Origin of the sequence: Cobetia sp. Ld8, from assembly GCF_045066615.1 — a bacterium.
Classification (GTDB): Bacteria; Pseudomonadota; Gammaproteobacteria; order Pseudomonadales; family Halomonadaceae; genus Cobetia; species Cobetia amphilecti.
In genome coordinates this window covers 1-56,902 of the sequence record NZ_JBISHF010000009.1, presented here as the reverse complement: position 1 = coordinate 56,902, position 56,902 = coordinate 1, and the positions used below count along the sequence as shown (strand labels likewise).

The window sequence follows — 56,902 nt, the reverse complement described above, 5'->3', positions numbered from 1 at the left end:
TCGAGCGCCGTCAGCGCGAGATCGTCGAGGAGCACGGCTATGAGCTGGTCGAGCATGCGCTAGTGCTCTACGTGCGCCCCAAGGGCGACAAGAGCGACAGCTGACGCGGGTTGCGTCAGGGATGACGTGGCCGGAGAGCCTTCTCCGGCCAGATACACGAACGGCCGCCCTCAGGGGCGGCCGTTCGTGTATCTGGCGTTCATGTTTCCTCAATCCATGACTCTGGCGTTCGTCTTGTTGAGGAGCGTCATTGGACGAATGGACGTCGCTGGCAGTGCATGAACGGCGCCGACAGCGCTCAGTGGCGGCTGTCGGCAGCGCCGAGCATCTCGCGGGCATGGGCGAGGGTCTGCTCGGAAAGGTGAATGCCGCCCAGCATGCGTGCCAGCTCGCGCACGCGGCCACTTTCATCCAGCAGCGCCATGTGCGTGCGGGTCGTGTCCTTCTCGGCCTGCTTCTCTATATGCAGGTGCTGATGTGCCTGTGCGGCGACCTGCGGCAGGTGCGTGACGGTCAGCACCTGGCCCTTGTCGCCCAGGCGACGCAGCAGCTGACCGACGATCTCGGCGGTGGCGCCGGAGATACCGACATCGACTTCATCGAAGACCAGGCTGGGGATGGTCGAGCGACTGGCGGCCACGACCTGGATCGCCAGTGACACACGCGAGAGCTCGCCGCCGGAGGCGACCTTGGCCAGCGCACGTGGCGGCTGGCCCGGGTTGGCGCTGATGCGGAAGTGGATACGCTCCATGCCTTCGGGCTGCGGGCGCTCCCGCGCCTCGATGGCGACCTCGAAGGTGGCCTTGCCCATGCCGAGGAAGGCCAGCTGGTCCTGGATGTCGCTGGCCAGTTGCGGGGCGGCGGTGGCGCGTTTGGCGCTCACCTCGCTCGCCAGCCCCTTCCAGGCCTCGCGACGCTGAGCCACTTCTTCGCGCAAGGCTTCGATGGCCTCCTCATCGCCACCCAGGCCGTCGAGTTCTTCGCTCAGGCGTTGATGAAGGCCATGCAGCTCGTCCGGCATCACATGATGCTTGCGCGCGATCTGGTGAATGCGGCTCAGGCGCTCATCGACGAAGGCGAGGCGCTCGGGATCGAGTTCGGTGACTTCCACGAAGCGATGCAGTTCACGCGCCGCTTCTTCTATCTGGATGCGCGCTTCCTCGAGCATGCCCAGCGCACTGGCCAGTGAGCCATGTTCGTTGCCCGGCAGATGCGCCAGGCGCGCCAGGGCCTGGTTGAGGCGCGGCAACGCACCTTCTTCGTCGTGATCACAGCACTCGGCGGCGGACTGCGCCTCGGCCAGAATCTGCTCGGCATTGGCCAGCGTTTCCTGCTCCTGCTCCAGGGCTTCCAGCTCCCCTTCGCACAGCGCCAGTTCATCGAGCTCCTCGACCTGATAGCGCAGCAGCTGGCGACGTGCACGCACCTCATCACCATCATTGCTCATGCGCTTGAGGCGACGATGCGCCTCCTGCCAGTGACGGAAGTCCTCGCGCAACTGGGCAGCCTGAGTCTCCAGGCCCGCATATTCGTCGAGCTGACGCAGATGCGTCTCTTCCTTGAGCAGGGAGTGATGGGCGTGCTGGGAGTGGATGTCGATCAGGTGCTCGCCCAGCTCGCGCAGGTCGGCGATGGTGCAGGGCGTGCCGTTGATCCAGGCCTTGGAGCGGCCGCTGGCGGTGATGACGCGACGCAGCAGGCAGTCGTCGCTGCCCAGTTCGCGCTCATCCAGCCACTGACGGGCGTCGCCAAGCTCACTGATATCGAAGCGCGCGATGAGGTCGGCGCGGTCGGCGCCATGCCGCACGCTGCCGGCATCGGCGCGCTCGCCCAGACACAGGCCGAGGGCGCCGAGCAGGATGGACTTGCCGGCACCGGTCTCGCCGGTGATGGCGGTCATGCCGCGGCGGAAGTCGAGTTCCAGCGTTTCGACGATGGCAAAATCTTGGATGGCGAGTTGCAGCAGCATGACTACCTCCGAGGGGGCTTTGACGTACGCCGTGCTGGGGGAACATCAGCGGACCCGGACTCGATGGGCGGGCTACGGTGTCGCCATACAGTATGTTTATACAGTTAACATGGCTTTTTATACAGCACGTTCGGGTGGCCTTCAATCCATGCCGGACTCAGTGGGGAGAAAAGCCTGCGGCAAGGCTTGAGAAGCGATGTGCTGTCCCCATATAGAGGCACTGACACTTTCAGTCGGCAGCAATGGCCTGGCCTTGCTGCCTCTCAAGGCAACTCATGGCCTGTCTGTCAGCCAGTACGCGTGATGCTTCGCAACAAGCTCAGCAGGCCACGAATCAGGGCAATGGCGCATAGACGCCGGCCCGCAGGAGATCAGCATGGCTCAGGACCCGCAGACCCCGATGGATGAAGAGCTTCAGCGTGCCGCTCGCGATGCCGAGCCGCAGCCGGAAACGCCGGAAGGTGAAGTGATCGACAACGTACTGGATGCCGACGATACCGGCGCCGAAGGCTCTCTGGTGGACAACCCGGAAGCCGAGATGCTGGCCGCCCAGGTCGAAGAGCTTGAGCAGGCCGTCAAGGAAGCCAAGGACCAGGCGCTGCGTGCGGCTGCCGATGCGCAGAACGCGCGCCGTCGTGCCGAGCAGGACGCCGAGAAGGCGCGCAAGTTCGCGCTGGAGAAGTTCGTCAAGGAAATGCTGCCGGTGGTGGATTCCCTCGAGAAGGCACTGGAATCCATGTCGGGTGACGAAGCGGCCAAGACCCACGTCGAAGGCATCGAGATGACCTTGAAAATGCAGCTGGATGCCCTGAACAAGTCAGGCGTCGAGCAGCTGGATCCGCATGGCGAGCCCTTCGATCCGGAATACCATCAGGCTGTCGCCATGGTGCCGTCCCCGGACGCGGAGCCGAACAGCGTCATCGACGTGATGCAGAAGGGTTACACCCTCAATGGCCGCCTGGTGCGTCCGGCGATGGTGGCAGTCAGCAAGGCCTCCTGAGGCCTGCGCGCTCCCGACGCCCGATAGGCGTTGGATCGCGCCCTGTGGGGGCTCAGGGCGATCCGGCCCGGGAAAATTTGCCCGGCCGGGTCTTGAAACCCTGACACGCGACCCCATCTAGAGAAACAAGTTCAGGCACCGACACAAGGTGCCGACATCCAGACTTATCTTTCAGGCTAGCAACAGATTCGAGGTATACGATTATGGGACGCATCATCGGTATTGACTTGGGTACTACCAACTCCTGTGTGGCAGTGCTCGACGGCGAGAAAACCAAGGTCATCGAAAACGCTGAAGGCGGTCGCACCACACCGTCCATCATCGCTTACACCGACGACAACGAGATTCTGGTCGGCCAGTCGGCCAAGCGTCAGGCAGTGACCAACCCGGAGAACACTCTCTTCGCGGTCAAGCGCCTGATCGGTCGCAAGTTCAAGGATGATGTGGTTCAGAAAGACATCAAGATGGTGCCGTACAAGATTGTCGAAGCCGACAACGGCGACGCTTGGGTGCAGGTGAAAGACAAGAAGATGGCTCCGCCGCAGATCAGTGCGGAAATCCTCAAGAAGATGAAGAAGACCGCGGAAGACTACCTCGGTGAAGAAGTCACCGAAGCCGTCATCACCGTGCCGGCCTACTTCAACGATTCCCAGCGTCAGGCGACCAAGGACGCCGGCCGCATCGCGGGTCTTGACGTCAAGCGCATCATCAACGAGCCGACTGCCGCAGCCCTCGCCTACGGCATGGACAAGTCTCGTGGTGACAAGACCATCGCGGTCTACGACCTGGGCGGCGGTACCTTCGATATCTCCATCATCGAAGTCGCCGACGTCGACGGTGAGACCCAGTTCGAAGTGCTCGCCACCAACGGCGACACCTTCCTGGGTGGTGAAGATTTCGACATGCACCTGATCAACTACCTGGTTGACCAGTTCAAGGCAGACAGCGGTATCGATCTGTCCGGCGACAACCTCGCCATGCAGCGTCTGAAGGAAGCCGCCGAGAAGGCCAAGATCGAGCTGTCCAGCGCTCAGCAGACCGACGTGAACCTGCCGTACATCACGGCTGACAACACCGGTCCGAAGCACCTGAACGTCAAGGTGACCCGCTCCAAGCTCGAGTCTCTGGTCGACGACCTGGTCGCACGCTCCCTGAAGCCGTGCCAGACCGCGCTGTCCGACGCCGGCCTGTCCGCCTCCGAGATCGACGACGTCATCCTGGTCGGTGGTCAGACCCGCATGCCGCTGGTGCAGTCCAAGGTGGCCGAGTTCTTCGGCAAGGAAGCTCGCAAGGACGTCAACCCGGATGAAGCGGTCGCCGTCGGCGCCGGCATCCAGGGCGGCGTGCTGGGCGGCGACGTCAAGGACGTGCTGCTGCTGGACGTGACCCCGCTGACCCTCGGTATCGAGACCATGGGTGGCGTGCTGACGCCGCTGATCGAGAAGAACACCACCATCCCGACCAAGAAGTCCCAGGTGTTCTCCACCGCTGACGACAACCAGGGCGCGGTGACCATCCACGTCCTGCAGGGTGAGCGCAAGCAGGCCGCGCAGAACAAGTCTCTGGGTCGTTTCGACCTGGCCGACATTCCGCCGGCACCGCGCGGTGTGCCGCAGATCGAAGTCGCCTTCGACCTGGATGCCAACGGTATCCTGAACGTGTCCGCCAAGGACAAGGCGACCGGCAAGGAACAGTCCATCGTCATCAAGTCTTCCGGCGGCCTGTCCGACGACGAGATCGAACAGATGGTGCGTGACGCGGAAGCCAACGCCGACGAAGACAAGAAGTTCGAGGAAATGGTCCAGCTGCGCAATCAGGCCGACGGCATGATTCACGCGACCAAGAAGACCCTGACCGAAGCCGGTGACAAGGCCGAAGCCAGCGAGAAGGAAGCCATCGAGACGGCGATCTCCGAGCTGGAAGAAGCCCTGAAAGGCGACGACAAGGATGCGATCCAGGCCAAGCTGGATGCACTGACCGAAGCGTCCGGCAACCTGGCGCAGAAGCTCTACGCCGAGCAGGGCGCCCAGGGTGAGCAGGCTGCCGAAGGTCAGGCTGGCAAGAAGCAGGACGACGACGTGGTTGACGCCGAGTACGAGGAAGTCAACGACGACAAGAAGTCCTGAGGGATTTCTTGAACGACGTCTGATGACAGCGCGGGAGCCTTGTGAAGGTGTCCCGCGTTGTCGTTTGCATCGGTGGCGCCTTGCGCTAGCCGCGAGCCACCGGTGACAACCGGCATTCCAGAACAGACCGGCAGCCTCAGGCTGCCAGCAATCCAGGCGGACCTGATCCATGTCCAAGCGTGATTATTACGAAGTGCTTGGTGTCGAGCGTGGCGCCGACACCAAGGACATCAAGAAGGCGTACCGACGCCTGGCCCAGAAGCATCACCCGGACCGCAACCCGGATGATGAAACTTCGGCCGAGAAGTTCCGTGAAGTCTCTGAGGCCTACGAAGTGCTGTCCGATGCTGACAAGCGCGCCGCCTATGACCAGTTCGGTCATGCCGGTGTCGATGGTCAGGGCGGCGGTGGCTTCGGTGGCGGCGGCTTTGGCGGTGGTGGTGCCGGCGGCTTCGGCGATGTGTTCGGCGATGTCTTCGGTGACATCTTCGGTGGCGGCGGTGGTCGTCGCAACCCGAACGCTCCGCAGCGCGGCAGCGACCTGCGTTACAACCTGGATCTCGATCTGGAATCGGCGGTTGCCGGTACCACGGTCGATATCCGCGTGCCGCGTCTGGCGGCCTGTGGCCACTGCGATGGCGATGGTGCCGAGCCGGGTTCCAGCAAGGAAACCTGCCCGACCTGCAATGGCATGGGCAAGGTGCGCATGCAGCAGGGCTTCTTCGCGGTCGAGCAGGCGTGTCCGACCTGCCACGGTCGTGGCGAGAAGATCAGCGTGCCGTGTCGCAAGTGTCACGGCGAAGGCCGCGTCCAGGAATCCAAGACCCTCTCGGTCAAGATTCCGCCGGGCGTCGACACCGGCGATCGCATCCGCCTGAACGGCGAAGGCGAGGGTGGTGTCAATGGCGGGCCGTCAGGTGATCTGTATGTGCAGGTCAACCTGCGCGAGCACGAGATCTTCAAGCGCGATGGTCGTCACCTGCAGTGTGAAGTGCCGATCAGCTTCGTCGATGCGGCGCTGGGCGGTGAGCTCAACGTGCCGACCCTCGACGGACGCGTCGTGCTGAAGATTCCGGCCGAGACCCAGACCGGCAAGCTGTTCCGTCTGCGCGGCAAGGGCGTCAAGCCGGTGCGCGGCGGCCCCGCCGGAGACCTGCTGTGCAAGGTGGTTATCGAGACCCCGGTCAGCCTGAATGAAGAGCAGAAGGAGCTGTTGCGTCAGTTCCAGCAGAGCCTTGGTGATACCGGCAAGAGCCATTCACCGAAGGAGAACAGCTTCTTCGATGGCGTGAAGAAGTTCTTCGAAGACATGAAGCCCTAGGCATTCGCCTTGCCGTCCGCGGGTCAGCCCCGTGGATGGCCTTCATGCCAGAGAGCCCCGCACTCGACTTGTCGAGTGCGGGGCTCTCGCGTTTCAGGCTCGGTGGCTCAGCCAGGCAATTCAGTCCAGTAACTCTGCCCAGCAATTCAGCCCAGTAACACACCCCGGGGGCATGGCTATTACGGCATCGATTCAGCCGTGAAGGCTTCTGGTTCGATGACGGCAAAGCAGCTCAGCAGCGTGGTCTGGAAGCTGCTGAAGTTGTCATCCGAGATCATCAGGAAGCGATTGCCTTCCAGGTGCGTCAGCCCTTCGAAGTTGTCCAGCGACCAGCCATCGCCGCTCGACAGGCGTGCTAGGGTGCGCACCTCGGCCTGGGTGCCGGGCTCGCCGAGATGCGCGCGGCGCAGACTGATCACCAGCGGGAAGGGCGGCGAGAAGGCGCGCTCCAGCATCAGCATGTCACCGTCGGGGAGCATCTCCATCGCGGTCAGGCTCGAGCCGGTGTCGCTGGCCAGCGGGTAGCTCCACTCATGCTTGTCGTCGAGGCTGAAGATGCGCGTCATGCCCTCGCTCATGCCCTCCGGCGTGGCTTCCAGTCCGGCGAGCATGCCGTATTCCGGGTGCAGGGTCAGGGCTTCCATGCCGTTGTTGGGCGCCGCGCCACGCGCACCCATCGGGGTGAAGGGCTCGCTGACGGCCAGGCCGCTGGGCAGGAAGTGCTCGACGCGTGGCTGCTGCTCGAAGCTGATCACCAGGCGGGAATCGCCGCGGCGGTCATTGTTCGCGCGCAGCAGCTGCAGGCCCTCGGCATCACTGAGGGCGCCGCGCAGCGAGACATCGGTCTCGTCGCGCAGGGTGTAGGTATTGAGCGCCTTGGCCCCGACCAGCTCACCGTGACGGAAGGCGAGCCGCAGACGATGCAGCCAGCCGCGGTCCGACACGGCATACAGCAGTGACTCGTCCTGGTCCCAGCCGATGTCCGACAGGCCCCCGACGGGGGTGTCATCCAGCCATTTGCCCGGCAGCCTGAGCGTGCCGCACCACTGGATTTCCGGGAACTCGCTCTTCTGTTCCGGCGATGCCAGCGTGTAGGGGCGCGGGTGAACGCCGCAGGCGCTCAACAGGCCGGCGAGCACCGTGGTGACAGCGAGGGTCTGGAGCATGCGCCAGCGGCGCGAGGCGGGGGATTGGCGTGCAGGCATGCTGACTCCGGAGACTGAGCGGTGATGAGAAAAATGACGATCAACAGGAGACAACCTAGTACGAGGCTACTCTAGCGCGTAACCGGCACAAATACATGACGTCAGCCAACGCTGCAGGCGGCTGATATACTCGTGGCACAGCATAGGTGGCACGCTCGGGGCATGCTCGCGGGCTGTCACCCTCAAGACCCACAACAGGCAGGAGTCAGCATGACCCGTATCGCAATCATGGGCGTCGCCGGACGCATGGGACGCACGTTGGTCGAGGCCGTCGGTGCAGTGGAAGGTCTGACGCTGGCGGCGGGCATCGTCGAATCCGGCAGCTCCCTGGCGGGCGTCGACATCGGTGAGCTGGCCGGTCAGGGCCGTCTGGGCGTGGTCGCCAGCGACAGTCTGGCTGCCGTGGTGGATGACTTCGATGTGGTGATCGACTTCACCGCACCGCAGGTGACGCTGGCCAACCTGGCGCTGTGCGCCGAGCACGGCAAGCGCATGGTGATCGGCACGACCGGTTTCACGCAGGAGCAGCTCGAGCAGCTGGATGGCTACCGTGACAGTGTGCCCTTCGTGTTCGCGGCCAACATGAGCTCCGGCGTCAACCTGACTCTCAAGCTGCTGGAGACCGCCGCGCGTGCCCTGGGCGATGCCGGCTACGACATCGAGATCATCGAGGCGCACCACCGTCACAAGGTCGATGCCCCCTCCGGCACGGCGCTGGCGATGGGTGAAGCCGTGGCGCATTCCATCGGGCGTGATCTCGCCACCCACGGTGTCTTCGCCCGTGAAGGTCAGTGCGGCCCGCGTACCGACAAGGAAATCGGCTTCGCCACCGTGCGTGCCGGTGACATTGTCGGTGAGCACACCGTGATGTTCGCCACCGAAGGCGAGCGCATCGAGATCACCCACAAGGCGTCGAGCCGCATGACCTTCGCCAAGGGCGCGGCACGCGCGGCTGAATGGCTGTCAGGGCGCGAAGTTGGCCGCTATGACATGCAGGATGTGCTGGGGCTCAAGTGAGCGAAGTAGAGAGCAAAGTGGGGAGCGAAATGGAGAGCCAGGCGCTGAGATGACAGTCTGGCGACATTCAGGAGAATTTCTTGAAAGCTGTCTCGGTGGGCAGGATGCGGCGCGCGCGTGAGCCATTCTGGCCGTCTTGCGCCGCTGGACTGCCTCGCTTTACAAGCGGCGTGCAGTGTCCCGGCTCGGCCAAGGGTTTCGTCAAGCTGACCGCGGCGACGAAACGACCGTATCGTGGGCCTTGTCGCCTGCTGGCGGGGCATGCGCGGGGTGGTCAGCACCCAAGGATTCCGGTAATCTCTACCCAATTTGGCCACGTTCTTGGCCGCCCTATTTGGTTGCCGTTTTGGCAGCGCTCGGGCCAGCAGCATTCCGAAGAATGATAACAAGCGGGATGAAACCTGATTTTTCGGTTTCGTCCCGCTTTTTTGCAACCTGAATTTGCCGCTTCTGGCGCGCGTCTGTCCAGTGACAGGCACCTGGCAGAAGTCGGCAGCGGGACACAGGCTCGGCGAATGCCGAGCACGATAATCAAGCAGCATGTCCGGTGTTCGACCGCGGATTCCGGGCAGGAAAGTGGACACTATGGGGAGGACGTTGCGTTGATCAAACCCGCGATACTGGCCTTGGAAGACGGCAGTGTATTTCACGGCAGCGCCATCGGTGCTGATGGGCAGACCAGCGGCGAGGTAGTGTTCAACACTGCCATGACCGGCTACCAGGAAATCCTGACCGATCCCTCCTACACCCGACAGATCGTCACTCTGACGTATCCGCACATCGGCAATACCGGCATCAACGACGAGGACACCGAGTCCGACAGCGTCGCAGCCGCCGGCCTGGTCATCCGCGACCTCCCGCTGCTGGCCAGCAACTTCCGTTCCACTCGCTCCCTCGATCAGTACCTGCGCGACGAGAATGTCGTCGGCATCGCTGATATCGACACGCGTCGCCTGACGCGCATCCTGCGCGAGAAGGGCTCCCTGAACGGTGCCATCCTCGCCGGTGAAGATGCCCAGGGTGATGATGCCGTCGAACGCGCGCTGGAAGCGGCACGCGCCTTCCCGGGTCTGAAGGGCATGGACCTGGCCAAGGAAGCCTCCTGCAGCGAGCAGTTCGAGTGGCACGAAGGCGAATGGACACTGGGTGAAGGCTACGCCGATACCCGTGAGTCCGAGCGTCCCTTCCACGTGGTCGCCTACGACTACGGCGTCAAGCACAACATCCTGCGCATGCTGGCATCCCGCGGCTGCCGCCTGACCGTCGTGCCGGCGCAGACGCCTGCCGCCGAGGTGCTGGCGCTCAATCCGGATGGCGTCTTCCTGTCCAACGGCCCGGGCGACCCCGAGCCCTGCGACTACGCCATCACCGCGATTCGTGAAGTGCTCGAGACCGACACGCCGGTCTTCGGCATCTGCCTGGGTCACCAGCTGCTGGCACTGGCCTCCGGCGCGACCACGGTCAAGATGGGCCACGGTCACCATGGTGCCAACCATCCGGTGCAGGACCTCGACAGCGGTGTGGTGATGATCACCAGCCAGAACCATGGCTTCGCAGTGGATGAGGCGGGCATGCCGAGCAGCCTGCGCGCGACCCACAAGTCGCTGTTTGACGGTAGCCTGCAGGGCATCGAGCGCACCGACCGCCCGGCCTTCAGCTTCCAGGGTCACCCGGAAGCCAGTCCCGGCCCGCAGGACGTCGCCCCGCTGTTCGATCGTTTCATCGAGATGATGCGCGCGCGACGCTGAGCCGAGCGCAGGCCCGAGGGCCTGATCCATCGTTGAGTTCAGTCACCAGATCATTGCGGGAAGAGACATGCCGAAACGTACAGACCTAAACAGCATCCTGATCATCGGCGCCGGCCCCATCGTCATCGGCCAGGCGTGCGAGTTCGACTATTCCGGCGCACAGGCCTGCAAGGCCCTGCGTGAAGAGGGTTACCGGGTCATCCTGGTCAACTCCAACCCGGCAACCATCATGACCGACCCGGTGATGGCCGATGCGACCTACATCGAGCCGATCACCTGGGAAACCGTGGCGCGCATCATCGAGAAGGAGCGCCCGGACGCCATCCTGCCGACCATGGGCGGCCAGACCGCACTGAACTGTGCGCTGGCGCTGGAGCGCGAAGGCGTGCTCGAGCAGTACGGTGTCGAGATGATCGGCGCCAACGCCGACACCATCTACAAGGCCGAAGACCGTGATCGCTTCGACAAGGCGATGAAGAAGATCGGTCTGGCGTGCCCGAAGGCCAAGGTCGCGCACTCCATGGAAGAAGCCTGGGAAATCCAGGCCGAGCTGGGCTTCCCGTCCATCATCCGTCCCAGCTTCACCATGGGCGGTTCCGGCGGCGGCGTGGCGTACAACCGTGAAGAATTCGAAGAGATCTGCCATCGCGGCTTCGAGCTGTCGCCGACCCGTGAGCTGTTGATCGACGAATCGCTGCTGGGCTGGAAGGAATACGAGATGGAGGTCGTTCGTGACAAGAACGACAACTGCATCATCGTCTGCGCCATCGAGAACTTCGACCCGATGGGCGTGCACACCGGTGACTCCATCACCGTCGCCCCGGCCCAGACCCTGACCGACAAGGAATACCAGCTGATGCGTGATGCATCGCTGGCCGTTCTGCGCGAGATCGGCGTCGAGACCGGCGGTTCCAACGTCCAGTTCGGCATCTGCCCGGACACTGGCCGCATGGTCGTGATCGAGATGAACCCGCGCGTGTCGCGTTCCTCGGCGCTGGCTTCCAAGGCGACCGGCTTCCCTATCGCCAAGATCGCCGCCAAGCTGGCCGTCGGCTACACCCTGGACGAGCTGCAGAACGACATCACCGGTGGCAAGACGCCGGCGTCCTTCGAGCCGTCCATCGATTACGTCGTCACCAAGATTCCGCGCTTCACCTTCGAGAAGTTCCCGCAGGCCAATGACCGTCTGACCACGCAGATGAAGTCGGTCGGCGAAGTCATGGCCATCGGCCGTACCTTCCAGGAATCCCTGCAGAAGGCGCTGCGTGGCATGGAGACCGGCGTTGACGGTCTCGATCCGATCGTCGAGAACTTCAGCGACGAGAACATGGCGCGCATCAAGGGTGAGCTGCAGGCCGCCGGTGCCGAGCGTATCTTCTACATCGCCGATGCCATGCGTGCCGGTCTCGATATCGAAGAGATCTTCCGCCTCACCAACATCGACCGCTGGTACCTGGTGCAGCTGGCCGACCTGATCGCTCAGGAAGGCGCAGTGGCCGCAAGCTCGCTGGGCGAGATGGACGCTGATCGTCTGTTCCGTCTCAAGCGCAAGGGCTTCAGCGATGCGCGCCTGGCGCGTCTGATGGGCGTGTCCGAGAAGGCCTTCCGCAAGCACCGTCAGAAGCAGGGCATCCGCCCGGTCTACAAGCGCGTCGACACCTGTGCCGCCGAATTCGCGTCCGACACCGCCTACATGTACTCCACCTATGAGGAAGAGTGCGAGGCGGAAGTCAGCGACAAGAAGAAGATCATGGTGCTGGGTGGCGGTCCGAACCGTATCGGTCAGGGCATCGAGTTCGACTACTGCTGTGTCCACGCCTCCCTCGCCATGCGCGCGGACGGCTACGAGACCATCATGGTCAACTGCAACCCGGAAACGGTCTCGACCGACTACGACACTTCCGATCGCCTCTACTTCGAGCCGGTCACCCTGGAAGACGTGCTGGAGATCGCTGACAAGGAACAGCCGGTCGGTGTCATCGTCCAGTTCGGCGGCCAGACGCCGCTGAAGCTGGCGCGTGAGCTCGAAGCCGCTGGTGTGCCGATCATCGGTACCACGCCGGACGCCATCGACCGCGCCGAAGACCGCGAGCGTTTCCAGCAGATGATCGAGAAGCTCGGTCTGATCCAGCCGGAAAACGCCACCGCGCGCAGCTTCGAGGAAGCCTTCGTCAAGGCCGAGGTCATCGGTTATCCGCTGGTGGTGCGCCCGAGCTACGTGCTGGGCGGCCGCGCGATGGAAATCGTCTACTCGGCCAGCGAGCTCGAGAACTACATGACCCACGCGGTCAAGGTCTCCAATGACTCGCCGGTGCTGCTGGACCACTTCCTGAACGCGGCCATCGAGGTCGACATCGACGCGGTGTCCGACGGCAAGCAGGTCGTGATCGGCGCCATCATGCAGCACATCGAGCAGGCCGGTATCCACTCCGGTGACTCCGCGTGCGCACTGCCGCCGTACTCGCTGCCGGCAGACGTCCAGGAAGAGATGCGCGAGCAGGTCAAGCGCATGGCGCTGGAACTCAACGTCGTCGGCCTGATGAACGTGCAGCTGGCCTGGCAGGATGGCGTGATATACGTCATCGAGGTCAACCCGCGCGCTTCACGTACCGTGCCGTTCGTCTCCAAGTGCATCGGCCAGTCGCTGGCGCAGATCGCCGCACGCTGCATGGCCGGCCAGACCCTGGAAGAGATCGGTTTCACCCAGGAAATCGTGCCGACCTTCTACAGTGTGAAGGAAGCGGTACTGCCGTTCGCCAAGTTCCCGGGGGTCGACCCGATCCTGTCGCCGGAAATGAAGTCCACCGGCGAAGTGATGGGCTCCGGCGATACCTTCGCGGAAGCCTTCTACAAGGCGCAGCTGGGTGCCGGTGAAGCCATCCCGACCCTGACTGGCGATCGCAAGGCCTTCCTGTCCGTGCGTGAGTTCGACAAGGCGGGCGTTATCGAGGTGGCCCGCTCTCTGGTAACATTAGGCTTTACGCTTTGTGCTACCCGTGGCACGGCAGAGGTGATCGCCGCTGCCGGCCTCGAGGTTGAACCCGTCAACAAGGTGTTCGAAGGGCGGCCGCATATCGTCGACATGATCAAGAACGGCGAGATCGCCTATATCGTCAACACCACAGAGGGACGTCAGGCCATCAATGATTCGTCCGTGATCCGTCGCACGGCGCTGGCGCACAAGGTGCCCTACGCCACGACGCTGGCGGGTGCCAATGCCGTGTGCATGGCGCTTGCCTACGGCAACGACGTCAAGGTCCGTCGTCTCCAGGATATGCATGCAGGAGTCATGATATGAGTAGAAGTCCGATGACCGTCGAAGGCGAAAACCGCCTTCGCAAGGAGCTCGAGCACCTAAAGGGCACTGAGCGTCCCCGGGTCATCGCTGACATCGCGGAAGCCCGTGAGCACGGCGATCTCAAGGAGAATGCCGAGTACCACGCCGCGCGTGAACAGCAGGGTTTCATCGAGGGTCGTATCCAGGAGATCGAGTCCAAGCTCTCCATGTCCCAGGTGATCGACGTCACCAAGTTGCCGAAGACCGGCAAGGTGATCTTCGGCACCACGGTCGACCTGATGAACCTCGATGACGATAGCGAAGTGCGCTATCGCATCGTTGGCGAAGATGAAGCCAGCATCAAGGACGGCAAGATCTCCGTCACCTCTCCGATCGCGCGTGCGCTGATCGGCAAGGAAGAAGGGGATGTCGTGGTCGTGCGTACCCCGGGTGGCGATGTGGAGTATGAAATCTCCGAAGTGCATCACATCTGAGGCACGTCACATCTGAAGTGCATCGCCTCTGATTCGTCAGATCCTGATGTCGTGACAGCCCTGCCGGTTATCCCGGCAGGGCTGTTTTTTTGGCCTGCGGGCACGAAACCCTTCAGGGAGGGAGTAATGGAAGTACAGGGAAGTCAGCCGGAAAAGCGCATCATGGCAACCTCCATGGTGGCCATCTTCATGGTGCTTGGGTTCATGCTGTTCGGGGTGGCATATGTGGTCTCCCAGTCGTTTGCCTATCGGTACACCGGGGACTCGGCGCTGTTGACGCCAGCATTGGTCCTCGGGAGTGCCCTGTTGGCGAGGGGAGTTTTCCATCTGGTGATGCCGCTGGTGCACTTCGGTGATCAGGCGCTTTATCTGCGGCCGTCACCACTCATGGGGTGTCGCAAGATCGATTATGAGCTGATCGAGGATTTCACCTTCGACAAGAAGACGCTGGTCATCAAGTATCGCGATGCCGGCAACGGTGATGGGGAGTCCAGGAAGACGACACTCAAGCGTCATCAGGTCACCCAGCGGGCGCTGGACGACATCACCTTCGAGCTGAATCAGCGCGTCAGGTCGTGATTGTCAGCAACAGAAAACAGAAACGCCGCCCTCGATGAGGGCGGCGTTTCTGTCTGCGGCAGGCGTGGCGTGCGAGGTGAGCCTCGTCAGGCCTGGGCCCGGCGGCTTACTTCTCGCTGAAGCGCTGTACGTTCGACAGCTTCGGCTTGGCCTGCGGGTTGCGGCGATACAGCAGAGCGATCTTGCCGATGCTCTGGATCAGAGTCGCGCCGGTTTCGCTGCACAGGTGGCGAGCCACCTCGCCGCGCGCTTCGCGATCGTTGATCGCCAGCTTCAGCTTGATCAGTTCGTGATCGTGCAGTGCGCGCTCCAGTTCGGTCACGACGCCTTCGGAAAGGCCGTTTTCCGAGACGGTGACGATCGGGTCAAGATGGTGCCCGATGCTGCGAAATGCTTTCTTTTGTGACTGTGACAAGCTCATGGTATCGTAAAGTTTCCCTGTTGGCGTCCGATGGGAGCGGGGAGCGTAGCGAAAGACAGGGTCGACTCCAGGGCTTGAAATCCAGGGGTGTGAACCCGTCTGTTGCGCAGGCAATGTCTGTGCCCGCGGGCGGAACCGCGCGCAGGACCCGCCATTCTACTCCATGACGACGCTCATGACACGACCCGTGCGCAAGCTTGCCACGCCTTTCGTGTCGTCGTTATCCCCCGCGCTATCTCCCGCCAGTATTCGATTTTCCCCGACATTCCAGGTGACAACGTGGCTCACCCCAGCAAGAGCAGTGCTGGCTGGATGAAGGAACACTTTGATGACGCCTATGTCCAGCGCAGCTGGGCCGACGGTTATCGTTCCCGTGCCAGCTACAAACTGATTGAAATCGATGACAAGGACCGCCTGCTCAAGCCGGGCGCCACCGTCATCGACCTCGGCGCAGCCCCCGGTGGCTGGAGCCAGATCGCCGCGGATCGCGTCGGCATGGAAGGCGTGGTCATCGCCTCCGACATTCTCGAGATGGACGCCCTGGCCGGTGTCGACTTCATTCAGGGCGACTTCACCGAAGAGGCCGTGCTGAACCAGATTCTGGCTACCCTGGGTGACCGCCCGGTGGACCTCGTGATCTCCGATATGGCGCCCAACATGAGCGGCATGAGCGCGATCGATCAGCCTGCCGGCATGTATCTGGTCGAGCTGGCGCTGGATCTGGCGCGCCAGACCCTCAAGCCTGGCGGCAACTTCCTGGTCAAGGTCTTCCAGGGTGAGGGCTTCGATGCCTATCTGAAGGACATGCGCGGCAGCTTCAAGAAGGTCGTGACCCGCAAGCCGGAAGCATCGCGTGCACGCTCACGCGAAGTCTATCTGCTGGGGCAAGGCTTCAAGGGCTGATGATCAGTGTCCTTGCATGCCGCTGCACGCGGCAGGCATCGGCTCGCGGTGGCGAGTTTTCCACGTTGCTGGTCGCATGCTTCATCGCGGGTTAAGGCGAGCCATGCGATGCTCGTCCAGACTGGCGCCAATGTGTCCGGGCGAGTCGCAGCGCTGGCTGATGCAGGCTGTCTATCGGTGCAATAGTCCATCGTCGGGCTTTAAGCAATGGTTGCCAGCCCCCATCTGGTGTAGTGTCGATATCATTGGGTCTTGAGTACGATGGGCCAGTGACAGTTCGGTGGGTTTCAATACCTTACCGATGCTGGCAGGCAAGTAGCACAATGCACGGCAAGCTTTGAGTGACTCGGTAGGCGAAGTGGCGCGTTGCGCTGACTTGATACCCCGCAGGCACGATCAGATAGCATGGCAGGCCACCACAAGACGGCAGTCGGAGTATTCACGGCATGCCAAGACAGATTCATGCAATGAGGGTGTCCCCTTGAACGACATGGCGAAGAACCTGATTCTCTGGTTGATCATCGCAGCAGTGCTGCTGACGGTGTTCAACAACTTCAGCGTCGATACCTCGCCGCAGGCGATGAACTATTCACAGTTCGTCCAGCAGGTGCAGAACGACCGGATCAAGAGTGTGACCATCGATGGTTACACCATTGAGGGTGAGCGGGCCGATGGCTCCAGCTTCACCACCATCCGGCCGGCGGCGTCCGATCCCAAGCTGATGGATGACCTGCTTGCCAACAAGGTGGAGGTCATCGGCAAGAAGCCTGAGCAGCAGTCGCTGTGGACACGCCTGTTGATTGCCAGCTTCCCGATTCTGATCATTCTGGCCATCTTCATGTTCTTCATGCGCCAGATGCAGGGTGGCGGCGCCGGCAAGGGTGGCCCGATGAGCTTCGGAAAGTCCAAGGCCAAGCTGCTGAGCCAGGACCAGATCAAGACCACCTTCAGCGACGTCGCAGGCTGTGACGAAGCGAAGGAAGAGGTCGAGGAACTGGTCGACTTTCTCAAGGACCCCAGCAAGTTCCAGCGTCTTGGCGGTCAGATTCCGCGTGGCGTCCTGATGGTAGGCCCGCCGGGTACCGGCAAGACCCTGCTCGCCAAGGCGATCGCCGGTGAAGCCAAGGTGCCGTTCTTCAGCATCTCCGGTTCTGACTTCGTCGAGATGTTCGTCGGTGTCGGTGCCTCCCGTGTGCGTGACATGTTCGAGCAGGCCAAGAAGCAGGCGCCGTGCATCATCTTCATCGATGAGATCGACGCCGTCGGCCGTCACCGTGGTTCCGGCATGGGCGGTGGTCACGATGAGCGTGAGCAGACGCTGAACCAGCTGCTGGTCGAGATGGATGGCTTCGAGGCGAATGACGGCATCATCGTCATCGCCGCGACCAACCGTCCTGACGTGCTTGACCCCGCGCTGCTGCGTCCGGGCCGCTTCGACCGTCAGGTGACCGTTGCACTGCCGGACATCCGTGGTCGCGAGCACATCCTTGGCGTTCACCTGCGCAAGGTACCGATGGGCGATGACGTCGTGCCGGTCAACATTGCACGTGGTACGCCGGGCTTCTCCGGTGCGGACCTGGCCAACCTGGTCAATGAAGCCGCCCTGTTCGCCGCGCGTCGCAACAAGCGTCTGGTCGGCATGGAAGAGCTGGAGCTGGCCAAGGACAAGATCATGATGGGCGCCGAGCGCAAATCGATGGTCATGTCCGAGAAGGAGAAGCGCAACACGGCCTATCACGAGTCTGGCCACGCCATCATCGGCCTGGTGATGCCCGAGCATGACCCGGTCTACAAGGTGTCGATCATTCCGCGCGGTCGTGCGCTGGGTGTGACGATGTTCCTGCCGGAAGAGGATCGCTACAGCTACTCGCGTCAGCAGATCATCAGTCAGATCTGCTCGCTGTTCGGTGGTCGTATCGCCGAAGAGATGACGCTGGGCCCGAACGGTGTCACCACCGGCGCGTCCAACGACATCAAGCGTGCTACCGAGCTTGCCCACAACATGGTCGCCAAGTGGGGTCTCTCCAGCGAGATGGGCCCGATCATGTACGACGAGGACGAGTCCCATCAGTTCCTCGGTGGCCCGGGTCAGGGTGGCGGCAAGCTGAAGTCTGGCGACACCACCTCGCGTCTCGACAAGGAAGTGCGTCGTATCATCGACGAGTGCTACGCCAAGGCGCAGCAGATTCTGGAAGAGAATCGCGACAAGCTGGATGCGATGACCGAAGCGCTGATGACCTACGAGACCATCGATGCCGAGCAGCTGGCGGACATCATGGCAGGTCGTGCTCCGCGTCCGCCGAAGGACTGGGGTGGCCCGGCGAGCGGCGGTGACGGTGGCCTGGTGGCCCCGGTTGCCGACACTCCGAAGGCGGAAGCGCCGGAAGCTCCCAAGGCGGATGATGACGCTGATGGCAGTGAAGATGACGACAGCAACCGCCGTCGCCCGTCTGATCCGCTGGGTGGTCCGAGCGGTCATTGATGTACGCCTGATGTAGGCCTGAACTAGGCCTGAGGGGGGCGATATCGCATACGATGTCCGAGCCTCTGAAAGGAAAAACGCCCGACTGGCTTGCCAGTCGGGCGTTTTCTTGTCTGCAGCAATGGTGGCCTGTGCCGCTGCAGCAATGACGCTGGTGAAGTTAAGGTGCTGCTGATGAGTGGCCTACGCCGTGGCGTGACGGCGTCGACTCATGTCTCTGCACGGGCATTGTCAGCGCCATGATGAGCGTGGGGTGAAAGGTCTGAGCCAATGGCGTTGCCATCTGATGACGCCCCGTGTGGCGGCCATTCCACGCCTTGCGCGCCATGGGCTGGCTCTTTAAAGTGGTGCGCAATCATTTCTGACCGGGCTGCGAAGCCACCTTCGTGCCCCTCTCGCCTGCATGGAATGCCATGACGAATTCTGCCTTGAGTACGCCTCTCGAGCCTCGAGTGGGCCATCTGATGTCATTGGAGTGCGCTGGACACCATCTCGATCTCTCGCGTCCGCGGGTGATGGGGATTCTCAACGTGACGCCGGACTCCTTCTCGGATGGCGGCCGCAGTGCGACCCTGGACGCCGCGCTGCGCAATGCCGAGCAGATGTTGGCCGATGGTGCCGCGATGATCGATGTCGGCGGTGAGTCGACACGACCCGGGGCGACGCCGGTCAGCACCGAAGAAGAGCTTGATCGGGTCTGCCCGGTGGTGGAGCGGCTGGTGAGCGAACTGGGCGCCTTGGTGAGCATCGATACCAGCAACCCGCAAGTCATGCGCGAAACCGCACGGCTGGGGGCTGGCATGATCAATGACGTGCGTGCGCTGAATCGAGACGGCGCGCTCGAGGCCGCCGCTGACAGCGGGCTGCCCGTCTGTCTGATGCACATGCGCGGCGAGCCGGACACCATGCAGCAGGATACGCATTATGCTCAGTCCATCGAGCAGGAAGTCCGGACGTTCCTGGCGGAGCGTATCGCGGCCTGTGAGGCGGCGGGCATTGCGCGTGAGCGACTGCTGCTGGACCCCGGCTTCGGCTTCGGCAAGTCACTGCAAGACAATCTGCGCCTGTATCACCGCATGGCGCAGTTGCATGAATTCAACCTCCCGCTGCTGATCGGCACGTCACGCAAGAGCATGATCGGCAATGCCCTCGGGCGCGCGGTAGAGGATCGCTTGGCTGGTAACCTGGCACTGACGGCATTGGCCGTTCGTGACGGGGCCAGACTGTTTCGCGTTCACGACGTGGCCCCGACTGTCGACGCTGTCGACATGGCATGGGCCGTGCTAAAGGAAGGCACGATACGATGAGTCGACGTTATTTTGGTACGGATGGTATTCGCGGCACGGTCGGGGAATTCCCCATCACGCCAGACTTCATGCTCAAGCTGGGCTGGGCGGCAGGACGCGTATTCGCCCGTCACGGCCGCGGCAAGGTATTGATCGGCAAGGACACGCGCATCTCGGGCTACATGTTCGAATCCGCGCTCGAGTCCGGCCTTTCGGCAGCGGGCGTCGATGTGTCCCTGCTCGGCCCGATGCCGACACCGGGGATCGCCTATCTGACGCGCACCTTCCGCGCTGATGCCGGCATCGTCATCTCGGCCTCCCACAACGCCTATCCGGACAACGGCATCAAGTTCTTCTCCGCTGCCGGCACCAAGCTGGATGATGCGCTGGAAGCCGAGATCGAAGCCGAGCTGGACCGCGACATCGTGATCGTCGGCCCGGACAGCCTGGGCAAGGCGTCACGCATCCAGGATGCGGCCGGTCGCTATATCGAATTCTGCAAGTCCACGCTGCCGGGTCGTCTGGGCCTGCACGGCATGAAGGTGGTGCTGGATTGCGCGCATGGCGCGACCTATCACATCGCGCCGAACGTCTTCCGTGAGCTGGGTGCCAAGGTCAGCGTCATCGGCGGTGAGCCGGATGGCCTCAACATCAATCAGGGCGTCGGCTCCACGCACCCGCAGGCGCTGCGCGCGGCCGTCATCGAGCAGGGCGCCGATCTGGGCGTGGCCTTCGATGGGGATGGTGACCGCCTGATCCTGGTCGATGCCGATGGCCGTGTCATCGATGGCGACGACATCCTCTACATGATCGCGCGTGATCGTCACGAGCGCGGCGTGCTGGGCGGCGGTGTCGTCGGCACCCTGATGTCCAATTTCGGCCTGGCGGCTGCGCTAGAAGGCCTGGGAATTCCCTTCGAGCGTGCCAAGGTCGGTGACCGCTACGTCATCGAGCGTCTGGAAGCCAACGGCTGGCAGCTGGGTGGCGAATCCTCCGGCCACATCGTCTGCAGCCATATCCAGAGCACCGGGGATGGCATCGTCTCGGCGCTGCAGGTGCTGGCGATCATGGCGCGTGAAGAGTGCTCGCTCAGTGAATTGCTGGTCGGCTTCGAAAAGGCCCCGCAGGCGCTGATCAATGTGCGTCTGGCGCCGGGTTGTGACAACAAGGCACTGATGGCGGCGGATGCCGTGCAGGCCGCGGTGGTCGAAGTGGAACAGACGCTGGGCAATGAAGGGCGCGTGCTGCTGCGCCCCAGCGGTACGGAACCGCTGATTCGCGTCATGGTCGAAGGGCGTCCGCACTTCGATGTCGATGCGCTGGCGGGTCAGATCGCCGCGACGGTCGAATCCAGCATGTCGGCGTGATGCGCTGACATGGCAGCTCGCCGGGGCGACGGTGCACGTCGCTGAGTGGTCGGGTTGCACAGGACGACAACAGGCGCCGAGTGCGCCTGTTGTCGTTTCTGGCAGTTGCCCCGAGCCTGATCGTGCCGGATCACGGGGCTTGACAGGGGTCGCGAAGGTTGTCAGTCAAGGGCGGCTCCATTACCATCCTCGCACTGCTCACAAGGGAGAAGCACATGCGTACACCGCTGATTGCCGGAAACTGGAAGATGAATGGTGATCTAGCCCTGGTCGATGAGTTTGCCCGGGGTCTGCAGGCGGCTGAGCTGCCGCAGGGCATTCAGGTGGCGCTGGCAGTGCCTTTCCCTTATCTGAGCGCCGCTCGCGCGAGCATGCCTGTGAGCGTGGCACTGGCGGGGCAGACGCTGAACCCGGCGAGCGAGGGTGCCTTTACCGGCGAAGTGGCGGGTCAGATGCTCAAGGATGTCGGTGCCGCGATGGTGCTGGTCGGCCACTCGGAGCGTCGAAGCCTGTATGCTGAAGACGATGCGGCGGTACTGGCGCGTGTCGAGGCGGCGCTTGCCGCTGGCCTCACGCCGGTGCTGTGCGTCGGTGAGACGCTCGAGGAGCGTGAAGCCGGTGACACGGAGCGTGTCGTGCTGGGACAGTTGGAGGCGGTGTTCTCCGCGCTCTCCGCCGATGCGCGCACGCGTCTGGTCGTCGCCTATGAGCCCGTCTGGGCCATCGGTACCGGGCGCACCGCCTCGCCCCAGCAGGCGCAGGAGGTCCATGCGGCCATTCGCGCGCGCCTGGCCGAGTGGTCTGCCTCGCTCGCCGAGGCAATGCAATTGTTGTACGGCGGCAGCATGAAAGCTGCCAATGCCGCCGAGCTGCTTGCGCAGCCGGATATCGACGGCGGTCTCGTGGGCGGTGCCTCGCTCCAGATCGACGAATTCCTAGCCATTTGCCAGTCTGCAGGTTGAATCTCATGCAAGTAGCCGTTCTGATGGTCCATGTGGTACTCGCGGTCGCGCTGATCGTGCTCGTCCTTCTCCAGCAGGGCAAGGGTGCCGAAGCTGGCGCTGCCTTTGGTGGCGGTGGTGCTTCCCAGACCGTTTTCGGGTCCAGCGGTAGCGGCAACTTCCTCGCGCGCTTCACGGGTGTTCTGGCCGCGGGCTTCTTCGCGACCTCTCTGACACTGGCCTGGTTCGCGTCCAACGCCAACCAGCCGTCAGTCGAAGCGGGCATTCCGAATGCCAGTGTGATCGAGCAGCAGAAAAATTCACTGCCATCACTTGACGACTCCGAGGAAAGTGTGGAGAATACGTCGCCAGTGCTTGAGGAAAGCGGCAACGCAGACCAACCAGCACTCTAAGGAATTCAAGGCGTTAACTTTGAATTCTTCCGGGTAACGTCTCAGGCGATACCCGCCCCCGTGCCGAAGTGGTGGAATTGGTAGACACGCTATCTTGAGGGGGTAGTGACCTTATGGTCGTGGGGGTTCAAGTCCCCCCTTCGGCACCATCTTGTTAGATCGATTGGCAGTCTGGACGCAACTCTGCCACCTTGGAAAGACGTCATTCCTTGACCTCCTTTTTCGGTGACATTACCATCGTCCGACTATTGTTGCGGGGTGGAGCAGTCTGGTAGCTCGTCGGGCTCATAACCCGAAGGTCATCGGTTCAAATCCGGTCCCCGCTACCAAGTTTCTTGAAAGGCCCCTTCCTATGAAGGGGCTTTTTGTTAGCACCAGTGCCAATCAGCCACCTAGCTCTCTTCTCTACTCCCGGTCAGGTGCCTGATGCAACTGCTGTAGGAGCCTCGTCTGTGTCAACCAAGGACGCTGCGCTTAACGCGCTTATCGATCCAGTCGTCTCTGCTCTGGGCTTCGAGCTCTGGGGTATCGACTATCTCTCCCAAGGCAAGCAGTCCCGTCTGGTGATCTATATCGACCATCCCGATGGCATTACCGTGGACAACTGCGCAAACGTCAGTCGTCAGGTGGGTGCCGTACTGGATGTCGAAGACCCCATTACCGGTCAGTTCCAGCTTGAAGTCTCGTCTCCAGGCATGGATCGTCCGTTGTTCACGCTTGACCAGTACGAGCGCTACATCGGTCACGTGGTGGCACTGCGACTTCGCCAGGCCTTCGATGGCCAGCGCAAGTTCCAGGGGCTGGTGACTGGCACCGAAGACGGTGATGTCGTGATCCGGGTCGATGAAGAAGAATACTGCTTTCCCATTGAAAGCATCGACCAGGCACGCATTGTGCCGCAGTTCAAATAACTGACGTTGTCGGCACACCGCTCGCGTTGCGAGCCCGGGTCGATGCGCAAGGACAGGTTTCTGGCGAGGCAAAGTCATGAGCAAAGAGATTCTGCTGGTCGTTGACGCCATCTCCAACGAGAAAGGCGTGCCGCGGGATGTGATTTTCGAAGCCGTCGAAGCGGCATTGGCTTCGGCGTCACGCAAGCGTTTCGATCAGGAAGAGGCGGATATCCGCGTCAAGATCGATCGTGTCACCGGTGATTACGCAACCTACCGTCGCTGGACCGTCGTCGAAGACGACGAGTTCGAGACGCCGGACTACGAGATCAAGGCCAGCATCGCCGAACAGCGCGAAGAGCCGCTGGCGCTGGGTGCCGTGGTCGAGAAGCAGATCGAATCCGAAGCGTTCGGTCGCATCGCTGCACAGACCGCCAAGCAGGTCATCGTGCAGAAGGTGCGCGAGGCCGAGCGTGCGGAAGTGGTGCGCCTTTATGCCGAGCGTGAAGGTGAGCTGGTCGCGGGTATCGTCAAGAAGACGACACGTGATGGCCTCATCATCGATCTGGGCGACAACGCCGAAGGCTTCCTGCCGCGCGGTGAGATGATTCACGGCGAGCGCTACCGCTTGAACGAGCGGGTTCGTGCCCTGCTGTGGAAAGTCGACGCGGATGCTCGTGGTTCTCAGCTGATCCTGTCGCGTACGCGTCCTGAGCTGATCATCGAGCTGTTCAAGATCGAAGTCCCGGAAATCGCCGAGCAGCTGATCGAGATCAAGGGTGCTGCCCGTGATCCGGGCTCGCGCGCCAAGATCGCGGTCAAGAGCAACGACAAGCGCATCGATCCGATCGGTGCCTGTGTCGGCATGCGTGGTTCACGCGTGCAGGCCGTGTCCAATGAACTGCGTAACGAACGCGTGGATATCATCCTGTGGGATGACAATCCTGCCCAGCTCGTCATCAACGCCATGGCGCCGGCAGATGTCGGTTCCATTCTGGTCGACGAAGACACCCATTCCATGGATGTCGCTGTCGCTGCGGACAACCTGGCTCAGGCCATCGGTCGCAGCGGTCAGAACGTTCGTCTGGCCAGTGAGCTGACCGGTTGGCAGCTCAACGTCATGACCGAGGCGGAAGCCGAGGGCAAGCGCGAGCAGGAAATCGACAGTTTCGTCGAATATTTCATCACTCATCTCGAGATTGAAGAGGATCTAGCCCGTGTCCTGGTGGACGAGGGCTTCACCTCACTCGAGGAAATCGCCTATGTCCCGCTCGAGGAAATGCTCGAGGTCGAGGGCTTTGACCAGGATCTGGTCGAGGAGCTGCGCGCTCGGGCCAAGGATGAACTGCTGAATCTCGCCATCGCCACTGAAGAGCAACTGGACGGCGCACAGCCGGCCGAAGACCTGCTCAACATGGAAGGCATGGAGAGTCATCTGGCATACATCCTGGCCAGCAAGGGTATCGTCACCATGGAAGACCTTGCTGAGCAGGCCATCGATGATCTGAAAGACATCGAAGGTGTCGACGAAGAGCGAGCAGCGGCGTTGATCATGACCGCCCGCGCGCCCTGGTTCGCAAGCGAACAGTAACTAGGTCACGGGCTCAGGAGGGTCGTACATGTCAGAAATGACAGTCAAAGAATTCGCCAAGAAGGTGGGCCGCGAGTCAGCCCGCCTACTGGAACAGATGCATGAAGCGGGTCTGAAGCACAAGTCAGAGAACGACGCCGTCTCTGAGGTCGACAAGCAGAAGCTGCTTGATCACCTCACCAAGAGCCACGGTGGTGGCGCCGCTCCGGCAGCGCCCAAGAACCGCATTACCCTGACCCGCAAGACCAAGTCTCGCATCAACACGGGTAGCGGTCGCGGCAAGTCCATCGAGGTGCAGGTGCGCAAGAAGCGTACCTACGTCAAAGAGGGCGAAGAGCAGGCTGCAGAAGCGCCGGCTGCTGCTGCACCGGCAGCTGCCGTTGCGGACAAGCCGGCTGCGGCACCGCAGCGCGAAGAGCGTCGTGGCAATGACAACCGTCGCGAAGAGCGTCCGCGTCAGAGTGCACCGGCTGCTGCCGCTGCACCGGCCGCCGACGCTGCGCCGGAAGTCAATGCGCCGCCGAAGGAGCCGCGTGGTGATGCACCGCGTCGCGCCAAGGCTGCGCCGCGTGATGAATCACGTGATCGTCGCGAAGCCCGTGAAGACCGTAGCGAACGCAAGCGTGGCGGGGCCAAGAAGGTCAAGCGCGCCGAGCGTCGCGGTGGTCGTCGTGGTGGCCGTGATGCCAACCGTCAGCCGCCGAAGCCGGTCCAGACCTTCGTCCGTGAAGTCTCCATCCCTGAGTCCATCTCAGTGGCAGACCTCGCCGACAAGATGGCCGTCAAGGCGTCTGAAGTGATCAAGACCATGTTCAACATGGGCGCTGCGGTCACCATCAACCAGACGATCGATCAGGAAACCGCGACCATCGTGGTCGAGGAAATGGGCCACACGCCCAAGCTGATCAAGGATGACGCACTCGAGACAGCCGTTCTCGAAGGCATCTCCTATGAAGGTGAGCAGATCACCCGCGCGCCGGTCGTTACCGTCATGGGTCACGTCGACCACGGCAAGACCTCGCTGCTGGATTACATCCGCCGCACCAAGGTGGCTACAGGTGAAGCGGGTGGTATCACCCAGCACATCGGTGCCTACCACGTCGAACACGACAACGGTGACATCACCTTCCTGGATACCCCGGGCCACGCGGCGTTCACCGCCATGCGTGCTCGTGGTGCCAAGGCGACCGACGTCGTCATCCTGGTGGTGGCTGCCGATGATGGCGTGATGCCGCAGACCATCGAGGCTGTCGAGCACTCCAAGGCCGCGGGTGTCCCGATGGTCGTGGCGGTGAACAAGATCGACAAGCCGGGGGCTGATCCGGACCGCGTCAAGAATGAGCTGTCCCAGCACGGTGTCATCTCCGAGGAATGGGGTGGTGATACCCAGTTCGTCCACGTTTCCGCCAAGACTGGCGAAAACATCGACGCGCTGCTCGAAGGTGTCCTGCTGGTCTCCGAAGTTCTCGAACTTCAGGCCGTGCCGTCCGCGCCGGGTAAAGGCGTCGTGGTCGAGTCCCGTCTCGACAAGGGCCGTGGTCCGGTCGCGACCGTGCTGGTCCAGAACGGTACGCTGAAGAAGGGCGATATCGTCCTCGCCGGCCTGCATTACGGCCGTGTGCGTGCGCTGATCAACGAACTCGGCAAGCAGGTCGATTCCGTAGGTCCGGCCATGCCGGTCGAGATCCAGGGCCTGGGTGGCACGCCGGACGCCGGTGAAGAGTTCACCGTGGTCCCGGACGAGAAGAAGGCACGTGAAGTCGCCAACTTCCGTCAGGGCAAGTACCGCGAAGTGCGCCTGGCACGTCAGCAGAAGGCCAAGCTGGAGAACATGTTCTCCCAGATGGGCCAGGACGAAGTCGCCAAGGTCAACGTCGTCCTCAAGGCCGACGTGCAGGGTTCTCTGGAAGCCATCCGTGGCGCGCTGGAAGAACTCTCCACCGAAGAAGTCAAGGTGGCTGTGGTCTCTTCCGGTGTCGGTGGTATCACCGGTACCGATGCCAACCTGGCGCTCGCTTCCGAAGCGATCCTGGTCGGCTTCAACGTCCGTGCTGACGCCTCCGCGCGTGAGATCGTCGAACGTGAAGGTCTGGATCTGCGCTACTACAGCGTCATCTACCAGCTGATCGACGAGGTCAAGCTGGCCATGACTGGCATGCTGGCACCGGAATTCCGCGAGCAGATCGTCGGTGTTGCCGAAGTGCGCGATGTCTTCAAGGCACCGAAGATCGGCGCGATCGCCGGTTGTATGGTCGTCGAAGGCAACATGTACCGCTCCAAGCGCATCCGCGTGCTGCGTGACAACGTGGTCATCTATGAAGGCGAGCTGGAATCCCTGCGTCGCTTCAAGGATGACGTCAACGAAGTCCGCAACGGCATGGAATGTGGTATCGGCGTCAAGAACTACAACGACGTGCAGGTTGGCGACAAGATCGAGGTGTTCGACCAGATCCAGGTCGAGCGCACGCTCTGATAGCGCCCCTGCAAGGAGAGATCACGGATGCGTGAATACAGCCGTACTGACCGCGTGGCGGACCAGATCCAGCAAGAGCTCGCGCTGTTGATTCAGCGCGAGGTCAAGGACCCGCGCCTTGGCATGCTGACGGTCAGCGCCGCCAAGGTCAGCCGCGACCTGTCCTACTCCGATGTCTACGTGACCCTGCTGGGTGACGACAGCCCGGAACGCATCAAGGAAAACCTCGCCGTGCTCAAGCGCGCGGCAGGTTTCCTGCGCTCCCAGCTGGCGCGCACCATTCAGCTGCGCCACGTGCCGGAACTGCGTTTTCATTACGATGAAAGCGTCGTTCGTGGCCATCACCTGTCCTCACTGATCAACGATGCGGTCGCTGACGATCGCAAGCGCAGTGCTGAACGCGGTGATGACGACAGCGAAGATGGTGCCCCGGGCACCACGCCGGACGCCTGATGGCGCGTCGTCGTCGCGGCTTGCCGATCGATGGCGTTCTGTTGCTGGACAAGCCCAAGGGCATGTCCAGCAACTATGCGCTTCAGAAGGCTCGTCGCCTCTACCAGGCGCAGAAGGCCGGTCATACCGGCACGCTCGATCCGATGGCGACCGGCTTGTTGCCGGTCTGCTTCGGGGAAGCGACCAAGTTCTCCTCGCATCTTCTCGAGGCAGACAAGGTCTATCGGGCACGGATCAAGTTTGGCCAGGTCACCGATACCGGTGATGCGGAAGGCACGGTGATTCGCGAGCGGGAGATTCCCGAGATTGCGCAGGCCGAGCTGGACGCGGTGCTGGACAGGTTCCGGGGCGAGATAGATCAGGTACCGCCGATGTACTCCGCGCTCAAGCACCAGGGACGTCCGCTCTACGAGCTGGCGCGCCAGGGGATTGAAATCGAGCGTGCAGTCCGTCGCGTTACCATCTACAATATGGCGCTTCTTGCGCGGCACTCCGATGGCATCGAGATCGAAGTGGCGGTCAGCAAGGGTACCTACATACGCAGTCTGGCCGAGGATATCGGCGAGGCGCTGGGCTGTGGAGCCCACCTCACGGCACTGCGTCGTCTCAAGACGGGCCCGTTCACGGGTGATGCCATGCTGGATTTCGAGCGCCTCGAGGCGCTGGCTGACCAGCAGGCACGTGAAGGCGTTCTGTTACCTGTCGACATCCTGCTCGATCATCTCCCGCGTCTCGACATCACTGCCGAGATGGCGCGGATGATATTGCGTGGTCAACAGGCCGAAACGACGACAGGGTCGCTGGAAGTGGACTCCCTGGCTCGTGTGTATCAGGACCAGCAGTTGCTCGGGCTGGTCCGGATTGCGGCGGAGGGCGTCATCGCTCCTCGCCGACTGCTCAGTTCTGCCGTCGAGGCGGCGGCTGGGTGAGCTGATTGCGGCCTCGCCGCAAGCCGCATGAAGACTGCAAATATGCGTGGTCTTCGACATTTCTAATCTATCAAGCATATTGCTTACTGGAGAGACAGATGGCACTTACCGCTGAGAAGAAGGCTGAGATCGTTACCGAATTCGGCCGTGGCGAGAACGACACCGGTTCCCCGGAAGTTCAGGTTGCTCTGCTGAGCGCCAACATTGATGGCCTGCAGGGTCACTTCAAGGCCAACAAGCAGGATCACCACTCCCGTCGTGGTCTGATCCGCATGGTCAACCAGCGCCGCAAGCTGCTTGACTACCTCAAGCGCAAGGACTTCGAGCGTTACACCGCTCTGATCCAGCGTCTGGGTCTGCGTCGCTAATCAGCGATGTTGCCGCCATGCACTTCGGTGCATGGCGGGCCCCCGGTGGGCACAGGAAAACCGACACTGCCTGCGGGCGGTGTCGGTTTTTTTGTGCCTGATACCGAGGTGATCCGGGCTTCAGATCAGAGGCTCGACCCGCGCTGCAGCCCGCTTGTCGCGTGGGATCAACCCGCTTTTCATTGCCTGTGGCGCGCTTTACCATGAGCGCCTGGCATCGATGACTATCAGATTAAAGGACATGCGCCGTGAACCCGGTAACGCACAGCTTCCAGTACGGTAATGACACCATCACCCTCGAGACCGGCCGCATCGCGCGTCAGGCGACCGGTAGCGTGATGGTGACCATGGGCAATACCTCGGTGTTGTGCACCGTGGTGGCGAAGGCGTCGCCGAAACCCGGCCAGTCCTTCTTCCCGTTGTCGGTCCACTATCAGGAGAAGGCCTACGCGGCGGGGCGTATCCCCGGCGGCTTCCTCAAGCGCGAAGGGCGTCCCACCGAGAAGGAAACCCTGACCTCGCGCTTGATCGACCGCCCGATGCGCCCGCTGTTTCCCGAAGGCTTCATGAATGAGGTGCAGGTGGCCTGCACGGTGATGTCGGCGGAGCGCAATGTCGATCCGGACATCGCGGCACTGCTCGGCACCTCTGCAGCGCTTTGCATCTCCGGGGTGCCCTTCGCGGGCCCCGTGGGCGCGGCGCGCGTCGGCTTCAGCGAGCAGCGCGGCTACTTCCTGAATCCCGGCTACAGCGAACTGGCGCATTCCGAGCTGGACATGGTGGTGGCGGGCACCGAGAAGGCCGTATTGATGGTCGAGTCCGAAGCCCAGGAGCTGCTGGAAGACGAGATGCTCGGCGCCGTGCTCTATGGCCATCACGAGATGCAGAAGGCCATCACGGGGATCGAGACGTTCGCCGCCAAGGTCAATCGTCCCAAGTGGGCGTGGGTGCCGCAGAAGCTCGACCGTGTGCTGGTCGAGGCGCTGGAGCAGAGCTTCGCCACCCGGATCGGTGATGCCTATCGCCTGAGTGACAAGATGGCGCGTCAGGACAGTCTGTCGGCGCTCAAGGCGCAGGCCATCGACCTGCTGGGCGCCGAGGATGATGCGCGCTTCAGTGTCGAGGCCGTCGCCACGGCTTTCGCGGCGCTCGAGAAGCGTATCGTGCGTCAGCGCGTGATCGCCGGCGAGCCGCGTATCGATGGTCGTGATACGCGCACCGTGCGACCGCTGGACATGGCGGTGGGCGTGTTGCCCAAGGCGCATGGCTCGGCGCTGTTCACCCGCGGTGAGACCCAGGCGATCGCCACTGCCACCCTGGGGACCACGCGCGATTCACAGCTGATCGAAGGGCTGTCCGGCGAGAAGCAGGACCGCTTCATGCTGCACTACAACTTCCCGCCCTACTGCGTCGGCGAGACGGGCTTCATCGGCGCGCCCAAGCGGCGTGAGATCGGCCATGGGCGTCTGGCGCGTCGGGGCATCGAATCCATGCTGCCGTCGCTGCAGGCCTTCCCCTACGCGATCCGTGTCGTCTCCGAGATCACCGAATCCAATGGTTCGAGCTCGATGGCGTCCGTGTGTGGCGCCTCGCTTGCGCTGATGGACGCCGGTGTGCCGCTCAAGGCGCCGGTCGCGGGTATCGCCATGGGGCTGGTCAAGGACGCCAATGGCGTCGCGATACTGACCGATATCCTCGGCGATGAGGATCACCTCGGCGACATGGACTTCAAGGTCGCGGGGACCGCCGAAGGTGTTACCGCGCTGCAGATGGACATCAAGATCGAGGGGATCGACGAGGAGATTCTTGAGCAGGCGCTGGAACAGGCCCTCGAGGCACGCCTGACCATCCTCGCGCAGATGAATGAGGTGCTGGCCGCCAGCCGCCAGGAAGTCTCTGACAATGCCCCGGCGATGCTGTCCCTCAAGATCGCCCCCAACAAGGTGCGTGACGTGATCGGCAAGGGCGGCTCCACCATCCGCAAGATCTGTGAAGAGACCGGCGCCAATGTCGATCTCGACGATGATGGCAGCGTGCGCATCTATGCCGAGCACAAGGCGCAGGCGCAGGCGGCTGCCAAGTACGTCGAGGGCATCATTGCCGAGGCCGAGATCGGCAAGCTCTATGCCGGCAAGGTGGCGCGCATCGCCGACTTCGGTGCCTTCATCACCTTCATGCCGGGCACTGATGGTCTGCTGCACATCTCGCAGATCGTCGAGGAGCGGGTCAATGACGTACGCGACTACCTCAACGAAGGCGATGAGGTGGTGGTCAAGGTGCTCGACATCGACAACCGCAATCGCGTCAAGCTGTCGCTGAAAGAGATCAGCGAAGAAGAGAAGGCGGCCTTTGCCGCTGCTCAGGCTGAAGAGGCCGCCGCCCAGGACTGACCGATCGTCGCGGATCGCCCCCGCCTCGGTCTTGCCTGCTCTGCATGAGAGGTGAGCCCTCCGGGCAAGAAAAAGCCCCCGCCAGTAACCTGGCGGGGGCTTTTGCGTGTCTCCCTGCTCGAGATTGCGCGAGCGGCGGGAGCTCATGCGGTCGGCAGGTGTGGGTGATCAGCTGCGCTCGATGGCCAGCGCGACACCCTGACCGCCACCGATGCACAGGGTCGCCAGACCCTTCTTGGCATCACGCTCGATCATCTCGTGCACCAGCGAGACCAGCACACGGCAGCCGGAGGCACCGATCGGGTGGCCGAGGGCAATGGCGCCGCCATTGACGTTGACCTTGTCGACATCCCAGCCCAGCTCCTTGTTGACCGACAGGGCCTGGGCGGCGAAGGCTTCGTTGGCTTCGATCAGGTCGAGGTCTTCCAGGCTCCAGCCGGCCTTCTTGAGGCATAGGCGAGTCGCCGGCGCCGGGCCGATGCCCATGATCTTCGGATCAACACCCGCGTTGGAGTAGGCCTTGATGGTCGCCAGCGGCGTCAGGCCCAGCTCGCGGGCCTTGTCTGCGGAACACAGCATGACCACGGCAGCGCCGTCGTTGAGCGCCGAGGCATTGCCGGCGGTGACGGTGCCGTCCTTCTTGAAGGCCGGGCGCATGCCGCCGAGCTTCTCGGCCGTGGTACCGGCGCGCGGGTTCTCGTCGGTATCGAAGACGATCGGGTCGCCCTTGCGCTGCGGGATCTCGACCGGGACGATCTGGCCCTTGAAGCGGCCAGCTTCGATGGCTGCGCAGGCCTTCTGTTGAGAGGCGGCCGCGAAGGCGTCCTGGGCTTCACGGGTGATCTCGTATTTCTCGGCCAGATTCTCGGCGGTGATGCCCATGTGGATGTCATTGAAGGCATCCCACAGACCGTCGTGGACCATGGAGTCGATCGCCTTCCAGTCGCCCATGCGCTTGCCGTCACGCGAGTTGGGCAGCACGTGCGGAGACAGAGACATGTTTTCCTGACCGCCGGCCAGAATCAGCTCGGCATCGCCGCAACGGATGGCCTGGGTGGCCAGGTGCAGCGCCTTGAGGCCAGACCCGCAGACCTTGTTGATGGTCATGGCGGGCACGCCTTCCGGCAAGCCTGCCTTGATGACCGCCTGACGTGCCGGGTTCTGACCGCATCCTGCTGTCAGTACCTGGCCCAGAAGCACTTCATCGACCTGATCGCCACTGACACCCGTGCTGGCGAGGATATCCTTGATGACATGTGCGCCGAGATCCGCGGCGGAAATGCCAGCCAGGCTGCCACCGAAGGCGCCTACGGCGGTACGACGGGCTGCTACGATCACCACATCCTGCATCTGAACGCTCCTGTTCTCTTGCGAGACTGTCTGAGTCAATTGGCTGCGACTATGGCCATGCCATCAAGCGGGCGAGGCGCAGTCCTGCTGAGGTGAGATTCCAGCATAAGGCAGTTTTGTGCGGTGCGGCAATCGCCAAAGGGCATCTCCAGTGTCAGCCTTTAGCCATACGTATCGCCTCTCCAGACGGCACGACGCCAGCGCTCTGGCAGGCAGGGCTGGCGTCGTGTTGGAGTGCTCGCGGCAGGCTCAAGGCCTGAAAGCATCAGCCCTCAGGGCGTGAAGCGGCAGGCAGCAAGGGGTGCTCAGGCCATCTGGACCGGAATGGCGTTGGCCGTATGGCTGACCTCGTTGCCTTCCATCAGATAGACCATGGAGGGCTTGTGCGCGTCCAGTTCGCTCTCGGCGTAGTGGGCGAAGGCGCAGATGATCACGCGGTCGCCGACGTCGGCCTGGTGGGCTGCGGCGCCGTTCACCGAGATGATCTTCGAGCCTTCTTCACCGCGAATGGCATAGGTGGTGAAGCGCTTGCCGTTGTCCACGTTGTAGATCTGGATCTGTTCGTACTCACGAATGCCTGCCATGTCGAGCAGGTCGCCATCGATGGCGCAGGAGCCCTCGTAGTTGAGGACGGCGTGAGTCACGCGGGCCATGTGCAGCTTGGCCTTGAGCATGATGGCTTGCATCAGGATGTCTCCAGTTGAGCGCCGCCGGGCGCAGATCAAGGCCCTGGTCCCAGGGCCTTGGCGCGTATGGCGTGGCGGACAGTGCCACGCCAGGGTGCAAGGCGGCGCAGTCTAATCAGGCATCAGGCCACCGGCAAGGCGACCTTCAGGTTATCGAGCAGGCGCGTACGGCCCAGATGAGCGGCGACCAGAATCACCGCCTCGCGCGTGTCATCCTCGACCGCCCCCAGGTCAGCCGCGCGGCGCAGCTCGAGATAGTCCGGCTTGAAGCCGCTCTCGCTGATGGCGGCCAGTGCCTCGCGCAGCGCCACATCACGCGCCACGCCCTGCTCAAGGCGAGCCTTCAGGGCGTCGAGGCACTGCTTGAGACGCGGCGCGATGGCGCGCTCCTGCGTACTCAGGTAGCCGTTGCGTGATGACAGTGCCAGCCCATCCTCGGCACGCACGATGGGCACACCGATGATCTCGATGCCGAAGTGCAGGTCGCGGTTGAGCTTGCGGATCACGGCCAGCTGCTGGAAGTCCTTCTCGCCGAAACAGGCGACTTCAGGGCGTACCAGATTGAACAGGATGCTGACGACGGTGGCGACGCCATCGAAGTGCCCCGGACGGTTGCCGCCGCACAGGCCTTCGGAAACGCCCGGCACCTGCACGTTGCACAGTCCGTCGCGGCCCGCGGGGTAGAGTTCCGCCGTCGAGGGGGCGAACAGCAGGTCACATCCTTCTGCGGCCAGCGCATTCTGGTCGGCCTCGAGGGTGCGCGGATAGCTGTCGAGGTCTTCGCCGGGGCCGAACTGCAGCGGGTTGACGAAGATGCTCGCGACGACCATGTCGGCGTGGCGGCGCGCTTCACGGACCAGCGACAGGTGGCCGGCATGCAGGTTGCCCATGGTCGGCACCAGCGCGATACGCAGGCCATCGCGGCGCGCCTGGGCGAGTTGCTCGCGCAGGACGTTGATCTGGGAGACGGTTTTCATCAGAAGCCGTGCTCCGGCGCAGGGAAGCTGCGCGTCTTGACCGCCTGGTGGTAGGCGGCGAAGGCCTCCTGCACGCTGCCGGCATCGCTCATGAAATTCTTGACGAAGCGTGGCTTGCGGCCGGGCGTCAGGTCGAGCATGTCGTGCATGACCAGAATCTGGCCATCGACGTCCACGCCGGCACCGATGCCGATCACCGGCACCTCGACGGCATCACGAATGCGCGCGGCCAGCTCGGACGGCACGCATTCGAGCAGGATGATCGCGGCACCCGCGGCTTCCAGCGTGCGCGCATCGGCGATGATCTGCTCGGCGCGTGCCTCGTCGCGACCCTGCACCTTGTAACCGCCGAAGGCATGTACGTGCTGTGGCGTCAGGCCCATGTGCACGCAGACCGGTACACCACGCTGGACGAGCGCGGTGACGGCATCGGCCAGCCAGGCTTCGCCTTCGACCTTGACCATCTCGGCGCCGGCACGCATCAGACGCGCCGCATGATCGAGCAGGATGTCGGTGCTGGCATTGCTCATGAAGGGCAGGTCGGCCATCAGCAGGCTGCCTTGCTTGCCACGTGCCACGGCGGCGGTGTGGTAGCAGATGTCATCGATGGTGACGGGCAGGGTGCTGGTATGGCCCTGCAGGACCATGCCGAGAGAGTCGCCGACCAGCAGCACTTCAATGCCGGCATCGCTGGCAAGATGAGCAAAGGTGGCATCGTAGGCGGTGAGGCAACTGAACGTCTCACCATCGGCCTTGAGGCGGCGCAGGGTGCTCAGGGTGACGTTTTTCATCGGGACGCTTACTCGTTGCGGCGCGTATGACGCGGCTGCCCGTGGCGTCGAGCAGCCGCGATCGCGAGAAGGCCGCCGAGGGCGGACTGCGGGCGACACGGGCCGGTGTTACCAGAAAGTGTTACCGCACAGGCCAAAGTGGGCACGACGGTAACAAGATGGCGAAACTCTACTCCTGAGGTCCGAGGGGGAGCAAGTCATCGCCCTCAACTCGAGACGCCAGTGTTTCGAGATTCTCCTCGCCCAGCACGCTGAGGCGCTGCGGGCCCAGCAGGTCAGCCAACGGGCGCATCACGAAACCACGTTTGAGCATTTCGCGATGGGGCACGACGAGACGCGGCGTCGAGATCCTGCTGTCATTGAAGAGCAGCAGGTCCAGATCCAGCGTGCGGGGGCCCCAGTGACGCAGCCGCACGCGGCGATGCTGCTGTTCGAGGGCTTGCAGTTGATCGAGCAGGGCGAGGGGAGACAGGCGGGTCGATAGCTCGGCGACGGCATTGACGAAGTCGGGCTGGTCCTGCGGGCCGACCGGCTTGCTGGCATACAGGCGAGAGTGTCGCGTGCAGCGGGTCAGCGGCAGCCGGTCGAGAGCCTCAAGCGCGCGCTCCAGTTGAGCGCGCGGATCGTCAAGATTGGCACCGAGGCCAATCAAGGCTGTCGAAATCATGCGGAGTTCCTGCGTGGAGACGGCAGTGGCTCAGACGAGCCACTGCTCAGCCCTGGCCGCGACCATTGCGCCGACGCTTGCCGCGACGCTTGGTGCCGACCGGCTTGCTGCCGGCGGGGCCTTCATCGGAGACACCTTCGATCATCGTGACCTGGGTGCGAGCATCGACTTCCTGGAAGTCGGTCCACCACTTGCCCAGCCCCGGCTTCACTTCGCCGGCGAATTCGCGCAGCAGCAGGAAGTCGTAGGCGGCGCGGAAGCGCGGATGCTCGCGGGTCTGGAAGGCGCGTTTGCCACGGCGACGTGGCAACTTGGCCTGCATGTCCCAGATCTCGCGCATCGGAATGCTGAAGCGCTTCGGGATCGAGGTATGGTTGAGCTGGCGAGCGATCGCCTGTTGAGCCGCCTGGTGGGCTGCCGGAATATCGGGCATGCCACTGGCGATCAGCTGGTCGGTACGCGCCTTGACGCCCGGCCACAGCAGGGCGGCATACAGGAAGGCCGGCGTGACCGGCTTGTCTTCGCGGATGCGGTCGTCCGTGCTGGCCAGCGCCTTCTCGATCAGCGGCATGGACCAGTGATAATGCGCGAAGCTCTCTTCCGTCTCGGGGAACAGCATCTGGAACAGACCAAACTCACGCAGGAGATGGAAGGTTTCCAGTGCATAGCCGGACATGAACAGCTTGAGCACTTCCTCGAACATGCGCGCCGGCGGAATCTGCAGCAGCAGCGGGGCCAGTTCGTACATCGGTTCGGCCGTGGCCTCCTCGATGTCGAAGTCCAGCTTGCCGGCGAAGCGGACGGCACGCAGCATGCGCACCGGATCTTCGCGATAGCGTGTTTCCGGATCACCGATCAGGCGAATCATGCGCGCTTCGATATCGCGTACACCATTGGCCCAGTCGTGGATCGTGAAGTCGGACACGTCGTAATAGAGGGCATTGATCGTGAAGTCGCGGCGCAGCGCGTCCTCCTCGATGGAGCCGAAGACGTTGTCACGCAGCAGCATGCCGTCTTCCGACTGCTGGGTATGCTGGCTGGGCGTGCTATCGGCAGGCTTGCCGCGGAAGGTGGTGACCTCGATCACCTCACGACCGAAGCGCACGTGCACGATACGGAAACGACGGCCAATGATGCGGGCATTGCGGAACAGCTCGCGGACCTGTTCCGGCGTGGCGTTGGTGGCCACGTCGAAGTCCTTGGGGCGTTGTCCGAGCAGGGCATCACGGATACAGCCACCGACCAGATAGGCCTGATATCCACCGCTTTGCAGGCGATAGAGTACCTTCAGCGCATTCTCGCTGAGCTGGCGGCGGGACACGGGATGCTCATCCCGCGGTATCACACGCAGGCTGGGCAATGGGGCCGCGGGCGCGTCAGTTGCATTGAAAAGCGTCTTCAAGCGGTCACCGGGGCGTTGTAGAAAGCGGGTAAATCCTTTGAGCATGCAGCGATTCGACTCGTGCGTGGCAGGCCGCCCAGTGTAGCCGAGGGCAGATACCTTGGCAAAGCGCCGGTCTGCCATCCAGGGGCCGACTCTGCACTTCAAGGCGTCTGACGAGGCGAAAATCACCTCTCAGACAAGGAAAAAGGGAGACCGATCACTCGGTCTCCCTTGCAGGTAGGGTACACGCATCCTTGAGCGGATGTTCTTTTTCGTGATGGCGCATCGCCCTGAATACGCACCACAGTCACTAATCAATGCAGACAGATCCTTCGTGTTGCAGATCATGTTGTTGTTGTCTGGCTGTCTGTTCGGTGACCATCTCGTATTCAAAACAATCTTCCATTCACCGACGGCTGAGTAGCCTCCCCCCGCGAGTTGTTGTTGTTTCGGGGGTGATCCGGGGTCGAGCCTGTTGTTCTTGTTGGTGCTCGAGGCCGGATTCGTCGCGTCCTGGTCAGTAGATTCCGGACTGCCGATATCTTGTTGTTGTTGGATCGGCGGATGATGAACTGCGGCCGTTTGTTCTTGTTTTGGCTCTTGCCTGTCACCACTCATGTAGTGAGGCATGCAGTTCATCATCAATGTCACGCGCTCGACGGGTATTGTTCTTGTTGGTGTCGAGGGTTTTCGAAGCATTGCGCGTTCTTGTTGTTGTTGGGCGCGCTTCGTATTTCCGGTTGTTCTTTTTCTTGACCGTGTTATTGCATCGGATGTGCCACAGCTTAAAAAAAACCAGCAATTCAGTCATTTAGACATAGGTCGCTGAGACGTGAGGTGTAGAGGGGTGCGAGGTGTTACCTGACGTGGCCATTGGTGCGCTGGATGGGGTCATGATTTGGGGTCGATGGTAACAATTGGTGCGAAGGTCTAACGAAGTGCCTTGCAAGCTAATGATTGAGCTGGGTTTTTTGCGAGTCTTTCGACACTAAAGTCTAGCGATGCCCTCGATGATGCGGGGATCTGTGGCAGGCAAGGTGGCGCCGCAGGCGGGTTGCTCGCTCGGGAGGGCACCTGCATGGTGCAGTGACTTCTGTGCGTCAGCGTCAGTGCTCCGGCGTCGCTCCAGCTTCATTGCGCCAATGTCAGTTTGCGGGAGAGCTGCGGCGGCCCTTGCGACGTGGAATGCCCAGGCGCTGGCGTCGCTCCCAGAGGTTCTTGCGGCTGATGCCGAGGCGGCGTGCGAGCTCGGTCTCGCTCATGTGGTCCTGATGCTCGAGCACGAAGTGCTGGAAGTAGTCCTCCAGCGAAAGGTCTTCCTCTTCACCAGCATCGCCGACCACCGAGAGGCCGCTGCGTGGGGTGTCCGCAGGCGGTGGCTGGCCCATGTCCTGTTGGCCGGTCGCGGGCTGACCTGTGACAGGCGCTGCGGCCGTCTCGGGACTTGCGTCCCTGGCGGCGCCTTTCACTGTGCCTTTCATCGACCCTTTCATCGCTCCTTTCGCCACCCCTTTGCCCGCTGTCTTCGGCGCCTGAGCAGTGGACGGGGGCGCAGGGTTTGCCGTTGCGGCGGGCGCTGGCTGAAGCGGCTGCCCTGAGGGCGTGCGCAGGCCGAGGTCTTCCGGGGCGATGATGCGGCGCTCCGCCAGGATGACGCCACGCTCGAGGGCGTTTTCCAGCTCACGCACATTGCCGGGCCAGGCGTAGTGATGGATTTCCTGACGCGCCCGCTGAGAGAGTCGCATGCCGTCACGGCCATGCTTGCGGGCGATGCCGGCCAACAGGTGCTCGGCCAGTTCCAGCACGTCATCGCCGCGCTCACGCAAGGGAGGCAGGTCGATCTCCATCACGTTCAAGCGGTAGTAGAGGTCGAGGCGGAACTCGCCGCTGGCCGAGAGCTGGTGCAGGTTGCGGTGGGTCGCGGCGATGAGGCGGATGTCGACGTAGCGCGTCTCGATGGCACCCACGCGGCGAATCTCGCCCTCCTGCAGCACTCGCAGCAGGCGCGCCTGGGCATCCAGTGGCAGTTCGCCGATCTCATCCAGAAACAGCGTGCCGCCGTCGGCGGCTTCGATCAGGCCGGTGCGCGAGCTGGTGGCGCCGGTGAAGGCGCCTTTTTCATGGCCGAACAGCTCGGACTCGATCAACGTCTCGGGAATGGCGGCGCAGTTGACGCAGATCAGCGGCGCTTGATGGCGTCCACTCTGGCGGTGAATGGCGCGCGCGACCAGCTCCTTGCCGGTGCCGGACTCACCGAGCACCAGCACGGTGACATCGGCGGGCGCAACCTTGCGGATGCGGGTATAGACCTGTTGCATGGCGCGACAATGGCCAATCATCTCCACCGGCTTGTTGGCCGTGCCAGCATGCGCCTGGGGAGGAGGGGGCGCGGCGCTCGGCGCCCCCTGGCGTGGCAGCGACAGCGCATCTCGCACGCTGCGCGCGAAGGCCTGCTGGTCGAACGGCTTGGGCAGATAGTCGGCTGCCCCCGCCTTCAGGCAGCCGATGGCGGCGTGCAGGCTGGGGTTGTCGGCCAGCAGCAGCACGGGAGTTGGCCGGCTGGCGCGCAGGATCGGGTCGGCATGCTCTCCGGCCAGTTCGCTGTCGCAGATCACCAGCGCGAAGTCGGCGGGGTGCTGCAGACGGGCATCCTCCAGGCCGCTGGCCTGCACCACGTCGTGACCCTCGCGCTCCAGCAGATGCTGCAGCGTGTTGCGCGAAGCACCTTCCTTTTCGACGATCAGAATCCGGGCCATGGGGTGATGTCGCTCGCCTGAGGGTGTGCATGAGGGAATGACTGTCGTTCGAGTCTGTCCTGTTCCCACAGGGGAGGCAATCCGACAATCGTGGCTGTTGTCAGGCGTCCCGAGTGCATGGCGTGCCTGGTCTCAGCTGTCCTCAGCTACCTTCATCAGTCCTTGGCATTGGAGCAGTGGCCGCACTGAGTGACGGCGCGGTGCCGACCGCCGCGAGTGACCAGCGAGGAGTGGCGTGGGCGAGTTGCTCAGCGGGGCTGGCGGTCGCCAGTTCCGGTGGCGGCGCCTGGCCGAGCAGCGTCAGGGTATAGTGCAGCAGCGCTCGAATCGCGCTGGCGTCTTCCGGCAGGGCCGGCGCCAGATTCTGCTTGGAGAGCTTCTGGCCATTGTCGGCGGTGATCAGTGGCAGGTGCGTCAGGCGGGGCATCGGCAGGTCGAGCGCAACCTGCAGCAGGCGTTGCCAGGGGCTGTTGTCGAGCAGATCGAGCCCGCGCACGACGTCGGTGATGCCCTGCTCGGCATCATCCACCACCACGGCCAGCTGATAGGCCCACAGGCCATCGCGTCGCTTGAGCACCACATCGCCGAGCGCGGCGAGATCCAGCTGGACCGCGCCCTGCAGGCGGTCCTGCCAGCCAGCGATGGCCCGGGTGCCGCCGAAGCGCTCTGTCGCACGCACATCCAGCCGCCAGGCATGCTCGCCCGCGGGAGGTTCGGCTCGCTCTCGGCACCAGCCGGGGTAGATGGCGTGCTCGCGCCACTGCTTGCGCGAGCAGTCACACGGGTAGGCGATACCACTGGCCTTCAGTTGCTCCAGTGCCTCGGCGTAGGCGGCGTGACGCTGGCTCTGATAGCGGAGCTCGCCATCGCGCTGCAGGCCGAAGGCATCCAGCTGGCGCAGGATGGTATCGGCGCTCCCGGCGGGGCAGCGCGGCGGGTCGATATCCTCGATACGCACCAGCCACTCGCCGCCGTGATGGCGGGCATCGAGATAGCTGGCGACGGCGGCCAGCAGTGAGCCCGCATGCAGCGGGCCGGAAGGGGTAGGGGCAAAGCGGCCACGGTAGGCGGTAGGCATGTGGGCTCCGTCATCCTTCGTGGTGGGGAATTCGCAGGCAGCAGGGCCTGAACGCATACGGGCACCGCTCCGAGGAGGGTGCCCGTATGGGGGATGAGGGCGACGGCCTGACGTCGCTTCATCGACAGCAGGGCTTAGCGGCCCAGCTGCTTTTCCTTCAACTCGGCCAGCGTCTTGCAGTCGACACACTGGGTAGCGGTCGGACGTGCTTCCAGACGACGAATGCCGATCTCGACGCCGCAGGCTTCGCAGAAGCCGTAGTCGTCTTCATCGATGTTCTCGATGGTCTCGTTGATCTTCTTCAACAGCTTGCGCTCGCGATCACGTGTTCTCAGTTCGAGGCTGAAGCCTTCTTCCTGGGTGGCACGGTCTGCAGGGTCCGCGTAGTTGTTGGCATCTTCCTGCAAGTGACGCACGGTGCGATCGACCTCTTCCATCAGCTCCTGTTTCCAGTCCAGCAGGATCTGACGGAAGTGCGCTAGCTGCTTCTCGTTCATGTACTCTTCACCCGCTGCCGGCTCATACGGGGTGAATTTCTTAAGCGCTTCCGGCTTGGTTTCAGCTAAGGGCATGGGACCGCCTCATTCCGCAAGGTGACTTGGGCCGTCGACAGTCTGTTGCACTGCCTCCTTGGCCACGGCGAGGGGGCTGTCCTGACTGCTGCCCTCGCGAGAAGATCAGCTTATTTAGCGTAAAAATGACAAGTTTGCAACCGATCTCCGACGATAGTTTGTAGCGGGCAGTGGTCCGGCGTGTACCGGCAAACACCGATTTTCCTGCACGAAGGGGCTGGGAATGGGCCTTGGCAGGCGCCTAGAATGAAGCTCCCATCCTGAGGAGTGTTGTCATGCCGTTTGCCCGCCGTCTTGAATCCGTCGCTGCCTTTCGCGTGATGACGCTGCTGGAAGCCGCCCAGGCACGCGAGGCCGCGGGCCATGACGTCATTCATCTGGAAGTGGGCGAGCCCGACTTCCCGACCCCCGCGCCGGTGATCGCTGCCGGGCAGGCGGCGCTGGCGGCCGGTCAGACGCGCTACACCCCCGCCTGCGGCCTGCCGGCCCTGCGCGAGGCCATCGCGGCAGACTACCAGCGTCGCCACGGCGTCACGGTCTCTCCCTCCCGTATCATCATCACGCCCGGTGCCTCCGGTGCCTTGCTGCTGGCCACATTGCTGTGCGCCGAACGTGGCGACAGCGTGTTGATGGCCGACCCGACCTACCCCTGCAATCGCCACTTCATGGGCCTGGTGGATGCCCAGCTGGATGTGGTGCCCGTCAATGCCGAGAGTGGCTGGCAGCTGACCGCCGAACTTGCCGATGATTTCTGGCGCGAGAACACGCGGGCCGTGATGGTGGCATCGCCCTCCAATCCCACCGGACACGTGCTGTCGCCCGAGGAATTGAAGGCGCTGGGCGAGCTGTGCCAGTCGCGTGATGCGTACCTGCTGGTGGATGAGATCTATCAGGGGCTGACCTATGGCGTGCCTGCGCACACTGCATTGGCGGAGTGCCCGGACGCCTTCGTCATCAACAGCTTCTCGAAATACTTCGGCATGACGGGCTGGCGGCTGGGCTGGCTGGTGGCGCCTGAAGCCGCGGTCGAGCCATTGTCACGCCTGGCGCAGAATGTCTTCCTGGCTGCCTCGACGCCTGCCCAGCATGCGGCGCTGGCGGCCTTCACGCCGGAATGCGAAGCAGAACTCGAGCGTCGTCGGCAGGTGCTCGAAGCCCGCCGTGGCGTGCTGCTGGCCGGGCTCGAACGTCTGGGGCTGGCGCCGTCGGTGCCGCCGCAGGGCGCCTTCTACGTCTGGCTGGATATCTCGCATCTGAGTGATGACAGCGAGGCCTTCTGCCGCGCACTGCTGGAAGAAGAGAATGTCGCCATCACGCCGGGCACGGACTTCGCGCTGGCCGAAGGGCGTCGCCATGTGCGTATCGCCTTCACCGTCGATGAGGCGCGTCTGCGCGAGGCCTTGGCCCGCATGGAGCGCTTCCTTGAGCGGCGTGCCACTCAGGCGGGAGTGTCGGCTTGATGGTGCTTGAGGGGCTGTATCGTGGTCGCCTGATCCGTCGTTACAAGCGCTTCTTCGCCGAGGTGGAGCTGCTCGAGGGTGAGCGGGCCGGTGAAGTGGTGACGGCGCATTGCCCGAATACCGGCTCGATGCGCGCGGTGTGCGTCGAAGGCTGTGAGGTATGGCTATCGCCGTCCGACAACCCCAAGCGCAAGCTCGCCTGGACCTGGGAGCTGATTCGCCTGCCTCTGGACTCGCCCGGCGCTGACGGTCGGCGTGAGGCCTTGGTGGCGGTGCATACCGGACGTGCCAATGCCCATGTCGAGGCGGCGCTGCAGCAGGCCAGCGTCAGCGTGCTGCGCGACATGGGGCTCGCCGACTTTGCGCGCCTCAAGCGCGAGTCGCGTGTCGAGGTCCTGCTGCCGGGCAATGACATCCCGGAGCGCTCACGGCTCGATTTCCAGATGTGGCCGAGCGAGGAGGGCGCGGCCTCGATCTATCTGGAAGTCAAGCAACTGACGCTGCGTGAATCCGACGGTCACGGCTATTTCCCGGACTCGGTGAGTACGCGTGCACAGCGTCATCTGGCCAGCCTCGCGGCGCTGGTCGCAGCAGGCCACCGCTGCGTGCTGGTGTTCTGTGTCGCCCATGACGGGATCGAGGATGTCGCACCGGCGGCGCATCTCGACCCGGCCTATGCACAGGCCTTTGCCCAGGCGCAGGCCGCCGGTGTCGAAGTGCTGGCGCTGGGCATGCAGATCACGCTCGAGGAGTCTCTTTCAGATGCGGGTCAGCCACTGTGGCGAGCAAGACTGGGTCTGACGCGCGCGCTGCCACTGCATGACGCGCGCTTTGCTGGCTGATCAGGTCGCTGGCGCTCAGCCTGTCAGTCAGCGCTCGTCTCTCTCTATAATCTCTCCATCATCTCTCTATCATCTCTCTATCATTTCTCCCTCATTTCTCCACCGCTGCCTGCGGCCTCCCACAGCAGCAGCTGTGCTGGTGAGGCGTCGTTGTGCACCAGCTCAACGTCCAGCGCGGTCAAGCGTTGGCCGACGCAGGGTCCGCTGATGCAGGTGCCGTGATGCGGTTCGAAACAGGCCTGATGGCGGTGGCAGAGGATCAAGCCGCCGGTCGCGTCCATGTAGGGATCGCCAGTCTCGTCCTCGGTCAGCATTCGACTGCCCTGGTGCGGGCAGCGGTCGAGGAAGGCGCGCGGGCCATCGGGCTGCATCACCAGCAGGGCCGGGCGGCCATCATCGAGTGTCAGTGTCATGCTGCGGCCGACGGGCAGTGGTGGCAGCGGCAGTCTCAAGCACAGCTTGGATGAGGGCCCTTGGGGTAGTGTTGGTGGCCTTTCGGACATGAGGGGGCTCGCATCGGGTATCATGGCAGCGTTGGCACGCTCTCTTGTGGTCTTTTACCGTGTCTTGCCGCTTCCTTCCATGCCGGGTCATCTTCATGTCGCTATTTCGCCGCTCGATCAATTCCAGCTTCCGCTCCAGCAACGAATCCGAGACGCCTGAGCGCACGGCCGGGGTGAGCCGTCGCCAGTTGCTGGCCGGCATGGTCGCCTCGGCGGGCGGGCTTTCCGTGCTGGGCACGGCACTGTCCAGCCCGCTCGCACAGGCCGCTCAGCCAGCCAACGGGCCGTTGCCACCGCTGCCGGCCTGGCATGACCCCAAGGCGTCCCACCCGTTGCTGGGCAGCATTCTGGTCGCGGAGGGCAACCGTCGTCTGTCCCCAGCGGCGCTGGTCGATTGGAGTCAGGCGCACTCGATGGTGCTGCTGGGCGAGCATCACGACAATCCGGACCATCACCAGCTGGAACGCTGGTTGATCGATGCGCTGGTCGCGCGGCGCCAGCTGGGCGGTGTGGCGCTGGAGATGCTGGACACGACCCAGGATGCCGCCTTGTCGCTGGCCAATCGTACGTCGCTTGCGGTCGCCGGATTGCCGGATGACGAGCTTCAGCAGTTGCTGGCCTGGAATGCGCGCTGGCCCTTCACCGACTACGCCCCTCTGTTGCGCGGAGCACTGGACAGTGGCGCGCCGCTCGCCTCTGCCAGCCTGTCGGCGGCACAGCTGGAGGCCAGCATGGCACCGGGACAGTCGCCGTTGGCGCTCCCGGAAGCGGTACTGCGCCTGCAGCGTGAGGCGCTGGATGAAGGCCATTGCGGCCTGCTGGGTGCAGAGCGCCTGGATGCGATGCTGCGTGCGCAGCTGGCGCGGGATCAGCAGATGGCAGAGCGCCTGGAGGGCCTGGCGGCCGACGGCGCCACCAGCCTGCTGGTGTGTGGCTCCGGTCATGCCCGTCGCGATATCGGCGTGCCGCGCTGGCTGGATGGCAGCACGCTGTCCGTGGCGCTGATGCCGGTGGCCTGGGATGACGCGGGCCAACCGCTGACACATCTCACCGATTATCTGCCCGAAAGCGCCGGTGCGGCGCCGGCCTATGATCTGGTGTGGTTCACGCCGGCGACGGCGCCAGTCGCGGATGCCTGTGAAGGCCTGCGTGAGACGATGCAGACGACCGTCAGCTAGCGGTCAGTCAGGCCCTGCTTAGTCAGCCCCCGGACATCAGCAACATAACTGCGGCCTGAATTGCCGGCATGAAAAAGGCACCTCTCGGAGGTGCCTTTTTCGTTGGTGCGACCTGCGTGGCGCGACCTGCGTGGCGCGACCTGAACAGTGATGCGATCAGGCGTTCTTGAGATCCGAGGCGCTGTCGGCACGACGACGCGGTGCCTTCTGCGGCGTTTCGTCGTTGTGACTGTCGTTATGACTATCGTTGCTGCCGGCCTGCTCACGGAAGCGGTCTTCGATATAGGTGATGCGCGTGCGGCCGTGGGGCACCGGCTTGAAGTCGGCATCGACGCTGACCAGCACGATGCGGTCGATGGTCAGGATGCGCTCGCGGGTGATCTTGTTGCGGATCTCGACGCACAGCGAGATCGAGGTGCGACCGAAGGCGCTGGCGGTGATGCCCAGTTCGATGATGTCGCCCTGACGCGCGCTGGAGACGAAGTTGATCTCCGACATGAACTTGGTGACCACGCGCGAGGTGCCCAGCTGGACGATGGCGTAGATGGCCGCTTCTTCATCGATCCAGGCCAGCAGGCGTCCACCGAACAGGGTGCCGTTGGGGTTGAGATCTTCAGGCTTGACCCACTTGCGGGTATGGAAGTTCATGCACTCTCTCCTCGGGATGCCGGCGCACCTCACCGGAAGTGCGAGCCGTGATCCTCAGCTGCGTTTACCCCGAAAGTATATAGACTTTAGTTGCGACTGTCTGTGCATGGCCCGGATAGCGCAGCGCTATCGCGGCGCGGAAGAATTGCTGGCGTCATGACGCGAAACGGCCGACAGGAGTGTCCTGTCGGCCGTTTTCTTGCGGTGCCTGGCGCTTGGTCTGTGGCGACTTATGTATGGCGCCTGAACTCAGCGCTGGTCGGGCGGGCAGTTGTCGCGGCAGACGCGGAAGATGGCCACTTCCCCGAACAGATTCGGCCACCAGGTCGCCGCCGGGTGTGGCTCGTGATCGCCATTGCCGACCGCGCGGTCGATGATCTTGAGGCCCTGGGCGCGACACAGGCGCTCGAAGTCCGCGAAGGTCGACAGGTGGATGTTCGGCGTGTCGTACCAGGCGTGAGGCAGCGATTTGGAGACCGGCATGCGGCCCTTCATGCCCAGGTGCAGGCGGTGGCGCCAGTAGGCGAAGTTGGGGAAGGTGATGATGGCCTCACGCGAGACGCGCATCATCTCCTCCAGCGCACGGTCCGGGCGACGCAGTACCTGCAATGCCTGGGACATCACCACGCGATCGAAGGTGTCATCGGCGAAGTTGGCCAGGCCGTCATCGACATTCTGCTCGATGACGTTCACGCCACGGGCGACACAGGCACTGATGTTGTCGGGGTCGATCTCCAGGCCATAGCCGAAGACCTGCTTGGTCTCCTTGAGGGAGGCCAGCAGGGTGCCGTCACCGCAGGCGAGGTCCAGCACGCGCGCGCCTTCGGGAATCCAGTCATGAATCTGGGCGAGGTCGTTACGCATGGCTGGTCTCCTTGGTGCTCGGCTTTTGCGTGGCTTGCGCGCCACAGGCGTGGTCGTAAGCGCGAGTCAGGAAGTTGCCCAGCACCGTCTCGTAGCGTTCGCCCGGCAGCAGGAAGGCATCATGGCCGTGTGGCGAGTCGATGTTGGCGTAGCTGACCGACTTGCCGGCATGGATCATGGCATTGACCAGCTCGCGAGAGCGTGACGGTGCGAAGCGCCAGTCGGTGGTGAAGCTGACTACCAGTACCGGGCAGCTGATCGGCGCCATGGCCGCGGACAGGTCATCGCCTGCCGTGGCCGCAGGATCGAAGTAGTCGAGCGCCTTGGTCATCAGCAGGTAGGTATTGGCATCGAAGGCGGTGGAGAAGGTATCGCCCTGGTGGCGCAGATAGCTCTCGACCTGGAAGTCGACGTCGTAACCGAAGTTGAGGCGGTCCTGACGCAGATCACGCCCGAACTTGGTGCCCATCGAATGCTCGGAAAGATAGGTGATGTGACCGACCATGCGCGCCAGCTTGAGGCCGCGCTTGGGCACGGCATCGACACGCGAGTACCAGCCGTCATGGAATTCCGGGTCAGAGCGAATCGCCTGACGCGCGACTTCATTGAAGGCGATGTTCTGCGCCGAGAGTTTCGGCGTGCAGGCGATGATGGCGACATGACCGACGCGATCAGGGTGGTCCATCACCCACTGCAGCGCCTGCATGCCACCCAGCGAGCCGCCGACCACCGCCGCGAAGCGGGTGATGCCGAGAGACTCGGCGAGGCGCTTCTGGCTCTCGACCCAGTCCGGCACGGTCACCAATGGGAAGTCAGGCCCCCATTGCTCGCCCGTCTCCGGGTTGATCGAGGTCGGGCCGGTACTGCCGTGGCAGCCGCCGATGTTGTTCAGCGCGATGACGAAGAAGCGCGAGGTATCAATGGGCTTGCCGGGGCCGATGTAGTCGTCCCACCAGCCAGGCTTGCGGTCGCTCATGGCGTGATAGCCAGCCGCATGATGGTGGCCGGTGAGGGCATGACAGATCAGGATGGCGTTGCTGGCGTCCGCGTTCAGCTCGCCGTAGGTCTCGTAGACCAGCGAGTACTGCTCGAGGCGTCTGCCGCAGGCCAGCTCCAGCGGGGTATTGAAGTGGGCAGTCTGAGGCGTGACGAGACCGACCGAATCCGGGGGCAGGGAATCAGGCATCGTGGTGAAGGTTTCCAGCATCATGTCCAGCAGAGTGTTCGGGGCAAGGCCCGTGTCCGGGGCGCGAAGCCGCGGTGATGCGCCTTGTGGGCGTCTCGTGCACCGTGGTTCTGGCTTCGGCCGAGGGCTCACTCTAGCACAGCGTGCGCACGCGTGATCCAGTGACACGCGATGCAAGAGCGCCCGCCACGGGAGTCCGTGGCGGGCGCTGATCTCGTCGGCCTGCGCGCTGGGCGCGTGCGAGCCAACCTTGCTGGCGGAGCGCCGGCTTAACTGAAGGCGCTGCGCAGCATGCCCAGTGACGGCAGGGTCTGGTTGATCAGGCTGCCGACCAGGTTGAGCGCGATGAACACGAAGATCGGAGACAGGTCGAGCATGCCGATCGACGGAATCACCTTGCGCACCGGCTTCATGATCGGATCGACCAGCTGGTGGACCAGGATGGCGCCCGGGTGGTTGGCCTGCGGCGCGACCCACGACAGGATGATCATCGCGATCAGGGCGAAGAAGTAGATGTTGATGATGCTGTCGAGAATGGTGCCCAGTGCCGTCAGCGCGATGAAGCCGACCGGCAGCATGCCGCCACCGAACAGGGCGCCGATCGCGACCAGCACCAGGCTGACGACGATGAAGGCCGCGGCCAGGGTGGCGATGTCGAAGCGACCCAGCGGGCGCAGAATGCCCTGCAACGGGGCCACCAGCGGGTTGGTCGCCTTGACCACTGACTGGGTGACCGGGTTGTAGAAGTCCGCGCGGGACAGCTGCAGCAGGAAGCGCAGCATCAGGATGTAGACAAACAGTTGCAGCAGGATGGTGACCAGCTGAAGTCCGATATTACCCATAGCACCCATGGGGCTTTCCTTAAGACGGTGAGAAGTGGGCGCGCGATAGTGCACGCGTCATGCCGCTAGCATGCCAACAACAGATGAACAGCGCATGATGGCCTGTTGTGACCCGGCCTGCCAGCGGCCTGCAGGAGTTGTCAGTGGGGCAGAGGCTGTCAGCGATCCAGCTCGCGGGCAAGCTCGGCGGCGCGCACGCTGGAGGCCTTGGCGGCGCGCTCGACGATCTCGCGCAGGCCATCCTCCTCGAAGCTGTTGATGGCGCGCTCCGTGGTGCCGTTCGGCGAGCACACGCGGCGGCGCAGCTCGGCAGGCTCATGCTCGCTGGAGAAGGCCATCTCGGCGGCACCGCGGGCGGTCTGGATCGCCAGGCGGCGCGCGGTCTCGGCGTTCAGCCCCAGCTCGATGCCTGCCGCTTCGAGTGACTCGATGAACAGGAAGAAGTAGGCCGGGCCGGAGCCGGAAATGCCGGTGACGGCTTCCAGCAGGCCTTCTTCCTCGACCCACTCGACGATACCGACCGCGGTCAGCATCTCATCCATCAAGTCGCGTTGCTCCTCCGTCACCTGGGCGGTGGCATAGAGGCCGCTGGCACCGACACCGACCAGTGACGGCGTGTTGGGCATGCAGCGGATGATGGCGAGGTCGCCGCCCAGCCAGCGCTCGAGGCTGTCGCAGGTGATGCCGGCCGCGACCGAGACGATCAGCGGCTTGCGGTTCTGCACCGCAGGGGTCAGCGCTTGGCAGACGTCATGCATCATCTGCGGCTTGACGCCCAGCACCACCACATCGGCTTGCGAGACGGCGTAGGCGTTGTCCTGGGTCGTGCTCACGCCGTAGCGCTGCTCGAGGGCATCGAGTGTCTCGCGCGAGCGGGCCGTGGCGATGATGCGGTCCGCGGGATAGCCGGCATCGACCATGCCGCCGAAGATGGCGCTGGCCATGTTGCCGGCGCCGATGAAGGCGATGGTGCGCGGTGTAGCGGTGCTCTGGTGCGTCATGCGGTGCTCCTGATCATTCAGTGGGAGGGCTGGCGGCAAGCTCGAGAGCCTTGCATCAGCGAGCGTTGGGCTCAGTGGACGTGGGAATAGTCACGTGCGCCGAAGATGGCAGTGCCGAGGCGTACCAGTGTCGCACCTTCGGCGACGGCGGCCTCAAGATCCGCGCTCATGCCCATCGAGAGCGTATCGAGCCGGGCCTGCGGGTAGCTGGCGGCAGGGAAGCGCGTCTGCAGTTGCTCCAGCAGCTCGCGCAGCTGGCGGAAGGGCGCACGGCGCTCGGTCTCACTGGCATCGGCGGCGCAGGGGGCCGGAATCGCCATCAGGCCGCGCAGACGCAGTCCGGGCAGCGCGATCACCGTCTCGGCCAGCGCCAGCAGTTCCTGCGGTGCCACGCCAGCCTTGGAGGTTTCGCCGGAGACATTGACCTGCAGGCAGACATCGAGCGCGCCAAGCTCATCGGGGCGCTGCTCACTCAGGCGGCGTGCGATCTTCTCGCGTTCCACGGTATGCACCCAGGCGAAGTGCTCGGCAATGGCGCGCGTCTTGTTGGACTGGATGGGGCCGATGAAATGCCATTCGATATCGGTGAGGTCCGACAGCGCCTGCTGCTTGTCCAGCGCTTCCTGCAGGTAGTTCTCGCCAAAGGCCCGCTGGCCGGATTGCCAGGCTGCGCGCACCAGCGTGGCGGGTTTGGTCTTGCTGACGGCCAGCACTTGCGCCGAATCAGCGTTGCGTTTACTTGTCTGCAATGCCTTTTCCAGCCGCGCGCGGGCCTCTAGGATACACTGGGTAACACAAGCTTCGTCGTCGGGGACTGCGGTCATGCGGCTCGGCTCCAGAATTTGCGGAACAACCTGGCGATGGCTGGCACGGTATCAGGCGTGTCATCAATAGCATGAGCGTGACAGGCCTGGTGACATGGTGCCCATCGCACTATCTACTGAAGAGTCACTTCACACTTTCACCAGAGTACACAAGACTCGTTGGTACAAGAGCTTCGGTCTTCGCGAGGGAACTGCATGGATATTACCGAACTGCTGGCTTTTTCGGCAAAACAGAACGCGTCGGATCTTCACCTGTCCGCTGGTTTGCCACCGATGATTCGTGTCGACGGTGATGTGCGGCGCATCAATGTGCCGTCAATGGATGACAAGCAGGTGCGCGCGCTGATCTACGAGATCATGAACGACAAGCAGCGCCGTGACTTCGAGGAATTCCTCGAGACCGATTTCTCCTTCGAGGTGCCGGGTGTCTCGCGCTTTCGTGTCAACGCCTTCCATCAGGGGCGTGGCGCGGGGGCCGTCTTCCGTACCATCCCCTCGGAAGTGCTGACGATGGAGGATCTGGGGCTCGGTGAAGCCTTCCGCAAGATGTGCATGCTGCCGCGCGGCCTGATTCTTGTCACCGGGCCGACCGGCTCCGGTAAATCCACCACGCTGGCGGCGATGGTCGATTACATCAACGAGAACAAGTACGACCACATCCTCACCATCGAAGACCCGGTGGAATTCGTGCACCAGTCCAAGCGGTGTCTGGTCAACCAGCGTGAAGTGCATCGTGATACCCACGGTTTCGCGCCCGCGCTGCGTTCGGCGCTGCGTGAAGACCCGGATGTCATTCTGGTCGGCGAGCTGCGAGATCTCGAGACCATCCGCCTGGCACTGACCGCGGCCGAGACGGGCCACCTGGTGTTCGGCACCCTGCACACCACCTCCGCGACCAAGACCGTCGACCGTATCATCGACGTCTTCCCCGGCGAGGAGAAGTCGATGGTGCGCTCGATGCTGTCCGAGTCCCTGCAGGGCGTCATCGCCCAGACACTGCTCAAGAAGATTGGCGGTGGCCGGGTGGCGGCTCACGAGATCATGATCGCGACGCCTGCCATTCGTAACCTGATCCGCGAGGACAAGGTGGCGCAGATGTATTCCTCCATCCAGACCGGTGGCGCCCTGGGCATGCAGACACTGGATGCAGCGCTGACGCGTCTGTTGGCGGAAGGGCTGGTGACCAATGAAGATGCTCAGGCGAAAGCCAAGGGCTTGTTGAGCTGAATTCGCCAGGAGTACCGACAATCACGTTGCAGGTAGGTGGGGTAGGGGCCGGAACACGTCAACTTTTCAGGTTCATGGGACGGCATTTCAGCGCGAGGCCTTGGGCGCGACTCTCAAGGCGCATATCGGGATACAACTCATGACTCCTCATGAATGGCTGCATGAACTTCTGCAGTTGATGGTCAGCAAGGGCAGCTCGGACCTTTTCATCTCCACCGGCACACCGCCGCAGATGAAGGTCAATGGCCGCATGGTGGCACTGGGTGACAAGAAGCTGGGTGTCGATCAGGTGAGAGAGCTGGTGCTCGCACCGATGAGTGACATGCAGCGAGAGCGCTTCGAGGAAGAGCGCGAGGCCAACTTCGCGCATAGCTTGCCGGGAGTCGGGCGTTTCAGGATCAGCGCCTTCTATCAGCGTAGTCAGATGGGCATGGTGATTCGCCGCATCCAGCTGTCGATTCCCAGCCTGGAAGAGTTGCGGCTGCCGGAGATCATCAAGGGGCTTTCCGAGACCAAGCGTGGTCTGGTGATCTTCGTCGGCGGTACCGGCGCCGGCAAGTCGACCTCGCTGGCGGCGATGATCCAGCACCGTAACCAGACCACCAGCGGGCATATCATCTGCATCGAAGACCCGATCGAGTATATCCACCCTCACCAGCGCTCCATCGTGACGCAGCGTGAAGTGGGGATCGATACCGAGTCCTTCGAGGTGGCACTGCGCAATACCCTGCGCCAGTCGCCTGACGTGATCATGATCGGCGAGATCCGCTCGCGCGAGACCATGGAGCACGCGCTGACCTTCGCCGAGACCGGTCATCTGTGTCTTGCGACATTGCATGCCAACAATGCCAACCAGGCGCTGGACCGCATCATCCACTTCTTCCCGGAGGAGCGTCATGAACAGGTGTGGATGGATCTGTCGCTGAACCTCAAGGGCATCGTGGCCCAGCAGCTGTTGCCTCACAAAAGTGGCAACACCACCCAGCGCGTGCCGGCAATTGAAGTGATGCTGCGTTCGCCGCTGATCGTCGACCTGATCCGCAAGGGCGCGGTGGTCGAGATCAAGGACGTCATGAAGCGCTCGCAGCAGCAGGGCATGATGACCTTCGATCAATCGCTGTACGCCTTGCATCAGCAGGGCTTGATCACCGAGGAAGTGGCATTGGCGCATGCCGATTCCGCCAATGACCTGCGCCTGATGATCAAGTTCGGTGATTCCGACAGTGCCCAGGAAGCCCAGTTGGATGTCCTGAATGCCGCCAGTCGCTTCTCGCTGCAAGGGGATGACGACTGAGGCGTGTCAGTGATGCCAGCTGTCGGTGTTACCAGCGCAGTGATTGGCCAATCAAAAGCCGCCCTTCTTCTGAGGAAAAGGGCGGCTTTTTCGTATCCGCTGAGGATCAGCGAGCGTAGAGGCCGCCCAATACTCTCGGGCCGCTCGCGCCGGTGACGCTGGGCAGGTTGCCGGGGCGCTCCAGTACTCTGCGCGCCGCGAGCCAGGCAAAGGCGCTGGCTTCGAGCAGGTCTGCGTTCCAGCCCATGTCAGCGCAGGACACGAGAGGCGTCGCTTGCTCGCCTTGCGCCAGGCGCTGCTCCAGCTGTGTGAGCAGGGCGCCATTGCGTGCCCCGCCACCGCAGGGAGTCAGCGCAGCCAGTGACACGCCGGTCTGCTCCAGTGCCCGCACGATGCTCTCGACGGTCAGGCTCAAGAGCGTGGCCTGCACGTCGGCCGGTGACTCGTCGCCGGTCAGGTGCTGTGCCAACCAGTCGAGATGGAAGTCTTCGCGGCCAGTGCTCTTGGGAAGTGGTCGGCGGAAGTAATCGGCCGACAGCAATCTCTCGAGCAAGTCAGGGATCACCTTGCCGCTGGCGGCCCATTGGCCGTCCTGATCCACCGCGGTGCCACGATGACGGGCATGCCAGGCATCCAGCAGGCAGTTGGCGGGGCCGGTGTCGAAGCCGATGACGTCAGCCGTGGAGTCCTGAGGGGGAAGTAGCGTCAGGTTGGCGATGCCGCCCAGGTTGAGCAGCCCATGCCATTGGTTTGGCTGACTGAAAAGGGCAGCGTGGAAGGCGGGCGCCAGCGGGGCCGCCTGGCCGCCGGCGGCCAGATCACGGCGCCGGAAGTCAGCGACGACGGGAATGCCGCACAGCTCGGCCAGCAGACTGGGGTTGTCGAGCTGCAGAGTGTAGGGCGTGTGGCATGGCCGGTCGCTGAAACCGTAGGGGCGATGCTCGATGGTCTGGCCATGGCTGCCGATGGCCGCGACATCGTCTGCACTCAGTTGCTGGCGGGTCAGCAAGCGCGTCACTGCGCTGGCGGCCAGTTCGGCCAACGCCTGCTCGGCGGCGGCGAGATCGGCGAAGCATGCCTCATCGCAATGCATCAGCTGCCAGAGCCGAGTCCGCAGTGTCTCGGGCAGCGGCAGGTCGAGCCCATCAATGAAGCGAATCCGTTCGTGGTCTGGCGAGGAGGGGGTGATATCGAGCAAGGCGATATCGAGTCCGTCCAGGCTGGTGCCGGTCATCAAGCCAAGGTAGAGCGCCATGCGATGATCTCCCGATCCAGTGGGGGTGAAGCTTGTGAGCACGCCGCTCTGCGGCAGGGGGTGCATGCCATGCTCGTCATGCTAACATTCTCGGCCAACATGCCCCGTTACGAGGGGAGCAGCAACGGTCAGAGAGGGCAGGATGAGCGACAAGTCAGTAGTGGAAGCGCTGGAGATCATCAAGCGCGGTACCGATGAGGTGCTGGTCGAGGAAGAGCTGATCAAGAAGCTCGAGTCCGGGCGCAAGCTCAAGGTCAAGGCAGGTTTTGATCCGACGGCGCCGGACCTGCACCTCGGTCATACGGTGCTGATCAACAAGCTGCGCCAGCTACAGGACCTCGGTCACGAGATCATCTTCCTGATCGGTGATTTCACCGGCCGCATCGGCGACCCCACCGGCAAGAGCGTGACGCGCAAGCCGCTGACCGAAGAGGACGTGAAGGCCAACGCCCTGACGTATCAGGAGCAGGTCTTCAAGATCCTCGACAAGGATAAGACGCGCATCGCCTTCAACTCCGAATGGATCAACAAGCTCTCCGCGGGTGACATGATCGAGCTGGCGGCCTCCAGTACGGTCGCGCGCATGCTCGAGCGTGACGATTTCGACAAGCGCTATACCGGCAACCAGCCGATCTCCATCCACGAGTTCCTCTACCCGCTGATCCAAGGGTATGACTCCGTGGCGCTGGAAGCGGACATCGAGCTTGGCGGCACCGATCAGAAGTTCAATCTGCTGATGGGGCGTGAGCTGCAGCGCCAGCGTGGCCAGGAGCCGCAGGTCGTGATCACCATGCCGATCCTCGAGGGCCTGGATGGCGTGCAGAAGATGTCCAAGTCGCTGGGCAACTACATCGGCATCAACGACCGCCCGGGCGAGATGTTCAACAAGATCGTCTCCATGCCGGATTCGCTGATGTGGCGTTACTTCGAGCTGCTGTCGCTGCGTCCCCTCGATGAAGTGAAGGCGCTGATGGCCAGCATCGACGACGGTGCCAACCCGCGTGATATCAAGATGGAGCTGGCGCGCGAGCTGGTGGCACGCTTCCACGATGAAGAAGCGGCGGCGACGGCGCACCTTTCCAGCGGCAATCAGCTGGCCGACGGCGAGTTGCCGGCGGACATGCCTGATGTCACCGTCAGCCTGGAAGGCGCCGAGGTGGCGCCGATCGCGGCGGTCATCAATCGCGCGGGCCTGGCCAACAACAGTGCCCAGGCCAAGGACATGCTCAAGAATGGTCGCGTGAAAGTGGATGGCGAAGTGGTCGAGCCTTCCTATATGGCACCTTTCGATACCGCCATCGTCATCCAGGCGGGCAAGAAGCGCTACGCGAGAGTGACCGTGACGCGCTGAGGTGCTGAGGGATTCTGAAAGGTATTGAGAAGACGCTGGCGTATGTCGCTCCCGTTCGGCCCCACCAGACATGGTGGGGTCGAACGCGTTTAGAGCGCCTGACATCACCGCGGCGAGATTCTCTCAAGAAAGCCCTTGCCCTCACGGCGGTTCGTGCGTAAAGTACGCATCCGCTGCCGGGGACGCATGGCGTCACCAGCGGTGAAAGAGGTTTGCAGGTGATTGTTTTGCTTGATGTTTTTGAAGCTCGCTTCGAAATCATCGATTGACAATCCCGGGCGATTCGCTAGAATACGCCGCACTCCTTACGGAACAGGTGATCGAGCAACGCTCCTCACCGCTTGATGATGCTTAGAGGCAGTCGACTGACTCATCATCAAGTGCTTGACTTCTCAAGCGTTCCAAGTAGAATATGCCTCCTCGCTTAACAGCGACGCTCTTTAAAAATTTGATCAGGTAATTCGTGTGAGCGCTTGCCGATGAGTGGTGACAAGGTCACCAAATATCGGAGCAAGCCTCTCAC

Annotated in this window: 49 protein-coding genes and 2 tRNA genes (1 of these 51 cut by a window edge); 30 read left to right on the top strand and 21 right to left on the bottom strand. The window is 63.0% G+C overall.

Annotated features, from left to right (window positions below; translation table 11 throughout):
• Positions 1–104: the 3' end of a ferric iron uptake transcriptional regulator gene (fur, locus tag ACJJV2_RS16420; protein WP_043333352.1), read on the top strand. Its footprint begins 319 nt before the window's first position; the window shows 104 of its 423 coding nt (coding positions 320–423); its start codon lies off the left edge, out of view; the stop codon is at positions 102–104.
• Between the two features lie 194 nt (positions 105–298).
• Here fur and recN read toward each other — a convergent pair whose 3' ends face one another.
• Positions 299–1,969 carry a DNA repair protein RecN gene (gene recN / locus ACJJV2_RS16415; RefSeq protein WP_107335699.1) on the bottom strand — a complete coding sequence of 557 codons (1,671 nt, stop codon included), beginning with the start codon at positions 1,967–1,969 and terminating at the stop codon, positions 299–301.
• A gap of 376 nt (positions 1,970–2,345) precedes the next feature.
• On the opposite strand from recN, the gene grpE reads away from it, so the two are divergent.
• From grpE to dnaJ, 3 genes are all read left to right on the top strand, one after another.
• Entirely contained in the window at positions 2,346–2,969 is a 624-nt protein-coding gene (gene grpE / locus ACJJV2_RS16410) for a nucleotide exchange factor GrpE (RefSeq protein WP_043333357.1), read from the top strand.
• Between the two features lie 203 nt (positions 2,970–3,172).
• The gene (gene dnaK, locus ACJJV2_RS16405; protein WP_043333360.1) at positions 3,173–5,095 is read left to right on the top strand and encodes a molecular chaperone DnaK; all 1,923 of its coding nucleotides are present in this window, start codon (positions 3,173–3,175) and stop codon (positions 5,093–5,095) included.
• Between the two features lie 169 nt (positions 5,096–5,264).
• Positions 5,265–6,416, top strand: coding sequence for a molecular chaperone DnaJ (gene dnaJ / locus ACJJV2_RS16400; RefSeq protein ID WP_043333362.1), 1,152 nt, complete (start codon positions 5,265–5,267; stop codon positions 6,414–6,416).
• 179 nt (positions 6,417–6,595) lie between these two features.
• Here the strand turns inward: dnaJ and ACJJV2_RS16395 are convergent, their stop codons facing one another.
• On the bottom strand, positions 6,596–7,621 hold the full coding sequence (locus tag ACJJV2_RS16395) for an esterase-like activity of phytase family protein (RefSeq protein ID WP_405282293.1): 1,026 nt from the start codon (positions 7,619–7,621) through the stop codon (positions 6,596–6,598).
• 210 nt (positions 7,622–7,831) lie between these two features.
• Here ACJJV2_RS16395 and dapB point away from each other — a divergent pair, with 210 nt between their 5' ends.
• From dapB to ACJJV2_RS16370, 5 genes are all read left to right on the top strand, one after another.
• Positions 7,832–8,638 (top strand): 4-hydroxy-tetrahydrodipicolinate reductase, encoded by an 807-nt coding sequence (gene dapB, locus ACJJV2_RS16390; RefSeq protein WP_405282292.1) that lies wholly within the window; start codon positions 7,832–7,834, stop codon positions 8,636–8,638.
• A gap of 602 nt (positions 8,639–9,240) precedes the next feature.
• Complete coding sequence (gene carA / locus ACJJV2_RS16385) at positions 9,241–10,386, top strand: glutamine-hydrolyzing carbamoyl-phosphate synthase small subunit (RefSeq protein ID WP_192839084.1); 1,146 nt, start codon at positions 9,241–9,243, stop codon at positions 10,384–10,386.
• A 67-nt stretch (positions 10,387–10,453) separates the two neighbouring features.
• Entirely contained in the window at positions 10,454–13,684 is a 3,231-nt protein-coding gene (gene carB, locus ACJJV2_RS16380) for a carbamoyl-phosphate synthase large subunit (protein ID WP_405282291.1), read from the top strand.
• A complete protein-coding gene (greA, locus tag ACJJV2_RS16375; protein WP_405282290.1) occupies positions 13,681–14,157 on the top strand; it encodes a transcription elongation factor GreA in 477 nt (158 codons plus the stop codon). Before carB ends, greA begins: the two co-directional genes overlap by 4 nt.
• Before the next feature lie 126 nt (positions 14,158–14,283).
• Entirely contained in the window at positions 14,284–14,736 is a 453-nt protein-coding gene (locus tag ACJJV2_RS16370) for a hypothetical protein (protein WP_405282289.1), read from the top strand.
• Positions 14,737–14,842: 106 nt separating this feature from the next.
• Here ACJJV2_RS16370 and yhbY read toward each other — a convergent pair whose 3' ends face one another.
• Entirely contained in the window at positions 14,843–15,157 is a 315-nt protein-coding gene (yhbY, locus tag ACJJV2_RS16365; protein ID WP_043333380.1) for a ribosome assembly RNA-binding protein YhbY, read from the bottom strand.
• Between the two features lie 279 nt (positions 15,158–15,436).
• Here yhbY and rlmE point away from each other — a divergent pair, with 279 nt between their 5' ends.
• From rlmE to pnp, 15 genes are all read left to right on the top strand, one after another.
• A complete protein-coding gene (gene rlmE, locus ACJJV2_RS16360) occupies positions 15,437–16,060 on the top strand; it encodes a 23S rRNA (uridine(2552)-2'-O)-methyltransferase RlmE (RefSeq protein ID WP_225347478.1) in 624 nt (207 codons plus the stop codon).
• A 481-nt stretch (positions 16,061–16,541) separates the two neighbouring features.
• Positions 16,542–18,542, top strand: a complete 2,001-nt coding sequence (gene ftsH, locus ACJJV2_RS16355) for an ATP-dependent zinc metalloprotease FtsH (protein WP_054556443.1) — start codon at positions 16,542–16,544, stop codon at positions 18,540–18,542.
• Positions 18,543–19,057: 515 nt separating this feature from the next.
• On the top strand, positions 19,058–19,849 hold the full coding sequence (gene folP, locus ACJJV2_RS16350) for a dihydropteroate synthase (protein WP_405282446.1): 792 nt from the start codon (positions 19,058–19,060) through the stop codon (positions 19,847–19,849).
• Positions 19,846–21,195 (top strand): phosphoglucosamine mutase, encoded by a 1,350-nt coding sequence (gene glmM, locus ACJJV2_RS16345; RefSeq protein ID WP_043333386.1) that lies wholly within the window; start codon positions 19,846–19,848, stop codon positions 21,193–21,195. The genes folP and glmM overlap by 4 nt, the downstream gene beginning before the upstream one ends.
• 215 nt (positions 21,196–21,410) lie before the next feature.
• Positions 21,411–22,157: a triose-phosphate isomerase gene (tpiA, locus tag ACJJV2_RS16340; protein ID WP_043333389.1), complete on the top strand. Its 747-nt coding sequence runs from the start codon at positions 21,411–21,413 to the stop codon at positions 22,155–22,157.
• A gap of 5 nt (positions 22,158–22,162) precedes the next feature.
• Positions 22,163–22,549, top strand: a complete 387-nt coding sequence (gene secG / locus ACJJV2_RS16335; protein WP_043333391.1) for a preprotein translocase subunit SecG — start codon at positions 22,163–22,165, stop codon at positions 22,547–22,549.
• 62 nt (positions 22,550–22,611) lie between these two features.
• Positions 22,612–22,698 (top strand) — tRNA-Leu (locus tag ACJJV2_RS16330).
• Positions 22,699–22,801: 103 nt separating this feature from the next.
• A tRNA-Met gene (locus ACJJV2_RS16325) sits at positions 22,802–22,878 on the top strand.
• Positions 22,879–23,001: 123 nt separating this feature from the next.
• Complete coding sequence (rimP, locus tag ACJJV2_RS16320) at positions 23,002–23,460, top strand: ribosome maturation factor RimP (protein ID WP_043333393.1); 459 nt, start codon at positions 23,002–23,004, stop codon at positions 23,458–23,460.
• Positions 23,461–23,536: 76 nt separating this feature from the next.
• Positions 23,537–25,030, top strand: a complete 1,494-nt coding sequence (gene nusA / locus ACJJV2_RS16315) for a transcription termination factor NusA (RefSeq protein WP_054556444.1) — start codon at positions 23,537–23,539, stop codon at positions 25,028–25,030.
• 28 nt (positions 25,031–25,058) lie between these two features.
• Complete coding sequence (infB, locus tag ACJJV2_RS16310; RefSeq protein ID WP_043333398.1) at positions 25,059–27,503, top strand: translation initiation factor IF-2; 2,445 nt, start codon at positions 25,059–25,061, stop codon at positions 27,501–27,503.
• Positions 27,504–27,530: 27 nt separating this feature from the next.
• Positions 27,531–27,956, top strand: a complete 426-nt coding sequence (gene rbfA, locus ACJJV2_RS16305; protein ID WP_043333400.1) for a 30S ribosome-binding factor RbfA — start codon at positions 27,531–27,533, stop codon at positions 27,954–27,956.
• Positions 27,956–28,885 (top strand): tRNA pseudouridine(55) synthase TruB, encoded by a 930-nt coding sequence (gene truB / locus ACJJV2_RS16300; protein WP_054556446.1) that lies wholly within the window; start codon positions 27,956–27,958, stop codon positions 28,883–28,885. Before rbfA ends, truB begins: the two co-directional genes overlap by 1 nt.
• Positions 28,886–28,983: 98 nt before the next feature.
• Positions 28,984–29,253, top strand: coding sequence for a 30S ribosomal protein S15 (rpsO, locus tag ACJJV2_RS16295; RefSeq protein WP_024952154.1), 270 nt, complete (start codon positions 28,984–28,986; stop codon positions 29,251–29,253).
• A gap of 248 nt (positions 29,254–29,501) precedes the next feature.
• Positions 29,502–31,643, top strand: a complete 2,142-nt coding sequence (gene pnp, locus ACJJV2_RS16290) for a polyribonucleotide nucleotidyltransferase (RefSeq protein WP_405282285.1) — start codon at positions 29,502–29,504, stop codon at positions 31,641–31,643.
• Positions 31,644–31,811: 168 nt separating this feature from the next.
• On the opposite strand, the gene ACJJV2_RS16285 is transcribed toward pnp, so the two are convergent.
• The 10 genes from ACJJV2_RS16285 to dksA all read right to left on the bottom strand — a co-directional run bounded on the left by ACJJV2_RS16285 (position 31,812) and on the right by dksA (position 41,904).
• Complete coding sequence (locus ACJJV2_RS16285) at positions 31,812–32,993, bottom strand: acetyl-CoA C-acetyltransferase (RefSeq protein WP_043333407.1); 1,182 nt, start codon at positions 32,991–32,993, stop codon at positions 31,812–31,814.
• Between the two features lie 305 nt (positions 32,994–33,298).
• Positions 33,299–33,679 (bottom strand): aspartate 1-decarboxylase, encoded by a 381-nt coding sequence (gene panD, locus ACJJV2_RS16280; protein ID WP_043333409.1) that lies wholly within the window; start codon positions 33,677–33,679, stop codon positions 33,299–33,301.
• Positions 33,680–33,801: 122 nt separating this feature from the next.
• Entirely contained in the window at positions 33,802–34,656 is an 855-nt protein-coding gene (panC, locus tag ACJJV2_RS16275) for a pantoate--beta-alanine ligase (RefSeq protein WP_405282282.1), read from the bottom strand.
• Positions 34,656–35,447 carry a 3-methyl-2-oxobutanoate hydroxymethyltransferase gene (panB, locus tag ACJJV2_RS16270; RefSeq protein ID WP_054556449.1) on the bottom strand — a complete coding sequence of 264 codons (792 nt, stop codon included), beginning with the start codon at positions 35,445–35,447 and terminating at the stop codon, positions 34,656–34,658. Before panB ends, panC begins: the two co-directional genes overlap by 1 nt.
• A 169-nt stretch (positions 35,448–35,616) precedes the next feature.
• On the bottom strand, positions 35,617–36,114 hold the full coding sequence (gene folK / locus ACJJV2_RS16265) for a 2-amino-4-hydroxy-6-hydroxymethyldihydropteridine diphosphokinase (protein WP_043333416.1): 498 nt from the start codon (positions 36,112–36,114) through the stop codon (positions 35,617–35,619).
• 46 nt (positions 36,115–36,160) lie between these two features.
• Positions 36,161–37,561, bottom strand: a complete 1,401-nt coding sequence (gene pcnB / locus ACJJV2_RS16260) for a polynucleotide adenylyltransferase PcnB (RefSeq protein ID WP_043333418.1) — start codon at positions 37,559–37,561, stop codon at positions 36,161–36,163.
• Between the two features lie 544 nt (positions 37,562–38,105).
• Entirely contained in the window at positions 38,106–38,309 is a 204-nt protein-coding gene (locus ACJJV2_RS16255) for a hypothetical protein (protein ID WP_192839090.1), read from the bottom strand.
• A gap of 334 nt (positions 38,310–38,643) precedes the next feature.
• On the bottom strand, positions 38,644–40,254 hold the full coding sequence (locus tag ACJJV2_RS16250) for a sigma 54-interacting transcriptional regulator (protein ID WP_405282279.1): 1,611 nt from the start codon (positions 40,252–40,254) through the stop codon (positions 38,644–38,646).
• 142 nt (positions 40,255–40,396) lie between these two features.
• Positions 40,397–41,332, bottom strand: a complete 936-nt coding sequence (gluQRS, locus tag ACJJV2_RS16245; protein WP_405282277.1) for a tRNA glutamyl-Q(34) synthetase GluQRS — start codon at positions 41,330–41,332, stop codon at positions 40,397–40,399.
• A gap of 134 nt (positions 41,333–41,466) precedes the next feature.
• A complete protein-coding gene (dksA, locus tag ACJJV2_RS16240; protein ID WP_043333424.1) occupies positions 41,467–41,904 on the bottom strand; it encodes an RNA polymerase-binding protein DksA in 438 nt (145 codons plus the stop codon).
• Between the two features lie 275 nt (positions 41,905–42,179).
• Between dksA and ACJJV2_RS16235 the strand changes: the two genes are divergently transcribed.
• Positions 42,180–43,364: an aminotransferase class I/II-fold pyridoxal phosphate-dependent enzyme gene (locus ACJJV2_RS16235; RefSeq protein WP_405282275.1), complete on the top strand. Its 1,185-nt coding sequence runs from the start codon at positions 42,180–42,182 to the stop codon at positions 43,362–43,364.
• Positions 43,364–44,206, top strand: a complete 843-nt coding sequence (gene sfsA / locus ACJJV2_RS16230) for a DNA/RNA nuclease SfsA (protein WP_284726556.1) — start codon at positions 43,364–43,366, stop codon at positions 44,204–44,206. Before ACJJV2_RS16235 ends, sfsA begins: the two co-directional genes overlap by 1 nt.
• Before the next feature lie 80 nt (positions 44,207–44,286).
• Here sfsA and ACJJV2_RS16225 read toward each other — a convergent pair whose 3' ends face one another.
• Positions 44,287–44,619 carry a Rieske 2Fe-2S domain-containing protein gene (locus ACJJV2_RS16225; protein ID WP_324691102.1) on the bottom strand — a complete coding sequence of 111 codons (333 nt, stop codon included), beginning with the start codon at positions 44,617–44,619 and terminating at the stop codon, positions 44,287–44,289.
• A 185-nt stretch (positions 44,620–44,804) separates the two neighbouring features.
• Here ACJJV2_RS16225 and ACJJV2_RS16220 point away from each other — a divergent pair, with 185 nt between their 5' ends.
• Positions 44,805–45,887 carry a ChaN family lipoprotein gene (locus tag ACJJV2_RS16220; RefSeq protein ID WP_405282273.1) on the top strand — a complete coding sequence of 361 codons (1,083 nt, stop codon included), beginning with the start codon at positions 44,805–44,807 and terminating at the stop codon, positions 45,885–45,887.
• Between the two features lie 156 nt (positions 45,888–46,043).
• Here ACJJV2_RS16220 and ACJJV2_RS16215 read toward each other — a convergent pair whose 3' ends face one another.
• The 6 genes from ACJJV2_RS16215 to ACJJV2_RS16190 all read right to left on the bottom strand — a co-directional run bounded on the left by ACJJV2_RS16215 (position 46,044) and on the right by ACJJV2_RS16190 (position 51,252).
• Entirely contained in the window at positions 46,044–46,535 is a 492-nt protein-coding gene (locus tag ACJJV2_RS16215; RefSeq protein WP_279836961.1) for an acyl-CoA thioesterase, read from the bottom strand.
• Positions 46,536–46,784: 249 nt separating this feature from the next.
• On the bottom strand, positions 46,785–47,399 hold the full coding sequence (gene metW, locus ACJJV2_RS16210) for a methionine biosynthesis protein MetW (RefSeq protein WP_153635072.1): 615 nt from the start codon (positions 47,397–47,399) through the stop codon (positions 46,785–46,787).
• Entirely contained in the window at positions 47,392–48,585 is a 1,194-nt protein-coding gene (locus tag ACJJV2_RS16205) for a homoserine O-acetyltransferase (RefSeq protein WP_153635073.1), read from the bottom strand. Before ACJJV2_RS16205 ends, metW begins: the two co-directional genes overlap by 8 nt.
• Positions 48,586–48,854: 269 nt before the next feature.
• The gene (locus tag ACJJV2_RS16200) at positions 48,855–49,436 is read right to left on the bottom strand and encodes a YggT family protein (RefSeq protein WP_043333437.1); all 582 of its coding nucleotides are present in this window, start codon (positions 49,434–49,436) and stop codon (positions 48,855–48,857) included.
• A gap of 149 nt (positions 49,437–49,585) precedes the next feature.
• Positions 49,586–50,428, bottom strand: a complete 843-nt coding sequence (proC, locus tag ACJJV2_RS16195) for a pyrroline-5-carboxylate reductase (RefSeq protein WP_405282270.1) — start codon at positions 50,426–50,428, stop codon at positions 49,586–49,588.
• Between the two features lie 71 nt (positions 50,429–50,499).
• On the bottom strand, positions 50,500–51,252 hold the full coding sequence (locus ACJJV2_RS16190; RefSeq protein ID WP_405282268.1) for a YggS family pyridoxal phosphate-dependent enzyme: 753 nt from the start codon (positions 51,250–51,252) through the stop codon (positions 50,500–50,502).
• A gap of 195 nt (positions 51,253–51,447) precedes the next feature.
• On the opposite strand from ACJJV2_RS16190, the gene ACJJV2_RS16185 reads away from it, so the two are divergent.
• A complete protein-coding gene (locus ACJJV2_RS16185; protein WP_043333445.1) occupies positions 51,448–52,479 on the top strand; it encodes a type IV pilus twitching motility protein PilT in 1,032 nt (343 codons plus the stop codon).
• 139 nt (positions 52,480–52,618) lie between these two features.
• A complete protein-coding gene (locus tag ACJJV2_RS16180; RefSeq protein WP_405282266.1) occupies positions 52,619–53,773 on the top strand; it encodes a PilT/PilU family type 4a pilus ATPase in 1,155 nt (384 codons plus the stop codon).
• 106 nt (positions 53,774–53,879) lie between these two features.
• Here ACJJV2_RS16180 and ACJJV2_RS16175 read toward each other — a convergent pair whose 3' ends face one another.
• Positions 53,880–55,028 carry an anhydro-N-acetylmuramic acid kinase gene (locus ACJJV2_RS16175; protein ID WP_405282264.1) on the bottom strand — a complete coding sequence of 383 codons (1,149 nt, stop codon included), beginning with the start codon at positions 55,026–55,028 and terminating at the stop codon, positions 53,880–53,882.
• Positions 55,029–55,170: 142 nt separating this feature from the next.
• On the opposite strand from ACJJV2_RS16175, the gene tyrS reads away from it, so the two are divergent.
• A complete protein-coding gene (gene tyrS, locus ACJJV2_RS16170; protein ID WP_248380459.1) occupies positions 55,171–56,379 on the top strand; it encodes a tyrosine--tRNA ligase in 1,209 nt (402 codons plus the stop codon).
• Positions 56,380–56,902 lie beyond the last annotated feature (523 nt).

What these genes read in the sequence shown, in the direction of transcription:
- ACJJV2_RS16175 (WP_405282264.1), bottom strand. Translation starts at nt 55,028, where the DNA reads ATGGCGCTCTACCTTGGCTTGATGACCGGCACCAGCCTGGACGGACTC.
- ACJJV2_RS16215 (WP_279836961.1), bottom strand. Translation starts at nt 46,535, where the DNA reads ATGAACTTCCATACCCGCAAGTGGGTCAAGCCTGAAGATCTCAACCCC.
- ACJJV2_RS16185 (WP_043333445.1), top strand. Translation starts at nt 51,448, where the DNA reads ATGGATATTACCGAACTGCTGGCTTTTTCGGCAAAACAGAACGCGTCG.
- ACJJV2_RS16255 (WP_192839090.1), bottom strand. Translation starts at nt 38,309, where the DNA reads ATGACTGAATTGCTGGTTTTTTTTAAGCTGTGGCACATCCGATGCAAT.
- panC (WP_405282282.1), bottom strand. Translation starts at nt 34,656, where the DNA reads ATGAAAACCGTCTCCCAGATCAACGTCCTGCGCGAGCAACTCGCCCAG.
- folP (WP_405282446.1), top strand. Translation starts at nt 19,058, where the DNA reads ATGGGGATTCTCAACGTGACGCCGGACTCCTTCTCGGATGGCGGCCGC.
- infB (WP_043333398.1), top strand. Translation starts at nt 25,059, where the DNA reads ATGTCAGAAATGACAGTCAAAGAATTCGCCAAGAAGGTGGGCCGCGAG.
- tpiA (WP_043333389.1), top strand. Translation starts at nt 21,411, where the DNA reads ATGCGTACACCGCTGATTGCCGGAAACTGGAAGATGAATGGTGATCTA.
- ACJJV2_RS16250 (WP_405282279.1), bottom strand. Translation starts at nt 40,254, where the DNA reads ATGGCCCGGATTCTGATCGTCGAAAAGGAAGGTGCTTCGCGCAACACG.
- ACJJV2_RS16205 (WP_153635073.1), bottom strand. Translation starts at nt 48,585, where the DNA reads ATGCCTGATTCCCTGCCCCCGGATTCGGTCGGTCTCGTCACGCCTCAG.
- greA (WP_405282290.1), top strand. Translation starts at nt 13,681, where the DNA reads ATGAGTAGAAGTCCGATGACCGTCGAAGGCGAAAACCGCCTTCGCAAG.
- pcnB (WP_043333418.1), bottom strand. Translation starts at nt 37,561, where the DNA reads ATGCTCAAAGGATTTACCCGCTTTCTACAACGCCCCGGTGACCGCTTG.
- ACJJV2_RS16225 (WP_324691102.1), bottom strand. Translation starts at nt 44,619, where the DNA reads ATGACACTGACACTCGATGATGGCCGCCCGGCCCTGCTGGTGATGCAG.
- ACJJV2_RS16200 (WP_043333437.1), bottom strand. Translation starts at nt 49,436, where the DNA reads ATGGGTGCTATGGGTAATATCGGACTTCAGCTGGTCACCATCCTGCTG.
- panD (WP_043333409.1), bottom strand. Translation starts at nt 33,679, where the DNA reads ATGCAAGCCATCATGCTCAAGGCCAAGCTGCACATGGCCCGCGTGACT.
- proC (WP_405282270.1), bottom strand. Translation starts at nt 50,428, where the DNA reads ATGACGCACCAGAGCACCGCTACACCGCGCACCATCGCCTTCATCGGC.
- dksA (WP_043333424.1), bottom strand. Translation starts at nt 41,904, where the DNA reads ATGCCCTTAGCTGAAACCAAGCCGGAAGCGCTTAAGAAATTCACCCCG.
- ACJJV2_RS16220 (WP_405282273.1), top strand. Translation starts at nt 44,805, where the DNA reads ATGTCGCTATTTCGCCGCTCGATCAATTCCAGCTTCCGCTCCAGCAAC.
- folK (WP_043333416.1), bottom strand. Translation starts at nt 36,114, where the DNA reads ATGATTTCGACAGCCTTGATTGGCCTCGGTGCCAATCTTGACGATCCG.
- ACJJV2_RS16370 (WP_405282289.1), top strand. Translation starts at nt 14,284, where the DNA reads ATGGAAGTACAGGGAAGTCAGCCGGAAAAGCGCATCATGGCAACCTCC.
- recN (WP_107335699.1), bottom strand. Translation starts at nt 1,969, where the DNA reads ATGCTGCTGCAACTCGCCATCCAAGATTTTGCCATCGTCGAAACGCTG.
- sfsA (WP_284726556.1), top strand. Translation starts at nt 43,364, where the DNA reads ATGGTGCTTGAGGGGCTGTATCGTGGTCGCCTGATCCGTCGTTACAAG.
- rbfA (WP_043333400.1), top strand. Translation starts at nt 27,531, where the DNA reads ATGCGTGAATACAGCCGTACTGACCGCGTGGCGGACCAGATCCAGCAA.
- metW (WP_153635072.1), bottom strand. Translation starts at nt 47,399, where the DNA reads ATGCGTAACGACCTCGCCCAGATTCATGACTGGATTCCCGAAGGCGCG.
- glmM (WP_043333386.1), top strand. Translation starts at nt 19,846, where the DNA reads ATGAGTCGACGTTATTTTGGTACGGATGGTATTCGCGGCACGGTCGGG.
- ACJJV2_RS16285 (WP_043333407.1), bottom strand. Translation starts at nt 32,993, where the DNA reads ATGCAGGATGTGGTGATCGTAGCAGCCCGTCGTACCGCCGTAGGCGCC.
- panB (WP_054556449.1), bottom strand. Translation starts at nt 35,447, where the DNA reads ATGAAAAACGTCACCCTGAGCACCCTGCGCCGCCTCAAGGCCGATGGT.
- ACJJV2_RS16235 (WP_405282275.1), top strand. Translation starts at nt 42,180, where the DNA reads ATGCCGTTTGCCCGCCGTCTTGAATCCGTCGCTGCCTTTCGCGTGATG.
- dnaJ (WP_043333362.1), top strand. Translation starts at nt 5,265, where the DNA reads ATGTCCAAGCGTGATTATTACGAAGTGCTTGGTGTCGAGCGTGGCGCC.
- rpsO (WP_024952154.1), top strand. Translation starts at nt 28,984, where the DNA reads ATGGCACTTACCGCTGAGAAGAAGGCTGAGATCGTTACCGAATTCGGC.
- nusA (WP_054556444.1), top strand. Translation starts at nt 23,537, where the DNA reads ATGAGCAAAGAGATTCTGCTGGTCGTTGACGCCATCTCCAACGAGAAA.
- yhbY (WP_043333380.1), bottom strand. Translation starts at nt 15,157, where the DNA reads ATGAGCTTGTCACAGTCACAAAAGAAAGCATTTCGCAGCATCGGGCAC.
- carB (WP_405282291.1), top strand. Translation starts at nt 10,454, where the DNA reads ATGCCGAAACGTACAGACCTAAACAGCATCCTGATCATCGGCGCCGGC.
- truB (WP_054556446.1), top strand. Translation starts at nt 27,956, where the DNA reads ATGGCGCGTCGTCGTCGCGGCTTGCCGATCGATGGCGTTCTGTTGCTG.
- gluQRS (WP_405282277.1), bottom strand. Translation starts at nt 41,332, where the DNA reads ATGCCTACCGCCTACCGTGGCCGCTTTGCCCCTACCCCTTCCGGCCCG.
- secG (WP_043333391.1), top strand. Translation starts at nt 22,163, where the DNA reads ATGCAAGTAGCCGTTCTGATGGTCCATGTGGTACTCGCGGTCGCGCTG.
- dnaK (WP_043333360.1), top strand. Translation starts at nt 3,173, where the DNA reads ATGGGACGCATCATCGGTATTGACTTGGGTACTACCAACTCCTGTGTG.
- ACJJV2_RS16180 (WP_405282266.1), top strand. Translation starts at nt 52,619, where the DNA reads ATGACTCCTCATGAATGGCTGCATGAACTTCTGCAGTTGATGGTCAGC.
- ACJJV2_RS16190 (WP_405282268.1), bottom strand. Translation starts at nt 51,252, where the DNA reads ATGACCGCAGTCCCCGACGACGAAGCTTGTGTTACCCAGTGTATCCTA.
- ACJJV2_RS16395 (WP_405282293.1), bottom strand. Translation starts at nt 7,621, where the DNA reads ATGCCTGCACGCCAATCCCCCGCCTCGCGCCGCTGGCGCATGCTCCAG.
- tyrS (WP_248380459.1), top strand. Translation starts at nt 55,171, where the DNA reads ATGAGCGACAAGTCAGTAGTGGAAGCGCTGGAGATCATCAAGCGCGGT.
- grpE (WP_043333357.1), top strand. Translation starts at nt 2,346, where the DNA reads ATGGCTCAGGACCCGCAGACCCCGATGGATGAAGAGCTTCAGCGTGCC.
- dapB (WP_405282292.1), top strand. Translation starts at nt 7,832, where the DNA reads ATGACCCGTATCGCAATCATGGGCGTCGCCGGACGCATGGGACGCACG.